At 58.1% G+C, this 57,094-nt stretch carries 52 protein-coding genes and 1 tRNA gene (2 of these 53 only partly in view); 30 read left to right on the top strand and 23 right to left on the bottom strand.

Annotated features, from left to right (window positions below; all coding sequences use genetic code 11):
* The 6 genes from M4NBBH2_RS04060 to M4NBBH2_RS04035 all read right to left on the bottom strand — a co-directional run.
* Nucleotides 1-496, bottom strand: partial view of an undecaprenyl-diphosphate phosphatase gene (locus M4NBBH2_RS04060; protein ID WP_116269814.1) — the 5' portion only. 329 nt of this gene lie to the left of the window's left edge; the window shows 496 of its 825 coding nt (coding positions 1-496); its start codon is at nucleotides 494-496; its stop codon lies off the left edge, out of view.
* A 115-nt stretch (nucleotides 497-611) separates the two neighbouring features.
* The gene (ettA, locus tag M4NBBH2_RS04055; RefSeq protein WP_116269813.1) at nucleotides 612-2,276 is read right to left on the bottom strand and encodes an energy-dependent translational throttle protein EttA; all 1,665 of its coding nucleotides are present in this window, start codon (nucleotides 2,274-2,276) and stop codon (nucleotides 612-614) included.
* Between the two features lie 94 nt (nucleotides 2,277-2,370).
* A complete protein-coding gene (locus tag M4NBBH2_RS04050; RefSeq protein WP_116269812.1) occupies nucleotides 2,371-3,033 on the bottom strand; it encodes a protein kinase family protein in 663 nt (220 codons plus the stop codon).
* Between the two features lie 8 nt (nucleotides 3,034-3,041).
* Nucleotides 3,042-3,437, bottom strand: a complete 396-nt coding sequence (locus M4NBBH2_RS04045; RefSeq protein WP_116269811.1) for a hypothetical protein — start codon at nucleotides 3,435-3,437, stop codon at nucleotides 3,042-3,044.
* Between the two features lie 118 nt (nucleotides 3,438-3,555).
* A complete protein-coding gene (locus tag M4NBBH2_RS04040) occupies nucleotides 3,556-3,990 on the bottom strand; it encodes a universal stress protein (protein WP_116269810.1) in 435 nt (144 codons plus the stop codon).
* A gap of 32 nt (nucleotides 3,991-4,022) precedes the next feature.
* Nucleotides 4,023-4,814, bottom strand: coding sequence for a tRNA threonylcarbamoyladenosine dehydratase (locus M4NBBH2_RS04035; protein ID WP_116269809.1), 792 nt, complete (start codon nucleotides 4,812-4,814; stop codon nucleotides 4,023-4,025).
* A 197-nt stretch (nucleotides 4,815-5,011) separates the two neighbouring features.
* Between M4NBBH2_RS04035 and M4NBBH2_RS04030 the strand changes: the two genes are divergently transcribed.
* A complete protein-coding gene (locus M4NBBH2_RS04030) occupies nucleotides 5,012-5,935 on the top strand; it encodes a universal stress protein (RefSeq protein ID WP_116269808.1) in 924 nt (307 codons plus the stop codon).
* A gap of 102 nt (nucleotides 5,936-6,037) precedes the next feature.
* Here the strand turns inward: M4NBBH2_RS04030 and M4NBBH2_RS04025 are convergent, their stop codons facing one another.
* On the bottom strand, nucleotides 6,038-6,526 hold the full coding sequence (locus tag M4NBBH2_RS04025) for a single-stranded DNA-binding protein (protein WP_116269807.1): 489 nt from the start codon (nucleotides 6,524-6,526) through the stop codon (nucleotides 6,038-6,040).
* 343 nt (nucleotides 6,527-6,869) lie between these two features.
* On the opposite strand from M4NBBH2_RS04025, the gene M4NBBH2_RS04020 reads away from it, so the two are divergent.
* The 3 genes from M4NBBH2_RS04020 (at nucleotide 6,870) to M4NBBH2_RS04010 (ending at nucleotide 13,334) form a co-directional block, all read left to right on the top strand.
* Entirely contained in the window at nucleotides 6,870-8,231 is a 1,362-nt protein-coding gene (locus M4NBBH2_RS04020; protein WP_170135102.1) for a chloride channel protein, read from the top strand.
* Between the two features lie 20 nt (nucleotides 8,232-8,251).
* A complete protein-coding gene (gene uvrA / locus M4NBBH2_RS04015; RefSeq protein WP_116269805.1) occupies nucleotides 8,252-11,020 on the top strand; it encodes an excinuclease ABC subunit UvrA in 2,769 nt (922 codons plus the stop codon).
* 76 nt (nucleotides 11,021-11,096) lie between these two features.
* Nucleotides 11,097-13,334, top strand: a complete 2,238-nt coding sequence (locus tag M4NBBH2_RS04010) for a patatin-like phospholipase family protein (RefSeq protein WP_116269804.1) — start codon at nucleotides 11,097-11,099, stop codon at nucleotides 13,332-13,334.
* 101 nt (nucleotides 13,335-13,435) lie between these two features.
* Here the strand turns inward: M4NBBH2_RS04010 and M4NBBH2_RS04005 are convergent.
* The 5 genes from M4NBBH2_RS04005 to M4NBBH2_RS03985 form a co-directional block, all read right to left on the bottom strand.
* Nucleotides 13,436-13,512, bottom strand: a tRNA-Met gene (locus tag M4NBBH2_RS04005).
* A 62-nt stretch (nucleotides 13,513-13,574) separates the two neighbouring features.
* Nucleotides 13,575-14,396 carry a bifunctional hydroxymethylpyrimidine kinase/phosphomethylpyrimidine kinase gene (gene thiD, locus M4NBBH2_RS04000; RefSeq protein WP_116269803.1) on the bottom strand — a complete coding sequence of 274 codons (822 nt, stop codon included), beginning with the start codon at nucleotides 14,394-14,396 and terminating at the stop codon, nucleotides 13,575-13,577.
* Complete coding sequence (locus M4NBBH2_RS03995) at nucleotides 14,357-15,676, bottom strand: 3-deoxy-D-manno-octulosonic acid transferase (RefSeq protein ID WP_235005593.1); 1,320 nt, start codon at nucleotides 15,674-15,676, stop codon at nucleotides 14,357-14,359. The genes thiD and M4NBBH2_RS03995 overlap by 40 nt, the downstream gene beginning before the upstream one ends.
* Nucleotides 15,673-16,632 (bottom strand): lipopolysaccharide heptosyltransferase I, encoded by a 960-nt coding sequence (gene waaC, locus M4NBBH2_RS03990; protein WP_116269801.1) that lies wholly within the window; start codon nucleotides 16,630-16,632, stop codon nucleotides 15,673-15,675. Before waaC ends, M4NBBH2_RS03995 begins: the two co-directional genes overlap by 4 nt.
* Before the next feature lie 36 nt (nucleotides 16,633-16,668).
* The gene (locus M4NBBH2_RS03985; RefSeq protein WP_269148213.1) at nucleotides 16,669-18,057 is read right to left on the bottom strand and encodes a phosphomannomutase/phosphoglucomutase; all 1,389 of its coding nucleotides are present in this window, start codon (nucleotides 18,055-18,057) and stop codon (nucleotides 16,669-16,671) included.
* Between the two features lie 161 nt (nucleotides 18,058-18,218).
* Here M4NBBH2_RS03985 and rfaE1 point away from each other — a divergent pair, with 161 nt between their 5' ends.
* Genes rfaE1 through M4NBBH2_RS03960 form a run of 5 tightly spaced genes read left to right on the top strand, consistent with a single transcriptional unit; the run spans nucleotide 18,219 to nucleotide 22,115 of the window.
* Nucleotides 18,219-19,154, top strand: a complete 936-nt coding sequence (gene rfaE1, locus M4NBBH2_RS03980; protein ID WP_268811371.1) for a D-glycero-beta-D-manno-heptose-7-phosphate kinase — start codon at nucleotides 18,219-18,221, stop codon at nucleotides 19,152-19,154.
* A complete protein-coding gene (gene rfaD, locus M4NBBH2_RS03975; protein WP_116269798.1) occupies nucleotides 19,151-20,161 on the top strand; it encodes an ADP-glyceromanno-heptose 6-epimerase in 1,011 nt (336 codons plus the stop codon). Before rfaE1 ends, rfaD begins: the two co-directional genes overlap by 4 nt.
* Nucleotide 20,162: 1 nt before the next feature.
* A complete protein-coding gene (gene gmhB, locus M4NBBH2_RS03970) occupies nucleotides 20,163-20,741 on the top strand; it encodes a D-glycero-beta-D-manno-heptose 1,7-bisphosphate 7-phosphatase (protein WP_116269797.1) in 579 nt (192 codons plus the stop codon).
* 3 nt (nucleotides 20,742-20,744) lie between these two features.
* Nucleotides 20,745-21,248, top strand: a complete 504-nt coding sequence (gene rfaE2 / locus M4NBBH2_RS03965; RefSeq protein ID WP_116269796.1) for a D-glycero-beta-D-manno-heptose 1-phosphate adenylyltransferase — start codon at nucleotides 20,745-20,747, stop codon at nucleotides 21,246-21,248.
* A gap of 18 nt (nucleotides 21,249-21,266) precedes the next feature.
* The gene (locus tag M4NBBH2_RS03960; protein WP_306307589.1) at nucleotides 21,267-22,115 is read left to right on the top strand and encodes a symmetrical bis(5'-nucleosyl)-tetraphosphatase; all 849 of its coding nucleotides are present in this window, start codon (nucleotides 21,267-21,269) and stop codon (nucleotides 22,113-22,115) included.
* Here M4NBBH2_RS03960 and M4NBBH2_RS03955 read toward each other — a convergent pair.
* The 4 genes from M4NBBH2_RS03955 to M4NBBH2_RS03940 all read right to left on the bottom strand — a co-directional run bounded on the left by M4NBBH2_RS03955 (nucleotide 22,057) and on the right by M4NBBH2_RS03940 (nucleotide 24,911).
* A complete protein-coding gene (locus M4NBBH2_RS03955; RefSeq protein ID WP_116269794.1) occupies nucleotides 22,057-22,893 on the bottom strand; it encodes a lysophospholipid acyltransferase family protein in 837 nt (278 codons plus the stop codon). The two genes, M4NBBH2_RS03960 and M4NBBH2_RS03955, sit on opposite strands and share 59 nt — an antisense overlap.
* Nucleotides 22,894-22,911: 18 nt before the next feature.
* A complete protein-coding gene (gene ruvX / locus M4NBBH2_RS03950) occupies nucleotides 22,912-23,322 on the bottom strand; it encodes a Holliday junction resolvase RuvX (RefSeq protein ID WP_116269793.1) in 411 nt (136 codons plus the stop codon).
* On the bottom strand, nucleotides 23,315-23,875 hold the full coding sequence (locus tag M4NBBH2_RS03945) for a YqgE/AlgH family protein (RefSeq protein WP_160117818.1): 561 nt from the start codon (nucleotides 23,873-23,875) through the stop codon (nucleotides 23,315-23,317). Before M4NBBH2_RS03945 ends, ruvX begins: the two co-directional genes overlap by 8 nt.
* Nucleotides 23,876-23,978: 103 nt before the next feature.
* On the bottom strand, nucleotides 23,979-24,911 hold the full coding sequence (locus M4NBBH2_RS03940; protein ID WP_116269791.1) for a radical SAM protein: 933 nt from the start codon (nucleotides 24,909-24,911) through the stop codon (nucleotides 23,979-23,981).
* 199 nt (nucleotides 24,912-25,110) lie between these two features.
* On the opposite strand from M4NBBH2_RS03940, the gene miaB reads away from it, so the two are divergent.
* The 9 genes from miaB to M4NBBH2_RS03895 all read left to right on the top strand — a co-directional run bounded on the left by miaB (nucleotide 25,111) and on the right by M4NBBH2_RS03895 (nucleotide 34,991).
* Nucleotides 25,111-26,457: a tRNA (N6-isopentenyl adenosine(37)-C2)-methylthiotransferase MiaB gene (gene miaB / locus M4NBBH2_RS03935; protein WP_116269790.1), complete on the top strand. Its 1,347-nt coding sequence runs from the start codon at nucleotides 25,111-25,113 to the stop codon at nucleotides 26,455-26,457.
* A 3-nt stretch (nucleotides 26,458-26,460) separates the two neighbouring features.
* Nucleotides 26,461-27,462 carry a PhoH family protein gene (locus M4NBBH2_RS03930; RefSeq protein WP_116269789.1) on the top strand — a complete coding sequence of 334 codons (1,002 nt, stop codon included), beginning with the start codon at nucleotides 26,461-26,463 and terminating at the stop codon, nucleotides 27,460-27,462.
* Nucleotides 27,449-27,937, top strand: a complete 489-nt coding sequence (ybeY, locus tag M4NBBH2_RS03925) for an rRNA maturation RNase YbeY (RefSeq protein WP_116269788.1) — start codon at nucleotides 27,449-27,451, stop codon at nucleotides 27,935-27,937. Before M4NBBH2_RS03930 ends, ybeY begins: the two co-directional genes overlap by 14 nt.
* Before the next feature lie 15 nt (nucleotides 27,938-27,952).
* Entirely contained in the window at nucleotides 27,953-28,831 is an 879-nt protein-coding gene (locus M4NBBH2_RS03920; RefSeq protein ID WP_116269787.1) for a CorC family transporter, read from the top strand.
* The gene (gene lnt, locus M4NBBH2_RS03915) at nucleotides 28,828-30,381 is read left to right on the top strand and encodes an apolipoprotein N-acyltransferase (protein ID WP_116269786.1); all 1,554 of its coding nucleotides are present in this window, start codon (nucleotides 28,828-28,830) and stop codon (nucleotides 30,379-30,381) included. Before M4NBBH2_RS03920 ends, lnt begins: the two co-directional genes overlap by 4 nt.
* A gap of 90 nt (nucleotides 30,382-30,471) precedes the next feature.
* Nucleotides 30,472-31,389, top strand: a complete 918-nt coding sequence (gene glyQ, locus M4NBBH2_RS03910; protein WP_022443680.1) for a glycine--tRNA ligase subunit alpha — start codon at nucleotides 30,472-30,474, stop codon at nucleotides 31,387-31,389.
* Nucleotide 31,390: 1 nt separating this feature from the next.
* Entirely contained in the window at nucleotides 31,391-33,478 is a 2,088-nt protein-coding gene (glyS, locus tag M4NBBH2_RS03905) for a glycine--tRNA ligase subunit beta (protein WP_116269785.1), read from the top strand.
* Nucleotides 33,479-33,487: 9 nt separating this feature from the next.
* A complete protein-coding gene (locus M4NBBH2_RS03900; protein ID WP_235005594.1) occupies nucleotides 33,488-34,228 on the top strand; it encodes a lysophospholipid acyltransferase family protein in 741 nt (246 codons plus the stop codon).
* Nucleotides 34,221-34,991, top strand: coding sequence for a M48 family metallopeptidase (locus tag M4NBBH2_RS03895; protein ID WP_116269783.1), 771 nt, complete (start codon nucleotides 34,221-34,223; stop codon nucleotides 34,989-34,991). The genes M4NBBH2_RS03900 and M4NBBH2_RS03895 overlap by 8 nt, the downstream gene beginning before the upstream one ends.
* Before the next feature lie 13 nt (nucleotides 34,992-35,004).
* Here the strand turns inward: M4NBBH2_RS03895 and rsmA are convergent, their stop codons facing one another.
* The 3 genes from rsmA to M4NBBH2_RS03880 form a co-directional block, all read right to left on the bottom strand.
* Entirely contained in the window at nucleotides 35,005-35,805 is an 801-nt protein-coding gene (rsmA, locus tag M4NBBH2_RS03890) for a 16S rRNA (adenine(1518)-N(6)/adenine(1519)-N(6))-dimethyltransferase RsmA (protein WP_116269782.1), read from the bottom strand.
* Nucleotides 35,806-35,945: 140 nt separating this feature from the next.
* Nucleotides 35,946-37,358, bottom strand: a complete 1,413-nt coding sequence (locus M4NBBH2_RS03885) for a peptidylprolyl isomerase (RefSeq protein ID WP_170135101.1) — start codon at nucleotides 37,356-37,358, stop codon at nucleotides 35,946-35,948.
* On the bottom strand, nucleotides 37,351-39,651 hold the full coding sequence (locus tag M4NBBH2_RS03880; RefSeq protein ID WP_116269780.1) for an LPS-assembly protein LptD: 2,301 nt from the start codon (nucleotides 39,649-39,651) through the stop codon (nucleotides 37,351-37,353). Before M4NBBH2_RS03880 ends, M4NBBH2_RS03885 begins: the two co-directional genes overlap by 8 nt.
* Before the next feature lie 138 nt (nucleotides 39,652-39,789).
* Here M4NBBH2_RS03880 and M4NBBH2_RS03875 point away from each other — a divergent pair, with 138 nt between their 5' ends.
* From M4NBBH2_RS03875 to M4NBBH2_RS03830, 10 genes are all read left to right on the top strand, one after another.
* Nucleotides 39,790-40,824 carry an aminoglycoside phosphotransferase family protein gene (locus M4NBBH2_RS03875; protein WP_116269779.1) on the top strand — a complete coding sequence of 345 codons (1,035 nt, stop codon included), beginning with the start codon at nucleotides 39,790-39,792 and terminating at the stop codon, nucleotides 40,822-40,824.
* A complete protein-coding gene (locus tag M4NBBH2_RS03870) occupies nucleotides 40,824-41,510 on the top strand; it encodes a nucleotidyltransferase family protein (RefSeq protein WP_116269778.1) in 687 nt (228 codons plus the stop codon). The genes M4NBBH2_RS03875 and M4NBBH2_RS03870 overlap by 1 nt, the downstream gene beginning before the upstream one ends.
* Nucleotides 41,507-42,472, top strand: coding sequence for a tRNA dihydrouridine synthase DusB (gene dusB, locus M4NBBH2_RS03865; protein WP_116269777.1), 966 nt, complete (start codon nucleotides 41,507-41,509; stop codon nucleotides 42,470-42,472). The genes M4NBBH2_RS03870 and dusB overlap by 4 nt, the downstream gene beginning before the upstream one ends.
* A 78-nt stretch (nucleotides 42,473-42,550) precedes the next feature.
* Nucleotides 42,551-42,793, top strand: coding sequence for a helix-turn-helix domain-containing protein (locus tag M4NBBH2_RS03860; RefSeq protein WP_370685250.1), 243 nt, complete (start codon nucleotides 42,551-42,553; stop codon nucleotides 42,791-42,793).
* A gap of 28 nt (nucleotides 42,794-42,821) precedes the next feature.
* A complete protein-coding gene (gene purH / locus M4NBBH2_RS03855) occupies nucleotides 42,822-44,378 on the top strand; it encodes a bifunctional phosphoribosylaminoimidazolecarboxamide formyltransferase/IMP cyclohydrolase (RefSeq protein WP_116269776.1) in 1,557 nt (518 codons plus the stop codon).
* Nucleotides 44,379-44,506: 128 nt separating this feature from the next.
* Entirely contained in the window at nucleotides 44,507-45,808 is a 1,302-nt protein-coding gene (gene tolB, locus M4NBBH2_RS03850) for a Tol-Pal system beta propeller repeat protein TolB (RefSeq protein ID WP_116269775.1), read from the top strand.
* A gap of 36 nt (nucleotides 45,809-45,844) precedes the next feature.
* Entirely contained in the window at nucleotides 45,845-46,387 is a 543-nt protein-coding gene (gene pal / locus M4NBBH2_RS03845; RefSeq protein WP_116269774.1) for a peptidoglycan-associated lipoprotein Pal, read from the top strand.
* Nucleotides 46,388-46,461: 74 nt separating this feature from the next.
* On the top strand, nucleotides 46,462-47,325 hold the full coding sequence (gene ybgF, locus M4NBBH2_RS03840) for a tol-pal system protein YbgF (RefSeq protein WP_160117820.1): 864 nt from the start codon (nucleotides 46,462-46,464) through the stop codon (nucleotides 47,323-47,325).
* A gap of 180 nt (nucleotides 47,326-47,505) precedes the next feature.
* Nucleotides 47,506-49,131, top strand: coding sequence for an NAD-dependent malic enzyme (locus M4NBBH2_RS03835; protein ID WP_116269772.1), 1,626 nt, complete (start codon nucleotides 47,506-47,508; stop codon nucleotides 49,129-49,131).
* A 73-nt stretch (nucleotides 49,132-49,204) separates the two neighbouring features.
* A complete protein-coding gene (locus tag M4NBBH2_RS03830) occupies nucleotides 49,205-50,029 on the top strand; it encodes a segregation and condensation protein A (protein WP_116269771.1) in 825 nt (274 codons plus the stop codon).
* Between the two features lie 83 nt (nucleotides 50,030-50,112).
* Here the strand turns inward: M4NBBH2_RS03830 and metG are convergent, their stop codons facing one another.
* Nucleotides 50,113-52,179, bottom strand: a complete 2,067-nt coding sequence (metG, locus tag M4NBBH2_RS03825) for a methionine--tRNA ligase (protein WP_116269770.1) — start codon at nucleotides 52,177-52,179, stop codon at nucleotides 50,113-50,115.
* Nucleotides 52,180-52,326: 147 nt separating this feature from the next.
* On the opposite strand from metG, the gene apbC reads away from it, so the two are divergent.
* The gene (gene apbC, locus M4NBBH2_RS03820; RefSeq protein ID WP_116269769.1) at nucleotides 52,327-53,409 is read left to right on the top strand and encodes an iron-sulfur cluster carrier protein ApbC; all 1,083 of its coding nucleotides are present in this window, start codon (nucleotides 52,327-52,329) and stop codon (nucleotides 53,407-53,409) included.
* Between the two features lie 78 nt (nucleotides 53,410-53,487).
* Here apbC and M4NBBH2_RS03815 read toward each other — a convergent pair whose 3' ends face one another.
* Together M4NBBH2_RS03815 and M4NBBH2_RS03810 are read right to left on the bottom strand one after the other, a co-directional pair.
* Complete coding sequence (locus tag M4NBBH2_RS03815) at nucleotides 53,488-54,591, bottom strand: NAD(P)/FAD-dependent oxidoreductase (protein WP_116269768.1); 1,104 nt, start codon at nucleotides 54,589-54,591, stop codon at nucleotides 53,488-53,490.
* 136 nt (nucleotides 54,592-54,727) lie between these two features.
* Nucleotides 54,728-56,215: a M48 family metalloprotease gene (locus M4NBBH2_RS03810; RefSeq protein ID WP_116269767.1), complete on the bottom strand. Its 1,488-nt coding sequence runs from the start codon at nucleotides 56,213-56,215 to the stop codon at nucleotides 54,728-54,730.
* A 118-nt stretch (nucleotides 56,216-56,333) separates the two neighbouring features.
* Here M4NBBH2_RS03810 and moaC point away from each other — a divergent pair, with 118 nt between their 5' ends.
* Entirely contained in the window at nucleotides 56,334-56,843 is a 510-nt protein-coding gene (gene moaC / locus M4NBBH2_RS03805) for a cyclic pyranopterin monophosphate synthase MoaC (RefSeq protein ID WP_022442863.1), read from the top strand.
* Between the two features lies 1 nt (nucleotide 56,844).
* Here the strand turns inward: moaC and M4NBBH2_RS03800 are convergent, their stop codons facing one another.
* On the bottom strand, nucleotides 56,845-57,094 hold the final stretch of the coding sequence (locus tag M4NBBH2_RS03800; RefSeq protein WP_125064643.1) for a sensor histidine kinase. The gene runs 869 nt beyond the window's last position; the window shows 250 of its 1,119 coding nt (coding positions 870-1,119); its start codon lies off the right edge, out of view — the gene reads right to left on this strand; the stop codon is at nucleotides 56,845-56,847.

The following is a 57,094-nucleotide window of genomic DNA, read 5'->3' as shown; positions in this document are numbered from 1 at the left end:
GAATCATCGCGAAGCACTGCATGACGCCAACCTTCAGCGCGTCGCGCCAGTTCATGTCATCCATCTCATGCACCCGGGGGGCGATTTTTCCTGCGGCGATCATCCGCTCGACAGCAAGAATAATGAGACCGCCGATCACAAGCGTTGTCGACACTGTGACGACATTGAAGAGCCGGCTCTGAATGAAGTGAGCGAAGAGCACGCCCGCGACCGCGGCCGGCAGGAAAGCAACCACCGTATTCACGGCGAGATTCTGTTCACGCCCCGGACGGAGAAAGTTCATAACGACCTTCCAGATCCGCTCACGGTAAAACCAGCAGACAGCGAAAATAGCACCCGCCTGAATGCCGACAATAAATGTCTCCCGATCCGGCGGACTGAACCGCATGACATCGGCAGCCACAATCAGGTGGCCAGTGGAAGAAATCGGCAGAAATTCCGTCAGGCCTTCCACAATGCCCATCAGAATGACCTGTATGTAGTAAATCAAATCCATGTTGTTCCCGAAGACGCCGGTGGAGGCAGACCCATCCCCTCAGCCGGAGACTGCCTCGCATAAGGAAAAAAGGGCTTAAAAATTTAAGCCCTTTTGTTTTTGCCGAATACCTCTCTTAATGCTTCAGCGGCTTGAAGCGCAGACGGTGCGGGGCTGCTGCAGCTTCACCGAGACGCTTCTTCTTGTCGGCTTCGTACTCCTGGTAGTTTCCAGGGAAGAACACCACCTTGGAGTCACCCTCAAAAGCGAGGATATGGGTGGCAATACGGTCGAGGAACCAACGGTCATGGGACGTCACCATCGCGCAGCCCGGGAACTCAAGCAGTGCATCCTCAAGCGCGCGGAGCGTTTCAACGTCGAGGTCATTCGACGGCTCGTCAAGGAGCAGCACGTTGCCGCCTGCGAGCAGCGTCTTCGCGAGATGGAGACGGCCGCGCTCACCGCCGGAAAGATCACCGACGCGCTTCTGCTGATCCTGGCCCTTGAAGTTGAAGCGGCCGATGTATGAGCGGGCCGGCATTTCAAACTTGCCCACCTGAATGATGTCAAGACCATCGCTGATCGCTTCAAACACCGTCTTGTCATTCGGAAGCGAGCTGCGCATCTGATCAACAGCCGCGAGCTTCACGGTCGAACCGATCGTGATCTTGCCGGAATCCGGCTGCTGCTTGCCGGTAATCATGCGGAAGAGCGTCGACTTACCGGCGCCGTTCGGGCCGATCACGCCGACGATAGCGCCCTGAGGCACAACGAACGACAGATCATCAATCAGGAGCTTGTCGCCAAAGCCCTTGCTCACATGCTCAAACTCAATCACCGACTTGCCAAGGCGGTCAGCGACCGGAATGAAGATTTCATTCGTTTCATTCCGTTCCTGATACTCGTAGGAGGAGAGTTCCTCGAAGTGAGCCAGACGGGCCTTGCTCTTCGCCTGACGTCCCTTCGGATTCTGTCTCACCCACTCCAGTTCGTGAGCGATGGCCTTGCTGCGGGCCTCGTTCTGGCGCTTTTCCATTTCAAGACGCTTTTCCTTCTGATCAAGCCAGGAGGAATAGTTGCCCTTCCACGGAATGCCCTCGCCGCGGTCCAGCTCCAGAATCCACTCAGCCGCGTTGTCGAGGAAGTAACGGTCATGCGTCACAGCCACAACAGTGCCCGGGAAGCGGTGCAGATACTGCTCAAGCCACTCCACGCTTTCCGCGTCGAGATGGTTCGTCGGTTCGTCGAGAAGCAGCATCTCGGGCTGCGACAGCAGCAGGCGGCAGAGCGCCACACGGCGCTTTTCACCGCCAGACAGGTTTCCAATCTTGGCATCCCAGGGCGGAAGACGCAGAGCGTCAGCGGCGATTTCCATCTGCGTCTCAGCATTCGTGCCGGCAGCGGAAATGATGGCCTCAAGCTCAGCCTGTTCGGCGGCGAGCTTATCAAAGTCCGCATCCGGTTCAGCGTACTCGGCGTACACCTCCTCGAGGCGCTTCTGGGCATTGATCACATCACCCATGCCTTCTTCCACAGCCTGACGGACCGTGAATTCAGGATTGATCTGAGGTTCCTGGGGAAGGTAGCCGATCTTCAGCCCCTTCATCGGGACGGCTTCGCCCTCAATATCCTTATCGACGCCCGCCATGATCTTAAGCAGCGTCGACTTGCCGGCACCGTTCAGACCAAGGACACCGATCTTCGCACCCGGGAAGAATGAGAGGGAAATATCCTTAAGAATCTGCTTCTTAGGGGGGACGATCTTACCAACCCTGTTCAGGGAAAAGACATACTGAGGCATGTGTGGTGGCTATGGATAAATCTAATAAAAACAATATTGTAACCGTAAACCCGGCAGAACCGCCGGGAACGGGCGCTTTTTTCATGCGGATCTGTTACTTGCGTTTTCCAAAGTAACCGCGGATCCGCCAGAGCTTGCGGAGCTTCGTGCCCCGTTCAAAACGGGCAATGCGCTCCGGCCCCATGGCTTCGGGGTGAAACTCATTCCATTTTTTAAGGACACCGCTCATGTCGATATCCTCAAGGACTTTTCGCAGTCCTTTCGGAAGTCCGACTGTACAGACGCCTGCCTGAAAGTCGATCAGACCGGGTTTTCCGTTTGACAGAACAACCCAGTTGCCGGTTCCGCGCGCATCGAGATGCACAATCCCGGCCTGATGAATGCGGGTCATCAGGTCTTCCATTTCTTTCAGGAACTCAACCGTCATCGTCGACCTGGGCGACTTCGAGAGGGAAGTACCCGGAAGATACTGAATCGCGATAGCGGCAGCATCCAGCCGGAATCCTCGGCTGGGCACACCCTCGATACCCGCAAGCCGGCGTACAGCTCGAAGTTCGCGCCAGAAGAGTATGGGGGCAAGGATCTTCCTTACCCACCACGGGCGGGTGGAAAAATCCTTCACCGTCCACTCTTCACCGCGGTAGCGGAACCGATAGACACACGCGTTGGCCATGCGGCCCTCGCGCAGCAGCGTTCTGCTTCCCGACTCAAAATCCTCGCGGGTGAAAACCCGTCCGGATGAAGCCAGTCCCGGCATCAGACTGATCAGAGGCCGACCAGTCCGCTGCCATTGCCGCCCTGCGCGGGAGGCACCTGGAAGCCTTCGGAACCCGGGGTAACGATGCGGTGGGCCGCCTGTTCACGGAGATCCTCAAGCTTCTTCAGCGTATCCTCAACGCCCTGCTTGGCAGCCGCGCCGTAACCCTTCACGGCTTCGGCAAGTGTCTCAGCGGGGATCTCGAAGTTGATCGGAAGAGCGCCCATATGGGTCATGATCTGGGCTTCGCCGACAAAAATCATCTTGCGGGATTCGTCGCGGGTGCCGTCATCCTTCACCGGGGTCATCACGCGGATCGTGCCGATCTTTCTGTCCGAGACAATCTTTTCCTCAAACAGATTGCCGGCATCCATTTCCGTATTGAGACCATTCAGATCTGCCATCTTTGCTTCCTTATCGAATTCGAATAAATTGCATAAAAACATACGCCCCGGCTGACCAGGGCTGCAGCGGGCTTTATTATCCCACATACAGGGGCGGATTCCGCCCCCTTTTGCTGTCTCACCGATAGACGAGAACAGGAACAGAGGCTTCCGTGAGAACCTTCCGGGCCACACTGCCGAGGAGCACTGCCGAAAGACCGCTTCTGCCGTGGCTCGCGATCACAATGAGATCGCACTTCCGTTCATTGCAGAACTGCACAATGCCGTCAGCGGGATTCGAGCCATTGACGGCAACGGTCTCCGCCTTGATGCCCTCCGCGTCAACCGCTTTCCGGGCGCTTTCCAGTCTTTCCTCGGTTTCCGCTTTGACCCGATCCTTGTACTGCTCAAAGCTCTCAGGACGGTAGGCCGTCACGTTGGAGTAGGAATAGGGTTCCTCAACCGTCACGACGATCAATTCAGCCTTCAGCTGTCCGGCAAGCTGCGCCGCACCCCGAACGCCTTTCAGTGCGAGTTCCGAACCGTCCGTCGTCACCAGAATCTTATTGAACATAACCTTCCGTCCTTTTCTGCCATAGCCGGCAGTTACTCTTCCGAAGTCTCCGACCCCGCATGGTTCGCGCGGGCGGCAAACTCATTCAGTACCAGGGAGGCCAGCCTCAGACCAAACGACGCTGTAACGGTCATCACGGTACCCATGCCGGAACCCGGCGGGAGACGCGCGATGTCTTCCGCGGACAGCCGGCGGACGGGCTCCGTCGAATACACTGCCGGGATATTGAACCGCTGCGACTTGCCCTTGGGACTGCCCTGCGGGAAACCGTACTTCGCGCGGAGTTCACGACGCAGAGCGCCAATCAGCGGATCCGCCTTAACGGCCGCAATGTCTGCCACGTGAATCTTCCCCGGATCACAGCGTCCGGCGCCGCCGCCGCTTGTCAGAGTGAAGATGCCATTCTTGTGACCCCAGGCGATCAGAGCCGCTTTCGCCTTCAGCGTATCGATGGCATCAATCAGGGCATCTGAGGTTCCCAGCTGCGCATCCATGGTGTCAGGCTCAAGCACCTCTGTGATGACCTTCACTTCACAGTCTGGATTGATCAGCTTGACGCGCTCTCCCATCAGCTCAGCTTTCCAGCGGCCGTAGTTCCCCTGAATCGCGTGACACTGACGGTTCGTATTGCTCTCTTCACTCACGTCTCCGTCCACGAGCGTGAGTTTCCCGACGCCGGCACGGGCGAGCGATTCCACAGCCCATGAGCCGACACCACCCATGCCAACAATCGTCACATGGAGACGCGTGAAAGCCTGGGCGGCCGTAGGCCCATAAACGCGCTCGATCCCGCCGAAGCGCAGTTTATCTGTAGTTGTTCCCATAATTACCCTTTTCTTTGATGCGGATTCTATTTTTATGTGATGGAAGTATGACTGTAGCGCAAATCGTGTTTTTTGCGCTAAAGTGATACTAAAGCTTGAGCCTATGGTTTCTCGGGTCTCAAGCGGTTTCGTCCTATTTGATGCCGAGATTCGATCAATCAGCTCATCTATGACAGTAATTTTAAGGGGGTTTCGCTATGAAGATCCTGCTACCTATCGACGGCAGTGAATACAGCAAAAATGCCATTGATTTTGTCGCATCCCGGACTACGGTTTTGGGCAACAATCCGACGATTGAGCTGCTGAACATTCAGGTTCCGCTGCCTGCCCGCGCCAGCCGCCTCGTAGGACGCGAAGCGCTTGACCGCTACTACGAAGAGGAAGCCGACAAGGTTTTCACTTCTGCCCGCAAGGTTCTGAAGCGCGACAACATTACGGTGACCGAGGCCTATCGGATCGGCGCTCCGGATGAAATGATCGCCCAGGAAGCCGACAAGCTTCCCGCCGACCTGATCGTCATGGGTTCCCGCGGTCTTACCGCGCTGAAGGGACTCATCATGGGTTCCGTCACGACCGGTGTGCTCGCCCGCACGAAGTGCCCGGTGCTCCTGCTCCGCGGCAAGGAAGCGCCGCTCACGGACGCTCTCCGCGTCGGTATCGCTGTTGACGGTTCCAAGTACGGCATGGCTGCTGTCAATCACGTGCTGAAGGGAATCGACTTCTTCGGCAAGGGCGCTCAGTTCTATCTGATCAACGTTGTGAATGACTACGCCGGCGCTGTGATGCCTGATATGGCCGGCATGGCGCTCCCCGCCCTCTCCGAGAGCGAAGTGCTTGAGCTGCAGAAGAAGGAATTCGCAGAAACGGTCGATCCGCTTCGTCCGCTTTTCGAGAAGGCCGGCCTTAAGCCGACTGAAGTCTGCCTCGTCGGCAATCCGAGCGACGAAATCGCCGCCTTCGCGAAGAAGAACAAGCTTGATCTGATCGTAATGGGCTCCCACGGCTACACCCGCTTCAAGTCTGCCGTTATGGGCTCCACCGCGACTCATATCGCAGCTGAAGGCAATGTGCCGCTCCTCATCATCCGCGCCGCGGATGACGAGTCTGCTCCGAAAGCCTGATTCAGCCTGTGCAGATCCGCTTTTCTGCGGATCTGCCTCCTGAACAAAATGGCCGCCTTTTACAGGCGGCCATTTTTTATCCGAAACGCGTCACGCTCAGACTCAGAACGGAATGTCATCCCCATCGAACGAGGAATCAACATCCGGAGCAGACGGCTGCTGGGGCTTCGGCGCCGGAGCAGTCGGCGCGGCAGCGCGCGGCGCTCGCTGCGGGGACTCAAACTCGTCAGAAGCATCCGACGAACCGGCAGATCCGGTAGGACGGGCGCCAAGCTGCAGAGACTCACAGACGACTTCCGTCGAATAGCGTTCGATACCGTCCTTACCCGTGTACTTGCGGGTTCTCAGGCGGCCTTCAATATAAGCCTCGGACCCCTTGCGGAGATACTGCTGGGCAATTTCAGCCTGACGGCCAAAGACCACCACGTTGTGCCACTCCGTATCTTCTTTGCGGTTGCCGTCACGATCCTTGTAGCGGCGGGACGTTGCGAGCGCGAGGTGGCAGATTGCGGTGCCGCCTTCAGACGCGTAGCGGGTTTCGGGATCCCGACCCAGCCTGCCGAGAAGAATAACTTTATTTACAGAAGCCATAGCCTAGTTCGTCTCTTTAATTGAAATTGCGGAACTGAAAAAATTCCGCTCGCCGATGAAATGCTTCGAATCGCCCGGAAGACGATCCCTGATGAATGATTATAAGTGGTGATTTTTTTCTTCAGGACTTATTTTCCCGCAGGCTGCGTCAATCCCTGGCGGACCGGGCTTTCGCACTTCCGGATGCCGTCGGACGGGTTAAGCGCCGGGGATTTAGTTCTACAATGCAGGTCACATCTGATTAACTTTTTGATTTAACTCTCCCGGATAAGCTCCGTCAGAGAAAAAGCCTCCTCTCCTTATGCTTCAGAGATTCCCCCGGCTGACGGGAAAAAAGCGTCCTGTGAATCATCTTTCGGAAGAAACCCGGATCCAGATCCGTGAGTCTCAGAAACTCGGTGCTCTGGGACAGCTCGCCTTTGTGCTGCAGGCCCTGGTAATCGGTGCCATCTCTGGGTTCGTGATCGGTATCTTCAGAATGGCTTTCACCGTGCTGAATGGTCTCGGGACGAACTGGGTTGTGGAGGAATTTCAGAAGGGGGCGGAAGGATTCCTCTTCATCGCGGCCGCGCTTATCTTCTGCTGCCTGCTCTCGGGGTTCCTGCTGAAAATCGAACCTATGATCAGCGGAAGCGGCATCCCTCAGGTAGAGCTTGCCCAGATCGGGAAATTTCCGCCGATGAACTGGCTTCGTGTACTCATCACCAAGTTTGTCGGCACACTCACTGCTCTGGCGGCGGGACTCTCTGTGGGGCGTGAAGGCCCCTGTGTCCAGATGGGAGCCGCGGTCGGGGTCGGCGTCGGTACATTTTTCTACGGAAAACATGCTCAGACGATGCACCGCTATCTGACAGGCGGTGCCGTGTCCGGCATGACATCCGCTTTCTCATCCCCCATCGCCGGCATTCTGTTCGCCGTGGAAGACATGAAGGTGATTCTGGATCGGCGAATGCTTGCGTTCCTCGCGATCACCGCGATGAGTGCCTGGTTCATGGTGAAGCACATCCTGGGGCTTCCGCTGGTATTCCCTTTTGTCGGTCTTGAGCCTCTCGGCTTTCTCCAGCTCTGGGTGCTCCTGCCTGTCTGTATTCTCAGCGGCGTTCTCGGAACGGTGTACTGCTGGATTCTGGTCTCGATCACCTGCTTTGAAGACCGCCTCCCGTGGCCTTCCCGCTGGGTGAGGCTCGCCGTGCCGTTCGTGATGGTGGCACTGCTGCTCTTCTATCCAACCGTTCTGACGGGGTTCGGCCCCACGCCGACACAGATGGAGCAGCTCAGGCTTTCTATCGACTTTCTGCTTCTGCTCTTCCTTGTGAAAGCGTTCTTCTCCTGCTTCAGCTTTGCCTCCGGTATCGCCGGCGGCATTCTGATGCCGATTCTCACCGCAGGCGCAATCCTCGGCTGCCTCCTCTCCTCCATCGGGCAATCGGCCGGCATACTCCTCAGCTCACAGTCCGGCACCATTATGATTCTCTGCATGGCCTGCTTCTTTTCTGCTGTCGTCCGGTCGCCTCTGACTTCTGCCGCACTGCTGACCGAAATGACGGGAGACTGGACGCTGCTTCCCGTAACCCTTGTCGCCTCCATCGCCGGCAATCTGATTGCCCGCTATATGGGAGCTGACCCCGTGTACGAAAGCCTGAAGGCCCGAATTCTGAGACAGAGAGAACATGCGGCCCCGGCTGCGGCTGCCGAGGCGCACTGAATGATCAAGGGGGGACTGCCGTGGAGAAGATCATCATCAGGGGAGCGAAGACTCACAACCTGAAGAACGTGAACGCTGAGCTTCCCCGGAATCGGCTGGTCGTCATCACCGGTCCCTCGGGCTCCGGAAAAAGCTCGCTCGCTTTCGATACGCTTTATGCCGAGGGCCAGAGGCGTTACCTCGAAGGTCTCTCCCCCTACGCCCGTCAGTTTCTCAATATCCGCAATAAACCGGATGTCGACAGCATTGAGGGACTCTCTCCCGCGATCGCTATCGATCAGAAAAACCGCTCCGACAATCCCCGTTCCACGGTTGGCTCTTCCACCGAAATTCTCGATTACCTGCGGCTTCTCTACTCCCGGGTCGGAACGCCTTACTGCCCCGACCACCACCTGCCGCTGGAAGCGACACCGGTGTCCGTCATTGCGGAACGGCTTCTTGCCTGGCCTGAGGAAACACCGGTTATTCTTCTGTCCCCCATTCCGGCAGACCGCCGCGCGAATCCTAAGCAGCTCCTCGCGGATCTCGCGCGTCAGGGGTTCCTTCGGGTCAGAATCGGGAGTGACATTGTTGAAACCGAAGAGGCGTCGCCTGATGCGCTCGCGGATCTCAGTCTCCGAGCTGATATTGTGGTTGACCGGTTGAAACTGAGAAAGTCTTCCCGCGGGCGTCTGACAGAAAGTCTTGATCTCGCGTCAAGGCTTTCCGGAGGCCGTGTTTCAGCAATGAATCACAGAACCCGGGAAGAAACCGCGTTTTCAACCAATTTCAGCTGCCCGCTCTGTGACTTTTCTCTGAAAAAGCTCGAGCCCGGACTTTTCTCTCCTCAGACCGCCCGGGGCCGATGCCCAACCTGCGGCGGAACAGGAACAGTTCCCGCGGTTTCAATTGAAAGCATTATTCATCCTGAGCTTTCACTTCGGGCCGGCGCGATTCCAAATTGGGGAGAGAATTCGCCGAAGCATTTTGCTCTGCTCGAAGCGGCAGCAAACCGGGCGTCCGTGTCGCTTGATACCCCTTGGGAAGAGCTGTCAGGAAAAGACCGGCAATTCATGCTTCAGGGAGACCCTGACCAACCAGAATTCCCCGGCATCGAATCCCTGATCACCGAAGAAGCCGAGACTCTTTCGAAAGCGGACCGCGAGAAGCTTCTCGGCCCGCTCCTCAAGGAGAAAACGTGCCCCGACTGCAAGGGTGAAAAACTGAGCCGGGAAGCACGGAATGTGTTTCTTACGTCCGAAGGTAAACTCTTCAGCTATCCCTCGCTCCTCCGGATGCCGATTTCAGAACTCGAACCGCTGCTCGGATCGCTTGAGCTCGGGGAAACAGCACGGGCGGTCGCCGACCGGATTCTGCCCCCGATTCTTGATCGCCTTCGCTATCTCAACTCGGTCGGTCTCGCTTACCTCACACTCGACCGTCCGGTCACAACGCTTTCGGGCGGCGAATCGCAGCGCATCCGCCTCGCGTGCGAACTGAGCTCCGGTCTTTCAGGCGTTATGTATGTGCTCGATGAACCCTCCACAGGGCTTCATCCGGCTGATAACGAGAAGCTTCTCGACTCTCTGAAAAGGCTGCGTGACGCCGGAAACTCCGTGATTGTGGTTGAGCATGATGAGGACACGATCCGGAGCGCGGATTACCTGATCGACATGGGGCCGGGGTCCGGAGAATCCGGGGGCGAGGTCATCGCCTCCGGCTCTCTGAAAGAAATTCTGAAAGACCCGAAGTCGGTCACCGGAACTTACCTCAGTCACCCGGAAACCACGGTTCAGCGGAACCGCTCACGGCGGATCGGCAAAAAGCTCCTGATCAAAGGGGCCCGGGGACATAACCTGAAAAATGTCTCCGCCTCTATCCCGGTTGGCTGTCTCACTGTGGTGAGCGGAGTTTCGGGGTCCGGCAAGTCCTCTCTCATCAATGGCACGCTGTACCCCGCGCTCGCCGCGAAGCTCTACCGGGCTTCAGCCTCGCCGCTTCCGGTCGACGCGATCGAAGGACTGGAACACCTCGATAAAGTGATCTGCATTGATCAGCAGCCGCTTGGGCGCACATCCCGCTCAAACCCTGCCACCTACATGGGAATCTTCCAGGGTATCCGTGAAATCTTTGCCGGCACCGCTCTGGCGCTTGAACGGGGCTATGGGGCGGATCGTTTCAGCTTCAACGTCAAGGGCGGCCGGTGCGAAGCCTGTCAGGGCGAAGGCATTCTGAAGATCGGACTCCAGTTCCTGCCCGATATGCAGGTTCCATGCGACGTCTGCGGCGGCACACGGTATAACCAGGAAACGCTTGAAGTCCGCTATCAGGGGAAAAATATCGCGGAGATCCTCGACCTCAGTGTCGATCAGGCCATTCCGGTCTTCGCCAATCACCCGGCCATTCTGCGGAAACTGGAGGCGCTCGAGGCTGTGGGACTGGGATATATCCGCCTCGGCCAGTCCTCGCAGACCTTCTCGGGAGGCGAGGCTCAGCGAGTAAAAATCGCAGTTGAACTTGCCAAAACGGATACCGGCCGCACTCTCTATCTGCTGGATGAGCCGACTTCCGGGCTGCACTTCAGGGAGATTTCGCAGCTCATTGCCCTGCTCCAGAAAATCTGCGATGCCGGAAACACCGTTGTCGTGATTGAGCACGACATGAATGTGGTCGCGAGCGCTGACTGGGTGATCGATATGGGACCCGGAGGCGAGGACGGCGGACGGATACTCTGCGAAGGCACGCCGGAAGACATTGCCGCCTGCCCCGAAAGCGTAACAGGCCGGTTCCTGCAGAAAAAAATAGCCTGATCTTTGGCTTACTATAGGAAATCGTCTTCTGAGTCATATCATCGGCCCCTCTTTGCGGGTGCCGGAGTGATGCTGAATGAAACCCTTTTTACTGATTATCTTTGCCGCGCTCCTGGCTTCCGGATCTGTGCCAGCCTCGGCGGATGAGCCCCCGGCTCACGTCATTACACCGCCTGAGAGCACTGCTCCCGCTGAGAGGCCGCTTCGGGTCGGCCTTGTCCTCTCGGGCGGCGGAGCCCGGGGATTCGCACACATCGGCGTGCTGAAAGTCCTTGAGGAGGCCGGCGTCAAGGTGAGCGTCATCACCGCAACCTCAATGGGATCCATGGTAGGCGGCGCCTACGCGGAAGGCTACACACCGGAAGAGATGGCGAACATCGTCAAAAACGTCAACTGGACGCAGATGTTCGCGGCAAAACCAAATCGGGCTGACCTCAACTGGCGGAGAAAGGAAGATAAGGAACAGGGACTTTCTGACACCGAGCTCGGCATAGGCCCCAAAGGGTTTGCCCTTCCTTACGGCATCGTCACCACACAGGAACTGGATCTCTTCCTCGCGAAGACGAACGAACCGGCCTCCATGATCAACGACCTCGCCAAACTTCCGATCCCGTTCGCCGCTTTCGCGACCGATCTGGAAACCGGCAAGGCGGTTGAGCTGCAGAAAAACATTTCGCTTTCGCGAGCCATGCGCGCCTCGATGTCTATCCCTGGCGTTTACGCGCCGGCCGAGTGGCAGGGGAAGCTGCTTGTGGACGGCGGTCTCGTGCAGAATCTCCCCGTGGATGCGGCCCGCGCCATGGGCGCAGACATCATCATTGCCGTCAACGTCGGCACGCCGCTTTCCCCGAGAAAGGACCTTGGAAGCATTGCCGGCGTGATGGGTCAGATGCTGAATATTCTCACCGAGCAGAACGTCCAGAAAAGCCTGAAGGAACTGCGGAAAGAAGACATCCTGATCACTCCTGATCTTTCCAAATACACGTCAGGCGACTTCACCAAATCGGCGGAAATCATGAAGGTCGGCGAGGATGCCGCCCGGAAGATTTTTGATCAGCTGAAGAAACTTGGTGTCCCGCAGAAGGAATTCGCGGCCTGGAACGCCAAGCGCCACGAACTGATCGAGACGGATAAACCTCACCAGCTCGCCGACATCCGGGTTGACGGTCTTAAAACCGTGAACCCGAAGAGTGTTCTCGCGGAAATCAAGATCCGGCCGGGGGACACTGTTACCACTTCCCAGGTCGAGGCCGCGGATAAGAAGATCTGGCAGGATGACGATTTTCTCTCGGTCCCCTACCGGTTTGAACCGGGACCTGACGGGATGGAAGTGCTGGTCTTTGAGCCGCAGGAAAAAACCTGGGGCTACTCTTCATTCCGGTTCGGAGGCCGCGTTCAGACGAACTTCGATGACGACAACAATTTCCAGTTCATGCTGCAGCACACCCTGGGCTGGCTGAACAGCTGGGGCGGAGAACTGAGGACCGAAGCGCAGATCGGTGAAAAGGTGTCGTTCTCAATGCAACTCTATCAGCCGATCGGAACAGCGAGTCCCTTCTATCTGCTCCCCAGGATCTACGCGAATAAGGAGAGCTACGACCTCTATAACGGCGACAACCGTTCTTCTTCCTGGCAGAACAAAACCGCGGCCGCGTCTCTGGAACTTGGCTATGAAATCGGCCGTCTTGGAACTATCAGTGCCGGCACCGGCTACTTCACGCTGCGGAACACCCGTACGGTCGGAAATGACAAACTGCCGGTTCCCAATCAGAGCAGCCTCGGCTCCTTCATCAATCTCAGTCTGGATCGGCTGGATAACGTCAATTTCCCAACGAAGGGCTACAAGCTGGATGCCTCTGGCATGCACTTCTATCACGACATGGGAACGAGCCGCAGCCGGGACACGTTTGACGCATCCGGTACGGCGGTGAAGACATTCGGCCCCTGGACCGTCAATGCGTCTCTGAAAGGAGGCCGTTCGTCACTGGAAGGCGTCTTCAAACTGGGCGGTGCCTTCAATCTGTCGGGCTCAGGATACGGACGGTACTCCGGGGATCGGATGCAGTTCGGTCGCCTCATGGTGTACCGGAGCCTCAGCTCCAAGCTGATGCAGATCGGAGCGCCTGTCTGGGCGGGTGTCTCGCTTGAGGCCGGCAAGGTCTATAACAGCAGCGGAAGCCAGAATTCCGGCTGGAAGCAGGCTTACGGCCTCTTCCTAGGAGCTGATACCTGGATCGGCCCGATTTACCTCGTCGTCGGCAAGACATCAGGCGGATCAAAAGCGATCTACTTCGCCTGGGGTCATATCCAGTAAGCGCTTCAGCGCAGAGCGTCCCGGTTTCTGAACCGGGGCGCTTTTTTCTTTCCAGACAACAAAAAAACCACAGACCGTAAGGTCTGTGGTTTTCGGAAACCTGGTGGCGAGTCAGGGACTCGAACCCCGGACACAAGGATTATGATTCCTCTGCTCTAACCAGCTGAGCTAACCCGCCATGAGAAGACGAATTATGCGGTATTTTTTTTACTTTGTCAAGGAATTCAGAAAAAATTTCTCTTACTTCTGCCAGAAATGGTTGACCGGACCGTGTCCGCTTCCCACTGACAGGCGATCCGCAGCCTGAATAGCGCCGCGCAGATAATCGTGCGCATCTGAAAACGCCTCCCACGCCGAACACCTCTGAGGTAGCAGTGCCGCGATAGCGGAGGAAAGCGCGCATCCCGTGCCGTGCGTATTCTCTGTTTTCACCCGGCTTGATTCGTAGCGGCGGACTTCCTTTCCGTCAAAGACGAGATCCACCATACGGTCTCCCGAGAGATGACCGCCCTTCAGATAGACCGTTGGGCCGCATCCCGCAAGATTCCAGAGTCTGCGGGCCGTATTCTCCATGCCGCCTTCGTCCGCCGGGGTTTCATCCCCAAGCAGAATCGCGGCTTCAGGCAGGTTCGGCGTAAACACGGTGCAGAGCGGGAGAAGTTTCCGAATCAGGACGCCTACCGCTTCTGGCTCAAGAAGCGGTGTTCCGCTGGTAGAAGCCAGAATGGTATCCAGGACGACATGTTTCACGGGGTGATCCCGAAGGATTCCCGCTGCCGCCTCAATAACCTCGCAATTACCCAGCATGCCGATTTTCACCGCGTCAATCCGGATATCGGAAAGCACGGATTCCATCTGAGCCGAAACAAAGTCTCCGCTCATGATCCGGACCCCGCTTACGCCCCGCGTATTCTGAACAGTGAGCGCCGTCACCGCGCCGCAGGCATAGCCGCCAAGCGCGCTGATCGTCTTGATATCGGCAAGAAGACCCGCCCCTCCGGACGGATCCACGCCGGCAAGACTCAGAATGTTGGGAACGATCCGAGCGGCTGTTTCTTCCATATCTTGTCCAGAACCGTCATGGTGCGTTCAGTCGCTCCGGTATAGGAAGAGGCAAACCGAACCGCGTTTTCCGATTTTTCCTTAAGAGCTTCAGCGCTGCCAAGCAGTTTGGCCGCCCGTTCAAGTCCCTCCCGGAAATCCATCACCTGCACGGCCGCTTTTTCCTCTATCGCCCGGGCCGCCACTTCAGAGAAATTAAAGGTGCTCGGACCGACAATCACGGGCACGCCGCTCGAACAGGGCTCAATCAGATTCTGGCAGCCGTAGTTGAGGAAGCTTCCCCCCATCAGAGCGATATCAGAGAGCGCGCAGTAGAAGGACATCTCCCCCATAGAGTCACCGAGGAGAATGTCAGTGTCAGGTGCAATTTCATCCGGGGACGCAAGCTCTGAGCGGCTCTGGATCCGGTAATCCGAATTCAGGAAAAGCTGCCGGACAGAAGCAAATCGCTGAGGATGACGGGGCACCACGAGAAAGAGCGGATTCCCCTGAAAGAGCGCCTTTCCCCCCTTCTGAAGCGCCTCAAGAAAAAGGGCCTCTTCTCCCTCACGGGAACTCGCAAAAAGCACCACCGGGCGTCCGATCGCAGCCTTCCATTCCCGGGCCTTTTTCTGCTGACCGGCATCCGGCTGAATATCAAACTTGATACTGCCCACAACCTGAATCCGCTCCGCCCCGAGTTCTTTGAACCGGACGGCATCGGGCCTGGACTGAGCCAGAATCACGGCAAACTGTTTCACCGCTGGAATCATCAGTCTGGGGACGCGAAGCGCCTGATCAAGACTTTTCTGAGACTCACGGGCATTGGCGAGCACCATGGGAACTCCCCACTTTCTGGCCTCAGCCATCATGGTCGGCCAGATTTCTGTCTCCATGACAATTCCAATGGATGGCTTTGTTTCGCGGAAAAAAGATTCCATCGCTCCCGGAATGTCATAAGGGAGGTAGCACTGGGAGATACGGTCGGGAGCCAGCGCCACAATGCGTTTCCCCGCATCTCTTCCCGTCGGGGTCATATGCGTCAGGAGAAAATCCGCTTCCGGCCACCGCTTCAGGCACTCGGCAATCAGGGGCTTAGCGGCATTCGTTTCACCGACACTCACCGCATGAACCCAGACCCGGGGGCACCCCTTGGGCGGCGGATATTCAGAGAACCCGAACCTCTCACCCCAGAAATTCCGATAAGCAGGCTGGCGGCGGCTCCGGTAAAGGAGATACCCCATCGCGGCGGGCACCGCTGCCCGGGTGAGGAGCCGATAGCCCTTCATTCCAATCTTCACTTGAGAAATCCCCCGCACTGCTGCATGACGTCATCCACTGTCGGCATCTGTCCAGGGCCGCCAAGGTTCACATATTCGGCATCTCCGACAATCGGCACTTTTTCAAGCGATGTCTGAACGAAAATTCCGATCGTCGGACGGCCAAGCGCCGCTCCGAGGTGTGAAATCCCGGTGTCCACACCGACGACAATCGAGGCGTCCGCCAGCACAGAAGCAATATCGGCAAGCGGAAGTCGCGGGGCGACAATACATCCCGGCGCCTGTTTTGCGATCCGTTCAACCCGCTGCTTCTCCTCGTCATTTCCCCAGAACAGCACACTTGAAAGCCCATGCTCTGAAAGCTGCCGGGCTACTTCAATCCAGTTTTCCTCGGGCCAGAGTTTGCGCGCCTGGCTGGTATTCACAGCAAGCGCCGCGTATGCCCCGGGAAGCGGCATCGGATTCGGGCGGAAGGTCTTCAGTCCGAACCGGGGACGCCCCTCCGCTTTATAGCCAAGAGCAGCCGCCGCAAGAGCTCGGTACCGGTGCACCGCGCCCATCGTTTCCTCAAGCGGGAACCGCATCCCGGAGGAATAGAAGAGCGCTGCCGGCCACTCTCTCACACAGCCAAAAGAGAACCCAGCTGCTTTCGGGGCATGCGCCCAATGCGTTACCAGCCCCGTACGGGCGAGCCCCTGGAGGTCGATCACAATGTCGTAGCGGGCATCGCACAGCCGGCGCTTGACCGCACCGGCCTCATGCCAGGTTTCTGCTGCGGTCGGATGTTTCTGCCAGCGGCGGAATGCCGTCTGAATGATGTCGCCTACAAAAGGTGAGAGTCTCGGTATATCCCGGAAACTCTCCTCCGCCACCCAGTCGATCACAGCATCAGGAAAATGCTGCGCGATATCGAATGCGACCGGCAGAGCGTGGACGACATCCCCCATGGACGAGGACTTAATGATCAGAATCTTCATTGGTTCACGCTCCGGTTTCTCAGATACCAACTGCCATTATTCCGCGGAGAAAGGCAGCTTGATCGACGGATCGAGTTTCTTCAGAGCCGCGCCGAACACCTGCTCAATTCGCTTCAGAGCCTCAGGCGTATCGCCTTCCAGACGGATCACAAGCACAGGGGTCGTATTCGACGCGCGGGCGAGAGCAAAACCGTCCGGCCACTCAACGCGGAGACCATCAATCCGGATCTCGTCAGTGGCGTCATCAAAATGCACTTCCTTCTGGAGGCGCTCGACAAACTTCTTATTCTCGCCCTCAGCCATCGGCACCTGAAGCTCAGGCGTATTGACGGCCGTCGGAAGGCTGCTGAGGAGAGCCGTCGGATCATCCGTACGGGACAGAATCTCCACCATGCGGAGGCCGGCGTAGAGGCCGTCATCAAACCCCGGCCAGCGTCCGTCATTAAAGAAGATATGCCCGCTCATTTCGCCGGCGAACGGCGCATTGGTTTCCGCAAGCTTCGCCTTGACGAAAGAGTGGCCCGTGCAGCTGATGGTCGGGATGCCTCCATGGCTCTTCACCCAGTCAACCAGCTTTCTCGTGCACTTCACGTCATAGATAATCCGGCTGCCGGGCTTCTTCTCCAGGATATCCGCGGCGAAGAGCATCATCTGGCGGTCGGGATAAATAATCTCACCCTTGCGGCTCACCACCCCAAGGCGGTCGCCGTCACCGTCAAACGCCAGACCCACCTCCGCGTCAGACGACTTCAGCCTCTCAATCAGCTGCTCAAGATTCTTCGGCTTCGAAGGATCCGGATGATGATTGGGGAAGTGACCGTCCACTTCCGTGAAAAGACCTTCCACTTTGCAGCCCGCCGCGCGGTAAAGACGCATGGCAAGCGGTCCCGTCACGCCGTTACCGGAATCGAGCAGCACGCTCACCGGGCGCTCGAGATGAATATCACGGGTAACGGTTTCGAAGTACGGCGTTTCAGCGTCCTTCACTTCCACCTTGCCGGGCTTCGAAGCAATGCTCCACTCCTCAGACTCCACACGGCGGCGGATATCCTGAATCATGGGGCCGAAAAGCGTCTTCCCGCCCAGCATCAGCTTGAGGCCGTTGTCACGGCTGGGGTTATGGCTGCCCGTCACGGAGACACCCGAACCGGATCCGAAGTACTTCGTTGCAAAGTAGAGCACAGGAGTCGGCACCATGCCGATGTCATAAACATCAGCCCCTGCCGCCGCGATGCCCCGGATAAGCGCACCCTTCAGCTCAGGGCCGGAAAGCCGGCCGTCGCGTCCAACGCAGACCGGCCCCACACCGCTTTCCACCGCCATGGATCCGAGAACCCGTCCGATCTTTTCAACCACATCGGCGGTCAGATTCTCACCTGCCACTCCGCGAATGTCATACGCCTTAAAAATACTGGGATCGATCACCTGCATTGAAACCTTCTCCTGAAGTCACGTGTTCAGGCGAGAGTTTAGCGCCAAGGACAGACTCCCCGGCAAAAATGACCCCGCCCACACCTCAGCCTCTGATACGTAAAATCACGTATACCATACAAGCTGTCAGATTTCTTTTATTAGCGGAGGTTCCCTTGACAGAACTTCTTCACGATCGGCGGCTCCTCGTAGTCGGGGACGCCATGCTGGATCAATACTGGTTTGGCGATGCGAACCGCATTTCCCCTGAGGCCCCCGTGCCCGTCGTACGCATCACACGCCGCGAGGAACGTCTCGGCGGCGCCGCGAACGTTGCCCGTAACATCGCCGCCATGGGAGCCGGTGTTTCTCTCCTCACGGTGCTTGGAGACGATGAATCCGGAAAGCACCTCGAGGCGCTCCTGCATCACTCTTCGATCCGGCCGCTCCTCCACTTCGACCCGAAGCTGGAAACGACCGTGAAGCTGAGAATCGTCGCCCGGCAGCAGCAGATGCTGCGGGCTGACTTCGAGAGTATGCCGCAGGAGGAAGTTCTGCTTGCGCACCTGGACACTTTCCGTCGGGAAATCGCGTCGCATGACGCCGTAATTCTTTCCGATTACGGCAAGGGCGGTCTCTCGCATATCAAAAAGATGATTCAGATCGCGAGAGATGCCGGAAAAACCATTCTTATCGACCCGAAGGGCTCGGACTACGACCGCTACAAGGGGGCTTCCATCATCACCCCGAACCGCGCGGAACTCGCTGAAGTCACCGGGCACTGGAAGTCCGAGGAAGATCTCACGGAAAAGGCGCAGAACCTGCGTGAGCATCTGGAGCTTCAGGCCCTCCTTCTCACGAGGAGTGAGGAAGGCATGACGCTTTATACTTCTGAAGGCAAATTTTCGGTTCCCGCCGAGGCCCGCGAAGTGTACGACGTCTCGGGTGCAGGCGACACGGTTATTGCCGTTCTCGCCACCATGATCTCTGCCGGCATTCCCATCAAGAAGTGCGTTGAAATCGCGAACCGCGCAGGCGGCATCGTTGTGGGCAAGCTCGGCACGGCCACCGTTTCCTTCGAAGAACTGTTTCCTTCTGGAGTCATTGAATGAGCATTATCGTTACGGGCGCTGCCGGCTTCATCGGCTGCAACAACACCATTGCACTGAATAAGCGCGGATACACCGACATTCTCGCGGTCGACAATCTGACCAAGGCGGACAAGTTCCTGAACCTTTCTGAATGCCAGATCTCCGACTACATGGATAAGCACGACTTCATCGATCTCGTGCGTCAGGGGAAAATGCCCCGTCCGGAAGCGGTCTTCCATCAGGGCGCCTGCTCCGACACGATGGCGACCGACGGCCGCTACGTGATGGATAACAACTACCGCTACACGCTTGAGCTCTATCACTGGTGCCAGCGGGAAAAGGTGCCTTTCATTTACGCGTCTTCCGCTGCCACTTACGGCGCGAGCACCACGTTTGTTGAAGATGTGAAGTATGAAGGCCCGCTCAACTGCTACGGTTACTCGAAGTATCTGTTCGACCAGGTGCTGCGCCGGGATATGGCCCGCGGCGCTGTCGTCTCTCCGGTGACCGGCTTCCGCTACTTCAACGTCTACGGTCCGCATGAGCAGCATAAGGGCCGCATGGCTTCCGTCGCTTTCCACCAGTACTTCCAGTTCCGCAAGGAAGGCAAGGTGAAGCTGTTTGAGGGCTGCCTCGGGTATGGCAACGGCGAACAGCGCCGCGACTTTGTTTACGTCGGCGACGTCATTGACACGATCCTGGGTTTCTTCGATCACCCGGTGACCGGCATTTTCAACCTCGGCACGGGCCGATCCCAGCCGTTCAACGACATCTCGCTCACCGTGGTGAACACGCTGCTCGCGGAAGAGAAGAAGATCACGAAGCCGCTCACCCTCGAAGAAGCCGTGTCTCAGGGCTACATCGAATACATTCCGTTCCCCGAAGCGCTGAAAGGCAAGTATCAGGCCTTCACGCAGGCTGATCTGACCAACCTGCGCGGCGCGGGATGCAAGACGACCTTCAAGACTGTCGAGGAAGGCACCGCCCTCTACATGAAGGATCTTCTTGCCCGCTACCCGAACCCGTAATATGGATTCCCATATCAGAGCCGCGTTTCTTGATCGCGATGGCGTCATCAACATCGACAGCGGCTACGTCTGCCGCCGGGACGAATTCGTGTTCGTTCCCGGGGCAGTTGAAGCCTGCCGGATTCTCTCCCGCGCAGGCTTTAAGCTTTTTGTGGTGACCAATCAGTCCGGGATCGGACGCGGCTATTACACCGAAGAAGACTTTCTCAGGCTCACCTCCTGGATGCAGAACGAAATGGCGTCTGACGGTGCCCCGATCGAAAAGGTCTACTTCTGCCCGCATCACCCCGATGCCAAAATCGAGCGCTATCGCAGAGTCTGCCGCTGCCGCAAGCCGCAGCCCGGCATGATCCTTGACGCTATCGGGGAATTCGGGATCGATCCCGCCCGGAGCGTCATCTTCGGCGACAGCCCCCGGGACATGGAGGCCGGCGCGGCAGCCGGAGTCCGGGAGAGGATTCTTCTCGGCACCGATGGAAAAGCGATTCCTTCCGCCTCCGCTGACTCGACAGCCGTTTTCAATAATCTTCTGAGCGCGGTCACCAGTCCCTGGTTCCGCAGCTTCTGCACGGATATCTGACTCATGAGCGAACATCTCCCGATTCCTGACTTCACCCGCAAAATCGTCTCCTTCGAGGATCTGAGGGAACGCGCGTCAGAGCTTCCTCATCCGATCGTCATGACTAACGGCGTCTTCGACATTCTTCATCGCGGACACGTCACGTATCTCGCGCAGGCGGCCGCTCTGGGAAAAAGCCTTGTCGTCGCTGTGAATTCTGACGCCTCGGTCCGGATGCTTGGAAAGGGGGATGACCGCCCGATCAACACCGAACAGGACCGGGCCGCTGTCCTTGCCGCGCTGGAAAGCGTGTCGCTCGTCACGGTCTTCACGGACAAAGTGCCTCTGAAGGCAATTGAAGCCGTGCGCCCGGATATCTATGTCAAGGGCGGCGACTATCGGGTTGAGGATCTGCCCGAAGCGAAACTTGTCAGCACCTGGGGCGGAAAAGCGCTTACCATCAGTTTTGAGTATGAGCGCTCCACCACTTCGCTTCTTGAACGTGTCAGGAAGTCGGGCGGGCATTAATTCTTGAGGAAATACGCTGTGGCTGGTTTGAACACTTCTTCTGTCATTGCTATCGGTGATCTGCAGGGCTGCTATGAAAGCCTGGAAGGCCTGCTGGAACAGCTTCCCGATACCGCTCCCCTGATCTTCATGGGAGATCTCGTCAACCGCGGCCCTCAGTCGCTTGAAACGCTGAGACGGGTGAAGGAGCTTCAGGAATCCGGAAGGGCTCAGTGCCTTCTCGGCAACCATGACCTCCATCTGCTCGCGGTGGCTGCAGGGCACGGGAACGTTCATCGCCGGGACACCATCACACCGATTCTTGAGGCACCGGATGCCGATGAGCTGATCGGATGGCTCCGCCGTCAGAAGATCGCGATTTATGAGGCGGGAGCTCTCTTCGTTCATGCCGGTGTTCATCCGTCATGGAGCCTTGAAGACGCGCTGAAACTCGCGCAGGAAGCCGAGTCCCATCTCTCGGGCGACGGCTGGAAAGACTATCTGAAGGATATGTATGGTCCGAGTCAGTGGGCTCCGGATCTCACAGGAAGCGAGAGAATGCGCGCTATTTTCAACGCCTTCACCCGCATCCGTTTTGTGAAGGAAGACGGAACGCTCGACTTCGATACACGGGAAGGCCTTGCCCAGGCTCCCGCGGGGCTCACGCCGTGGTTCCTGCGGACGGACCGCCGGCTTCTCGATCAGCTGATCGTGATCGGTCATTGGTCCATGCTCGGCCTGATGCTCCGCCCCAACCTGATCGCCATTGATACGGGCTGCCTCTGGGGCGGATCGCTCACCGCTATCCGGATGAGCGACCGCCGGATCTTTATGGAACGCTGTCCGCTTTGGTGCGAACCGTCTGCTTCAAAACCGGCCGCAAAGTAAGTTCCCGCCGTTCCTCTTCAATCGCCGGATCGCGAACGCCAAGAGCGGCCGCCATCCGGGCCGACACCTCGCGGCAGATCTGATGCCGGTTCTTCCCCGCAGGGTCAATCGGATCAAGCACCTCCACCTCTACCGTCGCATCCGGCGTTGTCACTACATTCCATAGGCAGTGGAAAATCGATACATCCCCCGCGTATGACATCCGGGTCGTCAGTTTTCCCCGGCTCTTATAGCGAAGCACCAGAGGCTGCACCGTGGCGCCGGTCGCCACGGCGGCCTCAATCAGATTCGCGTGAAGCGGCAGAAGTGTATTGCCAAGACTGGTGGTTCCCTCCGGGAAGAAGATCACGTTTTCACCCCGGTTCAGCGCTGACTCCATCTGCTCCGCAATCGCGAGAATAGCTCTGCGGTTGCCTCGCTCAATAAAGATCGTGCGCACCCCTTTCGCAATCGTGCCGAATGCAGGCCAGCGGCTGATCTCCGCCTTCGCAACAAACCGCGAGCAGATCAGGGTATCGATGGAAAAGATATCCAGGAAGGAAATATGGTTTGAAAGCAGCAGGTACCCTTTTTCTCCCGGCGCCGGGTGCCGCAGCGGCCTTCCGGTATAAGACACCCGGACCCCCAGCATCGCGAGAAGCCTCCTGCACCAGGTTTCAACCAGTTTCCGATATTCCGCTTCCTCCGCTTTCGGGAAACGCACCCCGGCAACGAACATGAAGAACGGTATCGAAATGACGATCAGAATGAAGCGCAAAGCCCCGGTCAGATAGTTCATCGGGATATCCTCAAAGCTTTAAAAATTTTCACTGAACCACTGCTCAAGAATCACAGCGGCCGACTGATCATCGATTTTCATCCGGCCCTGTTCCACGTCAACGGACGAGAACCGCTCATCGACCGGATACACAGGAAGAGAAAACCTTCCCTCAATCTGACGGGAGAATCGTTCAGCCCGATCCGTGAGTTCCTGACGTTCCCCTCCTGAGCGGAGAGGTACGCCGACCACCACCGCTACCGGTTCCCATTCGCGGAGAATCGCCTCCACACCACCCCACTTATCGGCATTCGTTCGGGCGGGGAAGATCCTGACAGGACGGGCAGAACGCGACAGCGTATTGCCGACCGCGGCGCCAATCCTCGCCAGTCCAAAATCAAAAGCGACAATAGTTCCGGAAAGATCCCGGGGATTTGCTTTATCAGGCATGACCCGCCTGCTCCTCTGAAGCTTCAAGCTGTTCGCGGCTGATGCCGATCTGAGAAAGCGCATAGTCATAGCGCTCTTCAGGCGGCACATCGAAAAGGATCTCCTCCGTCGCGGGTACAGTGATCCAGCTGCCAATCGCGATCTCCGCCTCGAGCTGCCCGGGGAGCCATCCGGCGAGACCCAGCAGGAAAAGGCGGCGTTTGGGTCCTTCCCCGCGGCACATGCGGCTCAGCACGTCGGCTGACAGTGTCACACACAGCGTGGGGGAAATCTCACGGGACGCCGCGTATTCCCCCGCCTTCTCATGAAGGAGAAATCCCCTCTGGGGATCAACCGGACCGCCGATAAAGACGCGGTCAGGCAGCCGGGGCGAGCCCTTCGCGATCACCTTCGACTGCTCGAGCACGTCCGACAGCATCAGTTCCGTCTGCCGGTTAATCACGAAGCCCCGGGATCCTTTTTCATCGTGCCCGGTGATATAGACCACCGTTCCGGCGAAATTCGGGTCGCGCAGTGAAGGCATCGCAACAAGCAGATGATTTTGCAGTTCCATGTTTTCATCCATTTTCTTTCTCCCGTTACTCGAGATGTCTGCCTTCCGCAGGCTTACTTATTCTTTTTGTAGCACAAAACAAAACGTGCGGACCGAAAAGACTTCAGTCTGAGGCACGGAGTACGTTTGTGCCGTCGAAAACCGGGATGAATTTCGACTCGGCCGTCTCGCCGATCTGAATGAAACAGTTGCGGTATCCGAGTGACTCGGCGTGACGCACGACCTTCTGATACTCCAGCGTGAAAAGCTTCCGGTTGATCTCAGGGTGACGCGACGCCTTGTAAAGCGGCATGTACTGATTCATCAGGCTGACGCAGACATCATTACCGAAATTTTCCCACAGCCAGTCAAGACACCGGCAGCTGTCACGCCAAAGCCCCGGAAGAACCAAATGTCGCACGATGAGACCGCTCCGCATCAGGCCGTCCTCACCGACCCGATACCGGCCGACAGCGTCAAACATGGCCCGGATCGCCACGCTTGCCGTCTCAAAGTAATGCGGAACTCCTGAATAGCGTTCGCCGTACCGGGAGTCAAAGTATTTGAGGTCCGGCATATACATATCCACGTAGCCCCTCAGCCGCCCGATCGTTTCCGGCAGATCGTAGCCATTCGTGTTGTAGGCCACTCGGAGCGAGAAACCGCGGCTTCTCGCGATATCGATCGCCCGGATGATGTTTTCGACATAGTGAGTCGGTGTCACCAGTTCAAGACACGTCGCTCCGCGGCTCTGCTGCTCGAGGAAGATCTCCGCGAGCCGCTCATCCGTCACGGCAAAGCCGCTTCCTTCCGCGCTGATTTCGTGATTCTGGCAAAAGCAGCAGCGAAGATTGCAGTGTGAAAAGAAGACCGTTCCCGCACCCTGGCTTCCAGAGATACAGGGCTCCTCCCAGCGGTGCAGTGACACGAGCGCCACCTCAGCTTTCCCTGACGCGCGGCAGAGCGCCCGCTTGGGAGCCGTCACAATCCCCTCACGGAGCACACCGCATTTTCTCGGGCAGAGCCGGCAGCCCGTTTCCTGATGAATTTCCAGCATGAATAAAGTTCCGAATTCCGGAGTAATGCATAGAGGGCACACATTCTAATTCTCTGCGGATTCTGCCCTCAGGCACCGTACAGGAAACTAAAAGTGTTTAAAATTAGCAGTTTTGACGCAGGATTACACCTGCGCTTCTTCCCCTACCTGATCGCTAGCAGAAAGACTCTTTCTTTTCGATCGCCCCCGGATAAAAACCGTGACTGCGAAAAAAATCTTTATCAAATCCTTTGGCTGCCAGATGAACGAATACGATTCGAACCGGATCGTGGACCTGATGACTGACAGCAGCGGCTATATCAAAACCAATTCCGCCGAAGACGCGGATCTCGTCATTCTGAACACCTGTTCGATCCGAGACAAGGCCCAGCAGAAGGTCTATTCCGAACTCGGCCGGATCCGGACTCTGAAGGAACAGCGTCCCGGCATGAAGATCGCGGTCGGCGGCTGTGTGGCAAGCCAGGAAGGCTCAAAGATCATTGAACGCGCTCCCTACGTGGACGTCGTCTTCGGGCCCCAGACGCTTCACCGCCTGCCCGACATGCTCGATAAGTGCAAGACCTGCCACCACTCGCAGGTCGACGTGTCGTTCCCTGGCATCGAAAAGTTTGACTACATGCCGGAGCCGCATAAGAACGGTTCCGCCGCCTTTATTTCCATCATGGAAGGCTGCTCGAAGTTCTGCACGTACTGTGTGGTGCCGTATACCCGAGGCCAGGAGCTGTCGCGTCCCGTGGCGGATGTGCTCCGCGATGTGAAGAGCCTCGCCGAGCAAGGCGTCTGCGAAATCACGCTTCTCGGTCAGAACGTGAACGCCTATGAAGGTGAACTGCCTGACGGCGACGAAATCGATTTCGCGATGCTGCTTGAGCTGATCGCCGCGATTGACGGCATTGAGCGTATCCGCTTCATGACGTCTCACCCGACGAACTTCACGCCTCGCCTGATCAATGCCTATCGGACGATCCCGAAGATCGTGAGCCATGTTCACCTTCCGGTTCAGTCCGGCTCCGACCATGTGCTCGAACTGATGAAGCGCGGCTACACAACGGAACAGTATCTGTCGATCATCCGCGGACTCCGTGAGGCCCGTCCTGATATCTGCATCACTTCCGACTTCATCGTCGGCTTCCCGGGCGAAACGGAAGAGGATTTCGAGGCTACGATGAAGCTGATTGACGAGTGCCGGTTTGACGCGAGTTTCTCCTTCGTTTTCAGCCCGCGCCCTGGTACGCCCGCCGCGGACATGCCTGACAGCACGCCTCAGGAAGTGAAGCTTGAGCGGCTGCAGAAGCTGCAGAAGGTGAATGATGCCCAGGCGCTCCGGATTTCCGAAGCGATGGTGGGATCCATCCAGCGCGTACTCGTCACCGGCGCGAGCAAGAAGGGCGAAGGCATGCTTGCCGCCCGTACGGATAACAACCGTGTCGTGAATTTTGAGGGCCCCCTCGATCTTCTCGGCAAGATGGTTCAGGTCAAAATTACGGATGTCCGCGTGCACACGCTCGGCGGCACCCTGATCAATAAGGAAAAGGACTTCAACTGATCGATGTCAAACGAAAAGGAAGAGACGCGGCAGCTGGAATTTTCGGCTGACGCGAGCAATGCAGAGCTCGCCAATCTGACGGGGCCGCTTGACGCCAACCTCCGCCAGATTGAGACCATTCTGGATGTCAGCATCGCGCGGCGCGGCAATGTTTTCCGCGTAAGCGGCAGCACCTCGCACGTTCGGCGCGCGATCCATGCCCTGCAGAGACTTCTGAACCGCATCCGCACAACGGGTGAGGAACTGTCGGCCAAAGACCTTCAGCTCTTCTTCGTTGATGAAAGAACGGAAACCGAAGGCGTTCCGCAGGATGACAGCCTCGCGCCCCTTAAGACCCGGCGGCGCGATCTCCGCGGCCGGACACTGCGTCAGCATGACTACATCAAGGCGATCCAGGACTGTGATATCGCTTTCGGTATCGGTCCGGCGGGCACCGGCAAAACGTATCTCGCCGTCGCCTCCGCGGTGGACGCCTATGAGCGGAATACGGTTGAGCGAATCATTCTCACGCGTCCGGCGGTTGAAGCCGGAGAAAGACTCGGCTTCCTTCCGGGCGATCTTTCCCAGAAGGTGGATCCCTATCTGCGCCCGCTTTACGACGCGCTTTTCGACCTTCTCGGCTTTGAGAAGACCCGCACGCTGATGGAGCGCCAGACGATTGAGATCGCGCCGCTCGCTTATATGCGCGGCAGAACACTGAACAACGCTTTCATCATTCTCGATGAGGCGCAGAATACGACTCCCGAGCAGATGAAGATGTTCCTCACCCGTATCGGTTTCGGCTCAAAAGCCGTCATCACGGGCGACATCACCCAGATCGACCTGCCGCGCGGCACGCACAGCGGTCTGATTCAGGCGCAGCATGTGCTCGCGGGAGTCCGCGGCATTGCGTTCACCTACTTCACGGCGGCCGACGTTGTCCGCCACCCGCTGGTGGCCCGGATCGTTGAGGCGTACGAGAAGGATGCGGAATCGAGGGAAAAAGGCAGACATGGAATCGAATAAAGAAACCGAAGCCGAAGAGGCTCAGGAAAAAGAATCACCCGTTTCTGTTTATTATTTACAGAACGAACTGTTCCCGGAGCTTCCGAGCGAAGACGTCATGACCTCCTGGGTCAGGGCGGCCGCCGAGCGCCCGGTGAACATTACGATCCGCTTTGTTGATAAAGAGGAAGGCTACGAACTGAACAGCCGCTACCGTCACAAGGACTATGCGACCAACGTTCTCACTTTCGACTATCAGCATGAGCCCGTCGTGGAGGCGGACATCGTCATCTGCGTCCCCGTGCTGGTCGAACAGGCAAAAGAGCAGCAGAAAACCTTCCTGCAGCATCTCTGCCACCTGATTGTTCACGGCACACTGCACGCGCATGGCTATGACCACATCACTGAAGAGCAGGCGAATGTGATGGAACCCCTTGAAATCAAAATCCTGCAGTCTCTGGGGTTCCCGGATCCATATCAGGACCGGGACCTTTAAAAGGCAATTCTTACTATGATTTCTGACCCACCCTCGTCACAGAAGGGGGCTGAGCCTAGCTTTCTGCAAAGGCTTACCGCGTCCCTTTTTCACGAGCCTGCTTCCGATGCACACGAGCAGTTTGTCTCGGCGCTGCGCGCCGCAAAGACAAACGGCGTTCTGAGCGATGACGCGCTCTTCATGATTGAAGGCGTACTGAAGATTTCTGAGCTCTCCGCCTCGGACATCATGGTTCCGAGAAGCCAGATCAAGGCGATCGACATCTCGGAGCCCCAGGACAAGTGGCTGAGGGAAGCGAATCAGAGCGGACACTCGCGCTTCCCGGTAATTGAAGGTGATTTCAGTGACGTAAAGGGACTCCTTCACGCCAAGGATCTCCTTACCGCGCTTCTCCACCCCGACTATCGGCTGGAGGAGCATCTGAGAGAGGCAAAGTTCATCCCTGAAACGATGCCGCTGAATCTTCTCCTGAAGGAATTCAAGCGCGAGCATCAGCATCTCGCTCTCGTCGTGGATGAGTTCGGTGAAGTGACCGGTCTCCTCACGATTGAGGACGTGCTGGAGCAGATTGTCGGCGACATCGATGATGAGTTCGACACGGTCGACATCGATGCGGGAAACATCGTGAGCGAGTCCCGCGGGCGGTGGAAGATCCGTGCCATTACGCACCTCACGCAGTTCAATCAGTATTTCGGCGCGGACATCACGGATCCGCACTGCGAAACGATCGGCGGCATCATTGCTGACCGCCTCGAGCGTGTTCCCCGTCCGGGCGACCAGCTGACCATCGACGGTTTCCGGTTCAAAGTGCTGCGGGCGGACGACCGCCAGGCAAAGGTGCTGCTTGTGGAGCGGGCGCCCAAGGCGGCTTCCGATAAGGGAGCCCAGGCGTGAATTTCTGGCTGAGTGCAGCTGCGGCCGCCGCCGGCGGTCTCCTTTACGCGTCTCCGTTCTTTCCTCACAGCGCGGAGTGGGTTTCGCAGATCGCCGCTTTTATCGGTCTCGCCGCTCTGCTCTTCAGTCTCAGGGAAGAGACGTCCTGGAAAAAGGCCTCGCTCCTCGGTTTCATTTTCGGACTGTTCGCCTTCACGCCCGGACTCTCCTGGCTCTACCAGAGTCTTCATGACTTCGGCGGTCTGCCTGCTCTGCTGTCAGGCGCCGCGCTGCTCCTCATGGGGGCCGCGAATTCCATATTCACGGCTCTGACGGCCGCTGCCGTTTCCAAAGTCCGTCCAGGACCGCTCCGGGCAGCGGCGGCTTTTCCGGCCGCCTTCGTGTTTTTTGACTGGATCCGGGGAGCCGCGCTCTGCTCCTTCCCCTGGATTTCCTTCGGGTACATTCAGACCGGAACCCCGTTTGAGGGATTTGCTCCGGTCGGAGGCGTTTATGCCTCTGAACTCGCCGCCTCGCTCGCGCTTGGACTCGTCTTCGCAACCGTGCTTCTGCGGGGAAGCGCGAAGCGGCAATGCGCCTGCATCGCTGCCGCAGCCGCGCTTCTGGTTTCCGGGCAGGCGCTGCGTGCGGTCAGCTGGACCGCTCCCGGAGAATCGCTTTCTGTCCGCCTCGTACAGCCAGACCTGCCGCTCGCCGGACTTTCCGGCGTTGAACCCCTATCTCAGTCTGAGAGGATCTCCCGCGCGATGCGGCTTTCCTCTCCTGAGGGACGCCCGATCGCAGACCGCACGCTCATCATCTGGCCCGAATCTGTTATCAACACATCCATTCAGCGCCTGATGCCGGAAGAGGCGTCACTGATCCGTCTTCCCGCGCCGGAAAAAGGAACTTCACTCGTCCTCAACGCGTTCTGGGAACCGCATCCCCGTGAATTCCGGAATTCACTTTTTCTCCTGACTCCCGGCTCCGATACGCAGCGTTACGACAAGCGTCATCTTGTGCCCTTTGGAGAATTTGTACCGCCGGGCTTCCACTGGTTCGTTCATGCGCTGGGAATTCCGATGAGTGACCAGACGCCGGGGGACCGTTTTCAGAAACCGCTTTATCTTCCGCTGCAGGGCATTACCGTGGCTCCGATGATCTGCTACGAAAACTCCTTCGGGGACGAGCTGTCGGACTTCTGGAAGGATGACGGAAAAAGCCGGATGCCGAATGTGCTTCTCGTGAGCTCGAACCTTGCCTGGTTCTCACCAGCCGTGCAGTATCAGCATCTGCTCTTCAGCCGGATGAGAGCGCTGGAAACCGCGCTCCCGCTGATCTCAGTGAATAACAACGGCGCATCCGCTCTTATCAGCCCGCGGGGCGTCATTACGTACGAAGCCGGCCTCGGTCCCGTCTCAAAGGATGCGGTCATCCGCACCGCGGACGGCGGCCCGACTCCCTATATACGCGTCGGGAATGCGCCAGCCATTCTCCTCTGCATTCTCCTTTTTGCGGCAGTCTTTTTCAGAGAATCGCGGAGCAAAAACAAAAAAACGCCAACCATCTAAAATGATGGCTTCATTCTGATTCTATGATGACTGTGTTGCGATGCAGAAAACGGTCATCTTTTCCCTCCAAGAGGGGGCAGTTAGGAAAAAATGATCTCTTTTCAGGAAGTCATCCTGCGCCTGCAGGATTATTGGAATAAGCAGGGCTGCGCATTGCTACAGCCGATCGACACCGAAGTCGGTGCCGGCACTTCTCACACGGCAACCTTCCTCCGGGCCCTTGGGCCGGAGCCCTGGCGTGCGGCCTATGTTCAGCCGTCCCGCCGTCCGAAGGACGCCCGCTACGGCGAGAACCCGAACCGCCTTTATCAGCATCACCAGTTCCAGGTTGTCCTGAAACCCGCCCCCGTCAATATCGTTGACCTGTATCTCGGCAGCCTGAAGGTGCTCGGCATCGATACGTCGCTGCATGATATCCGCTTCGTTGAGGACAACTGGGAAAATCCGACGCTCGGTGCCTGGGGTCTCGGCTGGGAAATCTGGATGGACGGCATGGAAGTGACCCAGTTCACGTACTTCCAGCAGGTGGGCGGTCTTCCCTGCAAGCCGATCACCGGCGAAATCACGTACGGTCTGGAGCGCCTCTGCATGTATCTGCAGAACTGCGACAACGTGTTCGACCTCGTCTATACCCGCTGGGGCGAAGGCGACCGTCAGCGCACGCTGACCTATGGTGACGTGTTCCACCAGAACGAATATGAGCAGTCCGTCTTCACCTTTGAGAAGTCGGATCCTGCGAAGCTCCTGAAGCTGTTTGACTACTTCGAAACCGAAGCCAAGCGCCTGATGGACCTGCAGCTCGCTCTGCCTGCCTACGAAATGGTCCTGAAGGCCGGCCACACCTTCAACCTTCTTGATGCCCGCGGTGCAATTTCCGTGACGGAACGCGCCCACTACATCTCCCGCATCAGAAACATCTCCCGTGCTGTTGCACAAAGCTATTACGACTCCCGCGAGCGCCTGGGATTCCCGATGCTGAATAAGGCTGATAAGAAGGAGGAGGCCTGAAATGACGAATCTGCTAGTTGAACTCCAGACGGAAGAGCTGCCGCCGAAAGCCCTTGATACGCTTTCCAAGGCCTTCGGAAATGAAATCGCGAAGAGCCTCGCGGCCCAGCACCTGACGGAAGCCGGTTCGGTTGCCACCTGCTACGGCACTCCCCGCCGCCTCGCGGTTCACATCACGAACGTGCTTGACCACTCCGCCGACGAACCTTTCTCCAAAAAGCTGATGCCGAAGGCGATCGGCCTTGACGCAGAAGGCAAGCCCGCGGCTCCCCTTCTGAAGAAGCTTCAGGCTCTCGGCCTTGGCGCTGACGCCAAGCTCGTCACGAAGACTGAAGGCGGCAAGGACTTCCTCTACGTTGAAGACACGAAGCCCGGCATCCCGCTTGCGGAAGGCCTTCAGGCTGCCATTGAAGACTCCGCCAAGAAGCTCCCGATCCCGCGCGTGATGAGCTACCAGCTCCCCGACGGCGAAACGACGGTTGAGTTTGTCCGCCCGGTCCGTTATCTCACGGCACTTTACGGTGAAGACGTGGTGCCAGTGACGTTCCTCGGTCTCAAGGCCGGACGCGTGACCCGCGGCCACCGCTTTATGTCTGCCGGCGAAATGACGATCGACAGCGCGGATTCCTATGCGGAGCAGCTGAAGAACGCCTGTGTCATGGTCTCCTACGCTGACCGCCGCGCTCTGATCTGCAAGCTCCTCAACGACAAGGCTGCCGAACTCGGCGGCACGGCCATCATGCCGGAGGCGCTGCTCGATGAAGTCACCGCGCTCACCGAGTGGCCTGTGGTGTACGCTTCCGAATTCGAAAAGGAATACCTCTCGGTTCCGGAAGAGTGCCTGATTCTCACGATGCAGCTGAATCAGAAGTACTTCCCGCTCCGCGACGCTTCCGGTCGCCTCATGAACAAGTTCCTGCTCGTCTCGCAGCTCGTTGCGGCTGACGGCGGCAAGGAAATCAGCGCCGGCAACGCCCGCGTCGTCCGCGCCCGTCTGGCTGACGCCAAGTTCTTCTATGAAACCGACCAGAAGGAAACGCTGGAAAGCCGCGTTCCCGGCCTGAAGAATGTGGTGTACCACGCGAAGCTCGGCAGCCAGTTTGAAAGAACTGACCGTGTCCGCGCGATGGCAGGCCTCATCGCCATCGGTCTTCACGCGAGCCCCGAGGATGCTGCCCGCGCGGCTTACCTCGCAAAGGCTGACCTCCGCACCCTGATGGTGGGCGAATTCCCCGAACTCCAGGGCATCATGGGGCAGTACTACGCTCAGCATGACGGTGAAAAGGCTGATGTCGCTCTCGCGATCCGTGAGCACTACCAGCCCCGCTTCGCCGGCGACGCGCTGCCCTCCACTCCGGTGAGCCTCTCGCTCGCTATCGCTGACAAGCTCGAAACCCTGACCGGTCTCTTTGGTATCGGCCAGATGCCGACCGGTGAAAAGGATCCGTACGCTCTCCGCCGCCACGCGATCAGCATTCTGCGCATGGTGATTGAGAAGAATCTCCCGCTGAAGCTTTCTGACCTCCTCGAACTCGGCTTCGAAATTGAGCGCCACGTGGAAGGTGTCAAGGATGCCCGCAAGGAACTCCGCGACTTCTTCTTCGACCGTCTGCGCGTCATGTTCAAGGATCAGGGCTACACCGCTCAGGAAATCGACGCCGTGCTGAGCCTGAACCCGGATCAGCTGAATGAGATCCCGGCCCGCCTCGCCGCCGTCCGCTCCTTTGAGAAGCTGCCGGAATCGGAAGCCCTCGCTGCCGCGAACAAGCGTATCAGCAACATCCTGAAGAAGATCGAAGGCGAAGTCCCGACCAAGATCGATCCGTCGCTCTTCGAGAGCGATGCCGAAAAGGCGCTCTCCTCCGCCATCGATCAGGTTGAACCTGCCGCTCTCGCTGACTTCGAAGCCGGCCACTACGAGGAAATGCTTTCCCGCCTTTCCACGCTGAAGACCCCGGTCGACGAGTTCTTCGATAAGGTCATGGTGAACGCTGACGATCCCGCGCTGCGCGCCAACCGCCAGGCGCTCCTCGCCCGTCTCCACCACCTGATGAATCAGGTTGCCGAGCTTGCGAAGATTGCTCAGTAATCGGAGGTGATGGCTGTGAATACAGTTCGAGGTTTCATCTTTTATATCGTTCTGGCGATCACGGTCATCCCCGTCTGCTTCATCGTCCTCATTCTCACGCCGTTCACCCGGGCCGAAACCCGGTACGGCGTCATGAGGGCCTGGGGCAGGTTCGTGATTGCCGCGCTCCGCGTGATCTGCGGTGTCCGGGTTCAGGTAAAGGGAATGGAAAACTGCCCGAAGGGCCCTGTCGTTGTGCTGTCCAAGCATCAGTCGGCATGGGAAACCTTCTGGCTGGGAGCCTATCTCCCTTACCCCGGCGCCTATGTCTACAAGGAGTCGCTCAACCGCATTCCGTTCTTCGGCTGGGCTCTCTGGTCCTTCGGACTGCTGTCCATTGACCGCAGCAACGGCCGCAGCGCTTTCCGCACTCTGGTCACAAAAGGCCCCGCCTTCCTTAAGCGGGGTTGGTGGATCATTCTCTTCCCGGAAGGCACCCGCGTGCCCCCTGGTGAGCATGTGAAATTCAAGACGGGCGGAGCGAGGCTTGCAGCCGCTACTGGCGCTCCCATTCTTCCTGTCGCGCTGAATTCCGGTGTTTGCTGGCCGAAGAATTCCATTGCGAAGATCCCCGGCACTATCACGGTGTCGATCGGTAAACCGATCCCCACTGAGGGCCGTGATCTGAAAACGGTGGAAGCTGAGGTCGCCGACTGGATCACCACGGAAAGCGACGCGCTGCTCCTTCCGCATCCCGCAAAGAATGCCTAAGAAGCTCGAACCGGACTCCGTCCGGATCATCGATCTGCCGGCTCCGGAGAGTCCCTCCGGGGCCGTTTCTGTACGGTATACGCTCTACCGCTCCCGCCGCCGTACGATCGGCTTCAGAGTGGATTCCACCGGGATTTCCGTCCTCGCCCCCATGCGGGCGCCGATCAGACTCATTGAGATGTCGCTCGTGAGGAACAGCAGCTGGGTGATAAAGCATCTCGCCGTGCGGGCAAAGCAGCGTGAGGAGAGCGGTATTCCGAGAACCGTTTTCGCGGATGGGGGAGAACTTCCCTATCGGGGCCGGGTACTCAGAATTTCACTCAGTTCCGAAGTTGCCGCGCCTCAGATAAGAACCGCTGAAAGCGGAAATCTGGAACTCAGAATTCCCGCTTCTGAAGGCGAGGATCCGGCACATCTGAAGGAAATCATCACGCTCTGGATGAAGCGTGAGGCTGTCCGCGTGATCCGCGAACGGTTCGACTATGTTCAGCAGTTCGCGCCTCGCGCCGCCGCCTCGCTGCGACTGAATTCCGCCAGGACACTCTGGGGAAGCTGCAGCGCCTCAGGCGCTATCCGCCTCAACTGGCGGCTGATCTTTTTTGATAATGACGCGATCGATTACGTCGCGGCGCATGAACTTGCGCACCTGGTGGAAATGAACCACAGCGCGCGCTTCTGGGCTCAGGTCCGGGCGATCAAGCCGAACTACGAAAAGGCGAGAGCGGCGCTCCGTAAGGTCGTTATCGGAGATCTGCCGCTCTGACCCCGACCGATTCTCAGCCGGCCGCGCGCTTCGCGAGATACACGCGGGTCAGCGACTCAAAGTCGCTCACTGAGAGCGTCTCCGCCCGGACACCCGGGTTTATTCCGGCGGACTCAATTTCCTCCGCCGTCAGCAGTTTCCCAAGCGAATTCCGGAGCGTCTTTCTTCTCATGCTGAAAGAGGCCGCCACCACTTCCGAGTAGGCGGCATCTTCTTCCGGCGAAGTCTCCTCACGGGCAATCGGAATCATCCGCACAACGCTTGACGTGACCTTGGGGGCCGGTGTGAAGGCGCCCGGCGGCACATCGAAGAGCTTCATCATGCGGTAGTAGCGCTGAAGCACCGCGGAAAGCCTGCCATAGGTCTTTCCGCCCGGTGCGCTCACCATGCGATCCACCACTTCCTTCTGCAGCATGAAATGCTGATCCGTCACGCGGCCGCGGACCGCGATCAGGGAAATGAGAAGCGGGCTTGAAATGTTGTAGGGGAGATTTCCGAAGATCCGGAGTTTTTCCCCGGGGTGCACTTTCGACCAGTCAAGCTTCAGGGCGTCCGCCTCAATCAGCTCAAGTGTCTCCGGGAAAATGCTTCGCAGCCAGGCGGCAAGATCACGGTCAATCTCAATCGCCGTTTCGTGTCCGCTCTTCGCGATGATTTCACGGGTGAGCGCCGCCTGTCCCGGGCCGATTTCAATCAGCACCTGCTCAGGCTGGGGATCGATCGAATCGACAATTTTTCCGATCCAATGCGGGTCATTGAGGAAGTTCTGCCCAAAGCGCTTGCGGGCGTGATGACCTTCAAGTTTTTGCACCATTGCGGTTCTTTTCTCTGATTATGTTTCGAGAGGCGGAGGGCAGATGCCCGGCGCCTCTCGAGGAAAGGATGTGCTTCTATCCGGAGTCTGATCCCGGGAGAAAACCGACGGGGCAGCCGTCTGCCCCGCGGCTGCCGCGATCAGTTGCCGACCTGGCGGATTTCAACGTAAGCCTTGTCGCGGAGCTCACGCTGCCAGTTCGTCACAGCCTCGGCAAGCTTCTTCTCGCGAAGAGCCTGGAGCGCGGCCAGACGGACGCGGCGGGGATCCGCCTTGGCGTCCTTACGCTCTTCCACCTGAATCAGGTGATAGCCGAAGCGCGACTTGATCGGCTCAGAAACCTCACCCGGCTTCAGCTTATCCATCGCGGATTCAAACTCAGGAACGGTATCGCCCGGCTGCAGCCAGCCAAGCTCACCGCCGCGGGTCGAGGACGGGTCAACAGAGTGGAGACGCGCCATCGTCTGGAAGTCTTCCTTGCCGGAAATAATCTTGTTACGGATATCCGTGAGGCGGCTGACAACACTCACCTCAGGCGTGAGCTGGGAGACCTGCATCAGGATGTGACGCGCGCGGGTCATATGAATGAGACCGCCGTTTGCCGGATTATCAATGCCGTTACGGACACCGGTCACCTTCACGATATGGAATCCGGAGCTGTCCTGGGAGAGCTCAACAGAACCATTCTGGTGGTGTTCCTGAATCGCGTTCCAGAGCGCGGTCGGCATGTTCTGGCTGGTTCTCCAGCCAAGCTCACCGCCATTCATGCTGTCACCGGCCTTCGAGTACGACACGGCGAGCGAACTGAAATCCTCACCCGACTTCGCGCGCTTCAGAATATCTTCGGCGAGAGCCTTGGCCTTGGCGACATCCGTTCCGGCATCGGTCGGAATCAGAATGTGGCTGATGTGATACTCGGTCGCCGCGGCACCCTTGCCCTGAGAGGCAAGATAAGAGTCGATCTCGGACTCCGGAATATGAATCTGGGAATCCACTTCACGCTCACGGAGACGCTGCGCCACGATTTCACGGCGGATCTGTTCACGGAACGCGGCAAACGGGACACCGTCCTTCGCGAGATCAGACTGCATCTGGGCGACAGTCACTTTGTTATTCGCGGCGATCTGCTCGATTGCGGCGCTCACCATCGCGTCATCCACACGGATGCCGACCTCGCGGGCATGCTGCTCAACCGCCTTATCCATGATCAGCTGATCAAGAACCTGCCGGCGGAGCACGTCCATCGGCGGCAGCTTGATGTTCTGACGGCGGAGATTGAGCGCCGCGATATGGGTCTGCTGCTGCAGTTCAAACTCAGTAATGACGTCGTCATTCACGACTGCGGCGATTTCATCGAGCGGGCGGGCGCCTTCAGCGGGTTTCACCGCCGGGGCAGCCTGGGCTGCAGGGGCTGCTGCGGCTGCCGGCGCGGCCGGGAGCGTGCGCGTCGGTGCGCTCTGGGCGGGAGTCTTCAGCTGCGCCTGAGCAGTAAAAGCCGTAGAGGAAGCAGCCAGGACGACAAGCGCGAGGCTGGTAATGCGGAAATTAGTCATAGTATTCATACCGTCCAGTCACACTGGGTACCGGGCTCCGGCTCTGGTACCCGGGAATGCTTTCCTGCAATTCGGAAACAGGATTGGTTCCGACCGATCCTAAACCATTCAGTTCAAGCTGCAGGAAGAAAGTATTGTCATATTTGTTTGTAGATGTTATGTACCGCTGCACCACTGCGCGAAGCGTCCAGCAGTCGGCGTGATACTCAAAGCCGCCCAGCGCTTCAATGATGCCCTTCTTGTTGAAGGAATAATTGTAGCGGCCCACCACATAGAGCTTATCGGTGATCGGCCACTGAGCTGCAAGGTCGAGCTGCTTGATGTTGTTATAGGTGTCGTTCGGCGCGTAGTTATAGCGGTAATAGAGACTCACCGCCGAGGCGCGCTTCGGCTGCCAGCGGAATCCGGCGTAGGCGCGGGAAACTCGTCCCTCAGAGGACGAGTACTGCACCGTGCCGTCAGCGGTCAGAGTCCGGGTCAGGCGGACGCCCACACTGCCGAGAAGGTCGCTCTTCGAATCGGTGCGGATACCCATCAGCTGATTCGTGTAGTAGTCGTAGATACCGACCTTCTGGTCATCGAAGTAGAAGCGCTGTCCGATCGTGCCGCGGAACCACTCAATACCGCTCGCGGAGTCGAGATACCGGGTCGTGAGAGCTGCGGTCAGCTGATTGGCCTGGCTGATGCGGTCGTAGCCCGAGAAGACACTCTCCTGGAAGAGCTGCGTGATGTTCAGATCAGAGAGCGTGGTATCGAAGACCGGCAGGCGATCCTGATTCCGATACGGAATATAGGCGTAGAAGAGCCTCGGTTCCAGAGTCTGCTCGGCCGCGTTGCCGAACCAGCTCGTCTGACGGTCAAAGACCAGCCCCGTATCGAAGGAGAGGATCGGAACCTCGCGGCTCGCGCTCTTCTCAAGCGCCACATCGCCCATCATGGCATCCGACTTCTGCATCGAGTACCAGGTGCCGATCCAGCGGGCCTTCGGCTCGATGAACCAGTAGGAGCCGCGCAGCGGATAGCTGATGCCCTGATCGATCACGAAGCGGTCGCCGTCCGGGCGGCTCGGATTCGGATGCGTAAAGCGGGTTGCCTCGATGTGGCCGATGTATTCGAAACCGCCGATATCGCCCTTATAGGTGTTAAACGAGAACTGCGGCACCCGCTCATACGGCTGCCCCGCCTGCATGGTGGAGGTGAGTGTCTGGTTCTTCGTCACACGGAGATTGGTGGTCCAGAAGTCACGCCCGTAACCCATCCAGAAGTCCTGATTCAGAACGTTTTCCGAAGACTCGCGGATGTTGCCGGAGAAGTCAGAGATGTAGTCATCGTCTGACACCCGGTTGTAGTTCACGCCGGCGTAGAAACCGTCGCGGGCATACCGATGCTCAAAATGCAGACCGTACCGGGATTCACCATAGTCACGGTCATGCGGCATGATGTTATAGACGAGCTTGCCGGAGTAATTGGGCTGCAGATAGCGGAATTCGTTTTCCAGCATCAGACCGCGCTTCACCATCAGGTTCGGCGTGATCGTGTAGTCATAGTTAGGCGCGATATTCCAGTAGTAAGGCACCGCGATCTGGATACCTTTCGACGTACTCATGCCGAGTGTCGGCGTGAGAAAACCGCTCTTTCGCTGCTGGCCGATCGGGAATTCAAACCACGGCATCATCATCACCGGAACGCCGCCGAGGTAGAGAGACGCTCCCGTGCCTTCCGCTGTGAGATCCCCCTGATCAAGGTCGAGCCGGTTCATATCCACCCACCAGGCGTTGTCACCCTTCGGGCAGGACGTGATACGGGCTTTCGACATCGTGACGTGGGATCCGTCAACAAAGTCCACCTGATCCGCGCAGCCCCGGAGACCTCTCGGGCCGAACGTGTAGTCCGCCTTAGGCATCGTGCCGGTTTCCGCATCAATGCGGTAATTCGCCTGATCGCCCGTAAATACGGTGCCGTCCTTGGAAAGCAACACGTTTCCCTGCGCTTCCACCTCGTCAGTCACCTGCGTATAGGTGATGCGGTCGCCCTTCAGGGTAGAGCCGCCGCGGCGGATTTCCGCATTGCCGATCAGATGAAGCACGTCCTGAGGATTGCCCGTGACCTCATCCGCCATCGCGTAGGTTGAGGGGTTCTGCACGGTTCCGCGGGGCGAGGGATCCAGTTCCGGCACCGAATGGAGGGTCAGCAGAGCTCCTGCCATCTGTGAATAGACGCCGAAAACGCCCGCGACCGCGAGCGTGATCGGGCGAATGGGCAGAAACTTTCTTTTAAGATTGCGTGGAACCATTATGACGGGTATCAGGAAACGACATTTCTAGTATGTTGGGAATTATACGGACTAGGGCGGAGGCTATTTGTAAAAGCCTCAGACTCACGCGAAAACCGTACAATTTCAACGCTAATAATAAGTGAAGGACTTCGATTCATGCCCAATACAACCGGTACTGACACCCGCCTTGCCGAACTGAAGGACTGGCTGAGCGCCTACGCTGACCAGTATGAGCTTGACCTCTCAACCATTCGGTCTGCCTCTTCAGACGCTGGCTTCCGCCGCTACTTCCGGATTGACGCGGCCGGCGGCACCCGCAGCTACATCCTGATGGATGCGCCCCCCGGGAAGGAGGATATCCGTCCGTTTATCCGCGTTGATGCGCTCTGCGTCCGCGCGGGGCTGAATCCGCCGAAGATCCTGGCGGCCGACGAGAAACTCGGCTTCATGCTGCTCTCTGATCTCGGCCGCTACACCTATCTCGACAAATTCAACGAAGACCGCTCACTCGCTCCGAAGTATTTTGACGCGGCGACCACGGCGCTTGTTTCGCTTCAGTCCATCAGCGAGCCGGGTATTCTGCCGGATTATTCCGAAGAAAAGATCCGCTCCGAACTGTCCCTCTTCCCCGAGTGGTACGTGAAGCATCACCGCGGCACGGCGCTCGATGCCAAAGAGGAAAAGATCTGGAATCAGGTCTGCGACCTGCTCACCGCGAGCATGCTTGCTGAGCCGAAGGTCATCGTGCACCGCGACTTCATGCCGAGAAACCTGATGGTGTCGGATCCGATGCCCGGCATTCTCGACTTCCAGGACGCTCTCCTCGGACCGGTTTCTTACGACATCGCGAGCCTGATGCGGGACGCCTTTATCTCCTGGGATGAATCCTTCACGCTCGACATCTCGATACGGTACTGGGAAAAGGCAAGAAAAGCCGGCATCCCCGTTCCGGCTGACTTCGGGGAATTCTGGCGTCAGATCGAGTGGACCGGCATGCAGCGCCACCTGAAGATCCTCGGCATCTTTGCCCGTCTCCAGTATCGGGATAACAAGCCGAAGTATCTTGCCGACACGCCCCGGTTCATCGCCTATGTCCGGCACGTCGCTTACCGCTATGAACAGCTGAAGCCGATTCTCGTCATCATCGACAGACTCGAAGGACCGAGCAAATCCGAAGGATGGACCTACTGATGCAAAGCGTACGGGCTCTGATTCTCGGAGCCGGGCGGGGGAAGCGCATGCGCCCGCTCTCCGACTCCACTCCGAAGCCGCTTCTCCGGTTCCATGGAAAGCGGATGATCGACTGGCAGATAGACGCGCTCATCCGGGCCGGAGTCCGGGATTTCGTCGTTAACACGGCGCATCTCGCCGATCAGTTCCCGGCGCAGCTCGGGGACGGTCACGAGCGGGGGATCACGATCCGCTACTCGAAGGAAGGGGATTCCGAAGAGGAAGCACTTGAAACCCTCGGCGGCATCGCCAAGGCGCTCCCGCTTCTTTCTCCTGATGGCGTGACGCCATTTATTGTGGCGGCGGGCGACATCGTGACGGAATTCGACTACTCACGGCTTACCGCGCGGGCTGACGCCCTGATGAGGGGAGACGCCGACGCGCACCTCGTTCTGGTGCCCAATCCGGCGTTCCACGCAGCAGGCGATATGGCCCTCGAAAACGGGCTCGTCCGGCGTGCCCCTCAGGCGCTCACCTTCTCGAGCATCGGTATTTATTCGCCGAGAATTTTCAAAGGTGTTCCGGCGGTCCGGGCGAAACTCTTCCCGTGGCTCTACCACTTCGCCGATCTCGGCCGTGTGACGGGAGAGCTCTTCACGGGAGAATGGCGGAACATCGGCACTCCTGAGCAGCTGAACGAGCCATGAACGTCGGGGCCTTTTCTCTCTCGCCCGCCGTGATGGTCGCGCCGATGGCGGGTGTTACCGATCTTCCCTTCCGCGAGACCGTTCATGACTTCGGCCGCGTCTGGGTTGAGGGAGAAATGGTGTCGGCCAACCCCGACCTTCTTGAGTCGAATGAGTCAGAGAGGAAGATCGCCTTTGGAGATGAACCCTCTCCCCGGATCGTGCAGCTTCTCGGCACGGTTCCCGCCTGGATGAACCGGGCCGCCTCTTTCGTGGAAGAGTGCGGCGCTGACATTATCGATATCAACATGGGGTGCCCCGCAAAGAAGATCTGCAAGACAGACTGCGGTTCGGCCCTGATGAAAAACCTGCCCCTTGCGGACGAGATTATCCGGGGAGTCTGCGGAACGGTTTCCGTCCCTGTGACCCTCAAGATGCGGACAGGCTGGGACAGTGATCATCTGAACGCCCCCGAACTGGCCCGTATCGCGGAGTCTGCCGGCGTGAGGCTGATCACCGTTCATGGAAGGACCCGTGAACAGGGCTACTCGGGTGAGGCGGAGTACAGAACCATCCGCGAAATCCGGAGCGCAGTCCGTATTCCTGTTATCGCGAACGGCGACATCGATTCTCCTCAGAAAGCCGCTTCTGTTCTGGATTTCACCGGCGCGGACGGCATCATGGTGGGGCGAGGCGCTCTCGGGGCGCCATGGCTCCCCGGGCGTATCAGCGCGTATCTCGAAACCGGTGTCGATCCTGGTGAGCCTTCAGTGCAGGAAAAAGCTGAAACGGTGTTCCGTCACCTGAAGCGTCATCTTGACTTCTATGGTGAAAAAAACGGCATCCGGTCTTTCCGCAAGCATTTGCTCTGGTATCTGGAGAGATTCCCCGGCGGCACGGAGGCTTTCCGCCCTCTCTCACGCCTCAGCAATACTTCAGAACTAGTCTCCGGGCTCTCTATTTTTCTCAAGAAGACCTTTTAGTGCTTTATCATTAGCACACAACAAGCGGGGGGTCGGACCGGAACATCCCCGCGGAAAATTTTTTCAGAGGAATCCCGCGTGAGCGAACATGCCACAACGCCTTTGCACCAGGCGCTTAATGAGATGCTGGACCAATATTTCAGCAATCTGGAAGGAGCGCAGCCGAACCGTGTGCATGAAATGGTGATCAGTGCCGTGGAGAAGCCTCTATTCGAATACATCATGCGGCGCTGTGAGGGAAATCAGAGCGCCGCATCGGCAATTTTGGGTATTAATCGAAACACCCTGCGAAAGAAACTCCGACTTTACGGACTTCTCTGACCAGGGATTTTTAAGGAAATAGAACGACATGAAGAAACAGGCACTTCTGAGCGTTTCAGATAAAACCGGCATTGTGGATTTCGCCCGTGAGCTCGTCGCCCTCGGCTACCACCTTCTTTCTACCGGCGGCACCGCCAAGCTCCTCGAGAAGGAAGGCGTGGCTGTGGAAGAAGTCGCAGACTACACTGGCTTCCCTGAAATGCTCGACGGCCGCGTGAAGACGCTTCACCCGAAGATTCACGCCGGCATTCTGGCCCGCCGCGACATCCCCGAGCACATGAAGGCTCTGGAAGAGCACGGCATTGATCCGATCGACCTCGTCGTCGTGAACCTCTACCCGTTTGAGCAGACGATCTCGAAGCCGAACTGCACGTTCGCTGACGCCATCGAAAACATCGACATCGGCGGCCCCACGATGATCCGCGCCGCGGCCAAGAATCACGGCTCCGTCGCAGTTGTCGTTGATCCGGCTGACTACCCGAAGATCGTCGAGGAGATCAAGGCTGAAGGTGCCGTGACCGCCAAGACCCGTCTCGCCCTCGCGAAGAAGGTGTTCGCTCATACCGCCCGCTACGACGGCATGATCACCAACTACCTCACGAGCCTCGATGCCGAAAACAAGCCGGCCACCAAGTTCCCGGATGTGCTGAACCGCCAGTGGGTCAAGGTTCAGGATATGCGCTACGGTGAGAATCCCCACCAGCAGGCCGCTTTCTACCGTGAACAGCAGGTCGCCCCGGGTCTCCTCGCCGGCTACACCCAGCTGCATGGCAAGGAACTCTCCTACAACAACATCGCTGATACGGATGCCGCCTGGGACGCTGCCCGCTCCTTCGACATGCCGGCCTGCGTGATCATCAAGCACGCCAATCCGTGCGGCGCCGCTGTAGGTCTCAATCCGGCTGAAGCCTATGCCAAGGCCTTCAAGACGGACTCCAAGTCTGCCTTCGGCGGCATCATCGCCTTCAACCGCGAAGTGGACCTCGAAACGGCCCAGCTCGTGAGCAAGCAGTTCGCTGAAGTGATCATCGCCCCGTCCTTCTCCGCTGAAGCCCGCGCGCTCCTCAGCGAGAAGAAGAACCTCCGACTCCTCGTTGTCGCGAACGGCGGTGCCCATAACGACTTCGACTTCAAGCGTGTCGGCGGCGGTCTCCTCGTTCAGACCCCGGATATCCAGATCTGCCCGGAAAGCGCTCTGAAGGTTGTGACGAAGAAGCAGCCGACCTCTGAGCAGATTGCCGACATGATGTTTGCCTGGCGCGTCTGCCGCTGGGTCAAGTCGAACGCCATCGTTTATGTCCACGCCGGCATGACGCTCGGTGTCGGCGCCGGCCAGATGAGCCGCGTTGACTCTGCCCGCATTGCTGAGGAAAAGGCTGAGGAAGCCGGTCTGTCGCTCGTCGGCTCTGCCGCCGCGTCTGACGCCTTCTTCCCGTTCCGCGACGGCCTGGACGTGATCTGTGACGCCGGCGCGACCTGCGTGATCCAGCCGGGCGGCTCGATCCGTGACCCTGAAGTGATCGCTGCCGCTGATGAACGCGGCATCGTCATGGTGTTCACGGGCGAACGTCATTTCCGCCACTAATCAGAAAGGAGCCGAAGCGCGGTAACAAAAAGTCACGACTTGAAGCGGCACCGCGCTTTAGGCTTTTTTCAATGTAGTAGCATGAGGAGACAGTTATCTGTCTCCTTTTTGTATTTGGAAGCATCTCTATGGTCGCCAATAAACAAGCAGGTGTCAGCCGCCGCGCTTTTCTTGCCGCTTCGGCTGCCGGACTCGGTCTGCTAAGCCTGCCCGCCTGGGCGCAGCTCGATATTGAAATCACGGGCGTTGGCTCCCAGCTTTTCCCCATTTCGGTTCCGGCTTTTTCCGGTACGGGTTCAGCTCCTGGCAGCCTGAGCTCCGTTATTGCGGCTGATCTGGTGAGATCAGGCAAATTCCGTCAGGTCGGATCCACGGCGGAGGTGTCCTATGCGCAGGTGCTGAATCCCGATCCTCAGGCGTTCCGAGCGGAAAACAGCAATGCCGCAGTTATCGGCTCCATCGCGCCAAAAGGCGCCGGCCGCTGGGAAATCAGCTGCAAGCTGCTCGACGTGGTGAGCGGGAAGCTCCTCGACAATTTCGTCAATACGAGCACGACCGGCAACCTCCGCATGGCGGCGCACCAGATCGCAGACAGAATCTATTTCAGGCTGACAGGCACGCCCGGCTGCTTTGCTTCCCGGATCGCTTATGTGCAGAACCGGGGAGGTGTCTATGAGCTCGTGATTGCTGACAGCGACGGCGAGAATCCCCGCGTCGCTCTCCGCAGCCGTGAGCCGATCATTTCGCCCACCTGGGCCCCGAATGGCACGAGCCTTGCCTATGTCTCATTTGAATCCCGGAAACCGGTGGTTTATATCCACGAACTGATGTCAGGGCACCGCCGCGTGGTGGCGAATTTCCCCGGCAACAATTCAGCTCCGGCATTCAGCCCGGATGGATCCAGGCTTGCTGTTGCGCTTTCCCGCGACGGCGGCACTCAGATCTATCTGATGAGCACCCGCGGCGGTTCGGCAACCCGCTTCACGACAGGGGCCGGCATCAATACCGAGCCTGTCTTCAGCCCTGATGGTGCCTGGATCTACTTCACTTCTGACCGTGGCGGAAATCCTCAGATTTACCGCAAACCGGTCTCAGGCGGCAAGGCCAGCCGCGTCACATTCTCTGTCGGCTACGCCGTCAGTCCGGCGCTTTCGCCCGACGGCAAAAAGCTGGCGTATATTGCTCGCTCCAGAGGTGGATTCCAGGTGAACGTGCTGGATCTTGCAAGCGGCAGCAACATGGCCGTTACCAAGACCAGCGGGGATGAATCCCCAAGTTTTTCGCCCAACGGCGAATTGATTGTTTACGCAACAGTCTCCGGCAGGCAGGGTGTTCTCGCTATGGCCAGCGCAGACGGAAGCATGTCGTCCCGGCTTCGCAGCCGCGGTGGAAGCATCCGCGAACCCGCCTGGGGACCTTTGATCCGATAGTTCAGGAAGTCCTTCTTTCCTTTGGAGAAACATAAAATGCAATTTTCAGTTCGCACCCTGGTTGCCGTGCTCGCCACTGCCGGCATCCTCGCAGGCTGCTCTTCTGTTCCTGTTGACGGAGCCAAGACCGCCGGCACGACCACGACCGCTGCTTCCACCTCAGGCAGCCAGAATGGTCAGGGCGTTACTGTCGATAACAGCGCCGTGAAGACTGTTGAAGTGGATCCGCTGAATGACCCGAAGAGCCCGCTTGCTCAGCGCTCCGTTTACTTCGCCCTGGATTCCTACTCGGTTGCTCCGCAGTACGACCAGATGCTGTCCGCTCACGCAAACTATCTGATGAGCCATCAGAACCGCAACATCGTTGTTGAAGGCAACACCGACGAACGCGGCAGCAGCGAATACAACCTCGCACTCGGTCAGAAGCGTTCCGAGGCCGTCATCTCCAAGCTGAAGCTGCTTGGCGTTCCCGCCACCCGCATGGAAGCGGTGAGCTTCGGCAAGGAAAAGCCGCTCGCCAAGGGTTCCAATGAAGAAGCCTGGGCGAAGAACCGCCGCGCCGATATCCGCTACCGTTGATAGTTCGCTGATCCAAAGCCCGGATCCTTTGGTTCCGGGCTGCTTTTTTACAGAACAGGATGAGGTTCGAAAGAATGTCCAATCGCCGCCTTTTACCGCTAGCCGCCGCCATGATTGCCGGCCTTGGCTATGTCTCCAGCGCTCAGGCGCTTTTTGAAGACAATGACGCCCGCATCGCCATCAACGCCATGCGGAAAGACATGGTTACCATGCAGGCTCAGATCAGCCGGCTGGAGAATGGCCAGAAAGCGAGCCTCGCTCTGTCGGATCAGATCGCAAGTCTCCAGGAACGGCAATCCGTTCTCTCCGGACGTCTTGAAACACTCGAAAACCGGATCGCCCAGCAGGAAAAAAATTCCCGGGATCTCTACACCGATCTCGACAGCCGTCTGAGAAAGCTTGACGGCCGCGTGGCGAAAGCTGAAACCGCCGCGCAGAACGCTCCGGCTGGTGAACCAGGATCCGATCCCGCTGCCCAGGGGCAGGCCGCGGCAGCCTCGAATGAGAAGGGGTTTTATGACAGAGGCCTCTCCTCCTTCCAGAGCGGTCAGTACGCGGACAGTGTCAAAGCCTTTTCGAGCCTGATCTCGGGCTACCCGCAGTCCACCTATCTGCCTGAAGCCATGTACTGGCAGGGCAACGCCTACTTCGCGCTCCAGAAGTACAAGGAAGCAGCCGCTGTTGAGGATCGCCTGACCCGCCAGTACCCGAATTCCACCCGGACTCCGGACGCGCTCCTTTCTCTGGCCTCAGCGCAGACCGCGCTTGGCAACATCCGCGCCGCAAATTCGACCCTCACTTCACTGCAGAAGCGGTTCCCGAAAACTGAACAGGCAAAACTCGCCGCTCAGAGACAGAAGGAACTGAAGGCCGCGCTGCCGCCCGAACCCGAAGCCGCGCCTAAGACAAGCAAAGCAGGGAAAAAGAAGGCGCGCTAAACTACATCCACTCTCAGAGGGGGCGACTCTTCGCCCCATAAAAAAAGAGAGGTATTACACCGCAATAGCGACTGCACCCCTTCTGCAGCTCATTGCGGTGGTTATCTTTATGCTTGTGCAGTGTTCTCTGCTCAGGCTTAAGCCATAGTTATCAAGCAAGTTAAATTAAGGATAAAGGTTATGGGTGCTCATAATTTAACCGGTACTACGCTGTTGCAGAACGGAGTTTATAGCAAGGGAACCGCCTACTCTGAAGAAGAGCGCGCTGCCCTCCATTTGAAGGGACTCCTTCCGCCGGTTCCGGCCACGATCTCTATGCAGGTCGAAGCCATGATGGAACAGCTCCGCGCGTTTGATACGCCGTTCCAGAAGGCGCTCTTCCTCGATGGGCTTCGGTCCAGCAATGAAACGCTGTACTTCCGACTGCTCCTCGAGCACATCGAAGAAGTGCTGCCGCTCGTCTATACGCCGACGGTCGGCGAAGTCTGCCAGAAGTTCAGCCACCTCTTCCGCTTCGCGAAGGGCCTCTACCTGTCTATCGAAGACAAGGGCCACGTGAGCGAGATCCTCGAGAATCTTCCGCAGGAAGCGGTCGACATGATCGTCGTGACTGACGGCCAGCGTATTCTCGGCCTCGGCGACCTCGGCATCAACGGCATGGGCATTCCGGTCGGCAAGCTCGCCCTTTACACCGCCTGCGCCGGTGTTGATCCCCGCCGCACGCTGCCGGTTATCCTCGACGTCGGCACGAACACCGAACGTTATCTCAACGATCCGCTGTACCTCGGACACAAGCACCCCCGTGTCAGCGGTCAGGAGTACGACGACTTCATCGAGGAATTTTTCCAGTCGGTTTACAAGAAGTGGCCGAAGTGCGTTGTCCAGTTCGAAGACTTTGGCAACAACCACGCTTTCGATCTGCTCGCCCGCTACCGTTCCCGCTACTGCTGCTACAACGACGACATCCAGGGTACGGCCTCCATCGTCGTTTCCGGCTTCTTCTCCGCCATGCGCGCCAAGAAGTCCAAGCTGTCGAATGAAAAGATTCTCTTCCTCGGTGCCGGTGAAGCGGCTACCGGCGTTGCCGGCCTGATCGCTGACGCCATGGTTGAGGATGGTCTCTCCCGTGAAGACGCCCTCGCCCGTCTGTATCTCTTTGACTCGAAGGGACTCGTCACCACGACCCGCGGTGATACGCTCGCGGCCCACAAGCTGCCGTTCGCGAAGGATATCCCCTCGGTGAAGGATTTCGAGGAAGCCATCCGCACGCTGCGTCCGACCGCTATCGTTGGTCTCTCCGCTCAGTCCGGTGCCTTTACGGAATCGATCGTGAAGGCCATGACTGAAATCAACGAGCGCCCGATCGTCTTCGCTCTTTCCAACCCGACCTCCAAGGCCGAGTGCACGGCAGAACAGGCCTACACCTGGTCTGACGGCAAGGTGCTCTTCAGCTGCGGTTCCCCGTTTGATCCGGTGACCTACAAGGGCAAGACCTACGTGCCGCGTCAGGGCAACAATTCGTACGTGTTCCCGGGCATCGGTCTCGGCGCCATTCTCGCCCAGTGCAAGGAAATCACGCAGGAAGTGTTCCTCTCTGCGGCTCACACCTGCGCCGATATGGTGACGGAAGACGACCTGGCTCATGGCTCGCTCTACCCGTCCCTCACGCGCGTCCGTGAGATTTCTCACCTCGTTGCCGTGAACATCATCAAGCTCGCGCTGGCGACCGGGCAGGCTCAGATTGAGGCTCCGGCTGACATCGAGAAGTTTGTCACCGACAACATGTACACGCCTGATTACGAATAAGGCATCTGCGATCAGTTTTGACTGACCAAGCACGGCCAGATGCCTTCGCGGCATCCGGCCGTGTTTTTTCCTTATGGAACAGACATTGGACAACACACTGCCCCTCTCCCAAAGCGACTCGATTGCCCTCCTTTACGGCAAGCCGCTGGATAAAGTGCCGGCCGGACTCTATATCCCGCCCGACGCTCTGAAGGTGTTTCTGGAATCCTTCGAGGGACCGCTCGATCTGCTGCTCTGGCTGATCCAGAAGCAGAAGTTCGACGTCATGGACATTCCCATGGCGACGCTGACCGAGCAGTACATGCAGTACGTTGAACTGATCCGGAAAAACAATCTCGATCTGGCGGGTGACTACCTCGTCATGGCCGCTCATCTGATGGCGATCAAAAGCCAGCTACTGCTCCCGCTCCGGAAAGCCGATACCGGGGAGGAAGTGGAAGATCCCAAGGCCGAACTGATGCGGCGTCTGATCGAGTACCAGAAGATGAAACTCGCGGCCCAGGAGCTGGACCGCCTGCCGATCAGCGGCCGGGATTTCAGCCCGGTGGATGTCAGCAAACCCGAATCCGCCCCGGATCTCCCGGATGTGTCACTTGATGAACTGCGGCGCGCCTGGCGCTCCGTCATGGCCCGGATCAAGCTGCAGGAGCGGCATACTGTGACCCGCGAGGAACTTTCTGTCCGCGAACATATGTCCTCCATTCTGAAACAGCTTCAGACGAGGTCCTACGTGGAATTCACGGATGTCTTCGAAAACACACCGACCTTTGCCCACGCTCTTGTCAGCTATCTCGCGATCCTTGAACTCGCGAAAGAAGCAATGATCCGCATCACGCAGGCGGCGCCTTTTGCCCCCATCTGGCTCACGCTGTCTCACCGCGAAGAAACACTTCTCTAGAAAGCAAAAAGCCCCGCTCATCTGAAGTGAATGAGCAGGGCTTTGCACTGCGATCCATGCGCCCCGGCGGGGCGCACTTCTCATCAGTGAATTCTCATACCAGGCTTTGCGCCGGGGAAGGGTTCCAGCAGGAAGAATCCCGGGGTAGCTTTCTGATCCGCGTCAGCCGCCGAGAGCACCATGCCTTCGGAAAGACCAAAACGCATCTTGCGAGGTGCGAGATTCGCGATCATGACGATCAGCTTGCCGACCAGCTGCGCGGGCTCACTGTAGCTCGCCTTGATGCCGGAGAAGACCGTACGGGTCTTTCCCTCACCGACATCGAGCGTGAACTTCAGGAGCTTCGTGGAGCCTTCCACGGCTTCGCACGCCACTACCTTCGCGATACGGAGGTCAAGCTTCGCGAAATCATCAATCGTGCAGGTCGGGGCAATGGCTTCCCCGCCAGGCAGCGCTTCCACCTTCGGTTCTTCCTTCACCTCTGAGATCAGCTGATCCAGCTGCTTCTCCATATCGACGCGCTGCATCAGATGCTTGAAGGGCTGAATCGGGTTAGCGGAGGAGAGCGGCGTATCCACCGTGCTCCAGGTGAGTTCACCGCAGCCGAGGAACGCCTCAACCTTCTCAGCCACTCCCGGAAGCACCGGCTTCAGGTAGTTCGTGAGAATGCGGAAAGCCTCCAGGCAGACCGAGCACACTTCGTGCAGCTTCTCAGACTGCGCCGGATCCTTGGCGAGTTCCCAGGGCTTCATGTGATCGACGTACTCGTTCGTCTTATCGGCGAGTTCCATCACAAGGCGCATGGCCTTCGCATACTCACGGTCTTCGTAGAGCTCGACTACCTTCGGTGCATCTTCACGCAGCGCCTTCAGGAGCGGATCCGACATGGCGGAATCCAGCACGCGGCCCTCAAAGCGCTTCACGATGAAGCCGGCCGAGCGCGAGGCAATATTCACGTACTTGCCGATCAGATCGGAATTCACACGGGAGAAGAAGTCAGGCTTCGTGAAGTCGATATCCTCGACACGGCCGGACAGCTTGGCGGCGAGATAGTAGCGCAGCCACTCCGGATCCATGCCGAGATTGAGATACTTCAGCGGATCAATGCCAGTGCCGCGGGACTTGCTCATCTTCAGACCGCCCACGGTAACGAAACCGTGTGCGTAGATGTGATCCGGCACGCGGTAGGGCTTCCCGGCGAAGTGCAGCATCGCCGGCCAGAAAAGCGTGTGGAAGTAAATGATGTCCTTGCCGATAAAGTGAATCTGTTCGGTCTTCGGATCCATCAGGAATTCATCAAAATTCTTGCCGATGCTGTTGAAGTAGGACTTCAGAGAGGCGAGATAGCCAACCGGAGCGTCCAGCCAGACGTAGAAGTACTTGCCCGGCGCGTCCGGAATCGGAATGCCGAAGTACGGCGCGTCGCGGGAAATATCCCAGTCCTCAAGCTCAGCACCCTCACCGAGCCACTCCTGATCCTTCGCGAGCACCTCGGGCTGCACGCGGGGCTTGCCGTCAGCGCCATTGCCGCTCGTCCACTCGCGCAGGAACTGCACAGCCTTCGGATCGGAGAGCTTAAAGAAATAGTGCGTGGAACTGCGAAGCTCAGGCTTCGTGCCGGAGAGAACCGAATACGGATTGATGAGCTCAGTCGGGCGATAGACCGAGCCGCAGACTTCACAGCTGTCGCCATACTGATCCTCAGCGCCGCAGTGCGGGCACTTGCCCTTGATAAAGCGGTCCGCGAGGAACATCCCCTTCTGAGTGTCGTAGTACTGGGTGATCTCCTTGCTGTAGATCAGTCCCGCGGCCTTCAGACGGCGATAAATGTCCTGGGAAAGCTCGACATTCTCAGGGGAGTCAGTCGTGTGCCACCAGTCGAACTTCACATGGAAGCCGTCCAGGTACTGCTTGCGGCCGGCACGGATTTCCGCCACAAACTCCTGAGGCGTGACACCCTTCTTCTGAGCCGCGATCATCATCGGAGCGCCGTGCGTATCGTCAGCACCCACAAAATAAACCTGGTTGCCGGCCATCCGCTCATGACGCACCCAGATATCAGCCAGAATGTACTCAGTGATATGGCCGATATGGAAGGGGCCGTTGGCATACGGCAGTGCCGTCGTTACAAAAATATTGCGCTTCGTCATAAGTCTCTGTCTTATCGCAGCTGTCACAGAAAAATTAAATAGATCTTCTATTTTATATCCCCAAGCTGCTTACTTCTTTTGAGACTCATGCATTTTTTAGTGAAATGACATAATTGGGCATCCCGTTCTTCAACAGAAGGAAGAGCCATGACGGCAACAAAAGAAGCTATCGCCCAGGTGCTGAACGGCGTGATTGATCCCAATACCGGCAAGGGACTCCAGGACAGCGGTGAAATCGCTTCCGTTCTCCCCGGAGCGGTCATCATTGAGCTCGGTTACCCGGCAAAAAGCCAGATTGAACTGATTAAAAAAGCGGCTGAAGACGCGCTGCGCGCTGCCGGCATCGATTCTGAAGTGGAGGTGCGGCAGAACATCCGCGCTCACAAAGTCCGCTCCACGCTCCGCGTGCTGCCGAACGTGAAGAACATCATCGCGGTTTCTTCCGGCAAGGGCGGTGTCGGCAAATCCACCGTCACGGCAAATCTCGCGCTTGCCCTCGCCTCTGAAGGCGCCAAGGTTGGTGTGCTGGATGCTGATATTTACGGTCCCAGCCAGCCCACAATGCTGGGTGCCTCCGGCACTCCTCAGTCGAAAGACGGCAAGACGATGGAACCGATCGAAGCGAACGGCCTGCAGATCAACTCCATCGGCTTCATGGTGAATCCGGCCGATCCCGTTATCTGGCGCGGTCCGATGGTCTCCTCCGCCCTGCGCGATCTCCTGCAGCAGACGAACTGGCACGATCTCGACTATCTGGTGATCGATATGCCGCCTGGAACCGGTGACATTCAGCTCACGCTTTCCCAGCAGGTACCGGTCACCGGCGCCATTGTTGTCACCACGCCGCAGGACATCGCGACGCTTGACGCCGTGAAGGGACTCATGATGTTCCGCAAGGTGAATATCCCTGTGCTCGGCATTGTGGAAAACATGGCGCTCTTCAAGTGCCCCCACTGCGGTCACCTTGAGCGGATCTTCGGTGAAGGCGGAGCGGAACGGATGTCCAAGGAGTACGGTGTTCCGGTTCTCGGCAGCCTCCCCCTTGAGCGCGGCATCCGCGAGGACGCGGACTCCGGGCATCCGACGGTGCTCGCTGAGCCCGACAGCGAAACGGCAGAGATCTTCCGTGCCATCGCGAGAAAGACCGCGGTAGCGCTCTCAGAAACGCCGAAGGATTTCTCCTCCGGCATTCCGAAGGTCACGGTTCAGAACGCGGCCCCCAAGGCCTGATGACGCTCTGAATGAAAAAAGGCTTCCCGTGAGGGAAGCCTTTTTCTATGCCTGTCTCAGGCTGAGGCCGGAAGAGAATTACTCTTCAGAGCCCTCTTCACCCTTGTGATGGGCGGGATCCGGCACGCCGAGAGCCTTATGCAGCTTCGGAGACGTCGTCGTGTACTGCAGGAACACCTTCTTATCCGGGAACACATACTGGGAAGCCGCGAAGGCCGCCAGAGCGCACTCGTGGAAACCGGACAGAATCAGCTTCTTCTTGCCAGGGTAAGTGTTGCAGTCGCCGACCGCAAAGATACCGGGAATGTTGGTTTCAAAACGGGCGGTATCGACCACGATCTGCTTGCGATCAAGCTCAAGACCCCATTCAGCGATCGGGCCCACCTTCGGCTGCAGGCCGAAGAAGACGAGGAGGCAGTCGAGCGGAATACGGCGCACAATGCCGTCGTTACCGGTCACACGGACTTCCGTCATCACACCGTCTTTCTCTTCGAAACCCGTCACCGAGCCCACGACAAACTGCATCTGCCAGTCTTCGCAGAGCTGCTTCATCTCGGCCACACGGGCGGGAGCAGCGCGGAAGCCATCGCGGCGATGGATCAGAATGACGCTCTCCGCCTTGCCGACGAGATTCAGCGTCCAGTCGAGAGCGGAGTCACCGCCGCCGCAGATCACGATGTTCTTGCCAGCGAAGAATTCCGGATCACGCACCCGATAGAAGAGCTGCTTGTTCTCGAACTTCTCAATGCCCGGAACACGCATCGGACGGGCATCAAAAGAGCCCATACCGGAGGCGATGATCACGGCCTTGCAGTGGAAGCGGGTGCCCAGATCGGTTTCCACATGGAAGGAACCGTCCTCCTGCTTCTCAACCTTCGTGACGACTTCGCCCAGGTGATAGACCGGCTTGAAGGGATGATTCTGCTTCAGCAGGTTTTCAGTCAGCTCAGCCGACGAGTACACCGGAACAGCCGGAATATCGTAAATCGGCTTCTGGGGGTAGAGCTCCATGCACTGGCCGCCCACATTCCGAAGAGAATCCACCACGTGGCATTTCATCTCCAGAAGACCGAGTTCGAAAACCTGAAACAGCCCGACCGGACCTCCACCGACGACAACGACGTCTGTTTCAATGATTTCGTCAGTCCGCTCTGCAACGGTCAAGTAATCTTTAATAGCCATTTCTGTTGATATATAAGAGTTCAGGCGCTCCCCGTCCGGGAGCGGTTCAGCCGCAGGCTTCGCCTGGGTAAAAAAATACGCGTAGGGGTGTATTCTCGCATTATTTAGCCCCGAGCACATGCGCTAAAACAACTAATTAATGATGGGGTTTATCCTGCTTCAGGTGGTCCTCGGCTTCGCGAAGATCCGCATCCACCTCGCTCATCGTGAAGAAATCCCCGTCCGACACGCGCTGCGCCTGCTTGAACTGATAGGCGGCCATCTTCCAGTCGCCCTGCAGCGCGTACATCTTTCCGGTCGCCCGGAAGGCCTCACTCCGCCGGCCCAGTGCCTCGCTTGACCTCGCGAGATAACGGAAATAGTCCGCGTTATCCTGGGATATCGCGCTCTGACCCTTCAGGTATTTCAGAATCTCTTCATGCATCCCCTGCTCATAGAGATCCTCGATGTAGGTCTTCGCGAGCATGACAGAAAGCGGATTATCGTTCGCGAGCGCAGCGATTTCTTTCAGCACCGGCTTCTTATCGGCTGCCATCGCGTATCGGGTCTGAAGAAGATTCTTCTGCAGGAAGACATCATTTCTGCCTGCCATCTGGACAGCCTTCTGCGCTTCGGCGTACGCCTGTGCCGCGTCGCCGTCCAGCGCATAGACAACCGAGAGTCCGTAATGCGCTACCGCGGCCTGCACCCCGGTCGCCTTTTTACTCAGCACAGTCTGGAACTGAACCTTCGCTGAATCCCGGCCGGCTGAGCTTCCGGACTGCAGCACCAGAGCTCGTGCCTGCATCAGATAGAAATCAAAGCTGTCATGCCGGATAAAGGGACGCTGGAGCTCGCGCGCCCGGTTTTCCATGTCCGCGATTCGCTCAACAGTGAGCGGATGATCAGACAGGTACGCCGAGGCATTCGCTTCATAGGGGCCGGTGCGCTGCAGGAGCCTCTGGAAGAAGCGGGTCATGCCGTTCGGGTCGAAATTGGCCCGCACCATAATCTGGAAACCGATTCGGTCAGCTTCCTGCTCCGCGCTGCGGGAGAATTTCAGCTGATTCGATATGAGCGCGGCCTGGCCGCCCATCATGATCGCGGCCGCCGCGTCACCGCCCGAATTGCCGCCAGCCGACGCAGCCAGAATCGCGAGAAGGAATGAGCCCAGAGAGGCCGCGACATTTCCCTTCTGATTCTCGAGCATGCGGGCAATGTGGCGCTGTGTCACGTGGGCAATTTCATGCGCCATAACGCCCGCGAGCTCGCTCTCGTCCTGCGCCGCGACCAGTGTGCCCGTGAAAACCGCGATGAAACCGCCAGGAAGCGCAAAAGCGTTGATTTCCCCAAGCTTCATCGGAAAGAACTGGAAACTGTACGGCGTCACCGGCGCGGCAGCGACCAGCCGGTAACCGAGCCTCATCAGATATTCATGAATATCGGGATCATGGAGGTAATAGGGGCTTTGCCGGATCTCCTCCATGGACTGCTCGCCGATCTTCCGCTCGTCAGCCGGAGACAGTTCTCCTGAGCCGGCCGGCGCACCGAGCGACGGCAGATTGATCTGACTGGTCATTTGCGGTTTGGCCGGCAGAGAGGCCGCCATGAGGCAGCAGGCGGCAACAGCAATCCATGGCTTCATACGGATCCTTTGGAGTTTTGCAGAGACGGAGACTCGCTTACAAACTCAATTATCATAAGAAGATTGCCGGCGGGGGACTGCTGGATTTTGTACCTTTTTAGTGAGAATTTTCGACAAAATGACTGAGAACGGCGGACTGACACACTTCGACTCCCAGGGACAGGCACACATGGTAGATGTGGGAGAGAAATCGATTACTCACCGATCAGCAACAGCTCAGGGCGTTATCCGCATGCAGCCGGAAACTTTCCAGGTCATTGCGTCCGGCAGCGCGAAAAAGGGAGACGTCATCGGTATTGCCCGCATTGCGGCAATCATGGCGAGCAAAAAAACCTCCGAACTCGTTCCGCTCTGCCACCCGCTGCCGCTTACGCATGTCAGCGCTGAGTTCGATCTGCATCCGGAAGCCTCCAGCATTGTCTGCCGTGTGACCTGCGAGACCTATGGCAAGACCGGGGTCGAAATGGAAGCGCTTACGGCAGTCGAGGTCGGTCTTCTCACGATTTACGACATGTGCAAGGCGATTGACCGCGGCATGGTGCTTTCCGATATCCGGCTTCTGGATAAGGCCGGCGGAAAGAGCGGGCACTGGGTATCGGATTCTCCCGCGCCGCAGCTGGATAAATGATTTAAAGCGGCAGTGAGAGCCTGACAGAGGCGCCGCCCGTTTCCGGGCTCTCAATTGACAGCGTCCCGCCGCATTCCTCTATGCGGCGGCGCATGCCTTTCAGCCCCAGACCGCTGCCGGTAGCTGACGCCGCGGCAGGCTCCTCAGGCTTGAACCCGACGCCATTATCCGTCACGGAAAGCAGCAGCCTGCTGTCCTCCGTCCTGGCGGCTACTTCAACACGGGTCGCCTGGCTGTACTTAATCGCGTTT

Origin of the sequence: Mesosutterella multiformis (genome assembly GCF_003402575.1) — a bacterium.
GTDB lineage: Bacteria > Pseudomonadota > Gammaproteobacteria > Burkholderiales > Burkholderiaceae_F > Mesosutterella > Mesosutterella multiformis.
This window is presented reverse-complemented; position numbering and strand designations above follow the sequence as displayed.

Bases quoted from the DNA above. Each gene is read 5' to 3' on its own strand.
- moaC (WP_022442863.1), top strand. From the start codon at position 56,334: ATGACTGAGAACGGCGGACTGACACACTTCGACTCCCAGGGACAGGCA.
- glyS (WP_116269785.1), top strand. From the start codon at position 31,391: ATGACGAATCTGCTAGTTGAACTCCAGACGGAAGAGCTGCCGCCGAAA.
- rfaE2 (WP_116269796.1), top strand. From the start codon at position 20,745: ATGAGCGAACATCTCCCGATTCCTGACTTCACCCGCAAAATCGTCTCC.
- M4NBBH2_RS03895 (WP_116269783.1), top strand. From the start codon at position 34,221: ATGCCTAAGAAGCTCGAACCGGACTCCGTCCGGATCATCGATCTGCCG.
- M4NBBH2_RS04010 (WP_116269804.1), top strand. From the start codon at position 11,097: ATGAAACCCTTTTTACTGATTATCTTTGCCGCGCTCCTGGCTTCCGGA.
- ruvX (WP_116269793.1), bottom strand. From the start codon at position 23,322: ATGCCTGATAAAGCAAATCCCCGGGATCTTTCCGGAACTATTGTCGCT.
- M4NBBH2_RS03955 (WP_116269794.1), bottom strand. From the start codon at position 22,893: ATGAACTATCTGACCGGGGCTTTGCGCTTCATTCTGATCGTCATTTCG.
- rfaD (WP_116269798.1), top strand. From the start codon at position 19,151: ATGAGCATTATCGTTACGGGCGCTGCCGGCTTCATCGGCTGCAACAAC.
- pal (WP_116269774.1), top strand. From the start codon at position 45,845: ATGCAATTTTCAGTTCGCACCCTGGTTGCCGTGCTCGCCACTGCCGGC.
- M4NBBH2_RS04025 (WP_116269807.1), bottom strand. From the start codon at position 6,526: ATGGCTTCTGTAAATAAAGTTATTCTTCTCGGCAGGCTGGGTCGGGAT.
- ybgF (WP_160117820.1), top strand. From the start codon at position 46,462: ATGTCCAATCGCCGCCTTTTACCGCTAGCCGCCGCCATGATTGCCGGC.
- waaC (WP_116269801.1), bottom strand. From the start codon at position 16,632: ATGAAGATTCTGATCATTAAGTCCTCGTCCATGGGGGATGTCGTCCAC.
- ettA (WP_116269813.1), bottom strand. From the start codon at position 2,276: ATGCCTCAGTATGTCTTTTCCCTGAACAGGGTTGGTAAGATCGTCCCC.
- rsmA (WP_116269782.1), bottom strand. From the start codon at position 35,805: ATGGTGCAAAAACTTGAAGGTCATCACGCCCGCAAGCGCTTTGGGCAG.
- M4NBBH2_RS04030 (WP_116269808.1), top strand. From the start codon at position 5,012: ATGAAGATCCTGCTACCTATCGACGGCAGTGAATACAGCAAAAATGCC.
- M4NBBH2_RS03835 (WP_116269772.1), top strand. From the start codon at position 47,506: ATGGGTGCTCATAATTTAACCGGTACTACGCTGTTGCAGAACGGAGTT.
- gmhB (WP_116269797.1), top strand. From the start codon at position 20,163: ATGGATTCCCATATCAGAGCCGCGTTTCTTGATCGCGATGGCGTCATC.
- ybeY (WP_116269788.1), top strand. From the start codon at position 27,449: ATGGAATCGAATAAAGAAACCGAAGCCGAAGAGGCTCAGGAAAAAGAA.
- M4NBBH2_RS03885 (WP_170135101.1), bottom strand. From the start codon at position 37,358: ATGACTAATTTCCGCATTACCAGCCTCGCGCTTGTCGTCCTGGCTGCT.
- tolB (WP_116269775.1), top strand. From the start codon at position 44,507: ATGGTCGCCAATAAACAAGCAGGTGTCAGCCGCCGCGCTTTTCTTGCC.
- M4NBBH2_RS03875 (WP_116269779.1), top strand. From the start codon at position 39,790: ATGCCCAATACAACCGGTACTGACACCCGCCTTGCCGAACTGAAGGAC.
- M4NBBH2_RS03900 (WP_235005594.1), top strand. From the start codon at position 33,488: ATGGCTGTGAATACAGTTCGAGGTTTCATCTTTTATATCGTTCTGGCG.
- M4NBBH2_RS03920 (WP_116269787.1), top strand. From the start codon at position 27,953: ATGATTTCTGACCCACCCTCGTCACAGAAGGGGGCTGAGCCTAGCTTT.
- M4NBBH2_RS03870 (WP_116269778.1), top strand. From the start codon at position 40,824: ATGCAAAGCGTACGGGCTCTGATTCTCGGAGCCGGGCGGGGGAAGCGC.
- M4NBBH2_RS03830 (WP_116269771.1), top strand. From the start codon at position 49,205: ATGGAACAGACATTGGACAACACACTGCCCCTCTCCCAAAGCGACTCG.
- M4NBBH2_RS03880 (WP_116269780.1), bottom strand. From the start codon at position 39,651: ATGGTTCCACGCAATCTTAAAAGAAAGTTTCTGCCCATTCGCCCGATC.
- M4NBBH2_RS03945 (WP_160117818.1), bottom strand. From the start codon at position 23,875: ATGGAACTGCAAAATCATCTGCTTGTTGCGATGCCTTCACTGCGCGAC.
- M4NBBH2_RS03930 (WP_116269789.1), top strand. From the start codon at position 26,461: ATGTCAAACGAAAAGGAAGAGACGCGGCAGCTGGAATTTTCGGCTGAC.
- M4NBBH2_RS03815 (WP_116269768.1), bottom strand. From the start codon at position 54,591: ATGGCTATTAAAGATTACTTGACCGTTGCAGAGCGGACTGACGAAATC.
- purH (WP_116269776.1), top strand. From the start codon at position 42,822: ATGAAGAAACAGGCACTTCTGAGCGTTTCAGATAAAACCGGCATTGTG.
- thiD (WP_116269803.1), bottom strand. From the start codon at position 14,396: ATGGAAGAAACAGCCGCTCGGATCGTTCCCAACATTCTGAGTCTTGCC.
- M4NBBH2_RS04035 (WP_116269809.1), bottom strand. From the start codon at position 4,814: ATGGGAACAACTACAGATAAACTGCGCTTCGGCGGGATCGAGCGCGTT.
- glyQ (WP_022443680.1), top strand. From the start codon at position 30,472: ATGATCTCTTTTCAGGAAGTCATCCTGCGCCTGCAGGATTATTGGAAT.
- dusB (WP_116269777.1), top strand. From the start codon at position 41,507: ATGAACGTCGGGGCCTTTTCTCTCTCGCCCGCCGTGATGGTCGCGCCG.
- M4NBBH2_RS04040 (WP_116269810.1), bottom strand. From the start codon at position 3,990: ATGTTCAATAAGATTCTGGTGACGACGGACGGTTCGGAACTCGCACTG.
- apbC (WP_116269769.1), top strand. From the start codon at position 52,327: ATGACGGCAACAAAAGAAGCTATCGCCCAGGTGCTGAACGGCGTGATT.
- metG (WP_116269770.1), bottom strand. From the start codon at position 52,179: ATGACGAAGCGCAATATTTTTGTAACGACGGCACTGCCGTATGCCAAC.
- M4NBBH2_RS03940 (WP_116269791.1), bottom strand. From the start codon at position 24,911: ATGCTGGAAATTCATCAGGAAACGGGCTGCCGGCTCTGCCCGAGAAAA.
- M4NBBH2_RS03810 (WP_116269767.1), bottom strand. From the start codon at position 56,215: ATGAAGCCATGGATTGCTGTTGCCGCCTGCTGCCTCATGGCGGCCTCT.
- M4NBBH2_RS04045 (WP_116269811.1), bottom strand. From the start codon at position 3,437: ATGGCAGATCTGAATGGTCTCAATACGGAAATGGATGCCGGCAATCTG.
- M4NBBH2_RS04050 (WP_116269812.1), bottom strand. From the start codon at position 3,033: ATGCCGGGACTGGCTTCATCCGGACGGGTTTTCACCCGCGAGGATTTT.